This is a genomic window from Blautia sp. KLE_1732_HM_1032, assembly GCF_025147905.1.
Lineage (GTDB): Bacteria > Bacillota > Clostridia > Lachnospirales > Lachnospiraceae > Blautia_A > Blautia_A fusiformis.
This window is the reverse complement of record NZ_CP102266.1, coordinates 2,461,968-2,519,638: the sequence shown is the minus strand read 5'-3', so window position 1 is coordinate 2,519,638 and position 57,671 is coordinate 2,461,968. Positions and strand designations below refer to the sequence as shown.

At 43.9% G+C, this 57,671-nt stretch carries 51 protein-coding genes and 4 pseudogenes (2 of these 55 cut by a window edge); 50 read left to right on the top strand and 5 right to left on the bottom strand.

What is annotated here, in order from left to right:
- Positions 1-879, top strand: partial view of a glycogen synthase GlgA gene (glgA, locus tag NQ489_RS12075; RefSeq protein ID WP_015524465.1) — the 3' portion only. The gene continues 567 nt to the left of window position 1, outside the view; only the last 879 of its 1,446 coding nucleotides appear in the window; its start codon lies off the left edge, out of view; the stop codon is at positions 877-879.
- A 407-nt stretch (positions 880-1,286) separates the two neighbouring features.
- The gene (gene feoB / locus NQ489_RS12070; RefSeq protein WP_021650682.1) at positions 1,287-3,665 is read left to right on the top strand and encodes a ferrous iron transport protein B; all 2,379 of its coding nucleotides are present in this window, start codon (positions 1,287-1,289) and stop codon (positions 3,663-3,665) included.
- 10 nt (positions 3,666-3,675) lie between these two features.
- Here feoB and NQ489_RS12065 read toward each other — a convergent pair whose 3' ends face one another.
- The gene (locus tag NQ489_RS12065) at positions 3,676-4,551 is read right to left on the bottom strand and encodes a LysR family transcriptional regulator (protein ID WP_021650681.1); all 876 of its coding nucleotides are present in this window, start codon (positions 4,549-4,551) and stop codon (positions 3,676-3,678) included.
- Positions 4,552-4,722: 171 nt separating this feature from the next.
- Here NQ489_RS12065 and NQ489_RS12060 point away from each other — a divergent pair, with 171 nt between their 5' ends.
- From NQ489_RS12060 to NQ489_RS12050, 3 genes are read left to right on the top strand one after another with little or no spacing between them, the layout of a single operon-like run.
- Positions 4,723-6,189 (top strand): UbiD family decarboxylase, encoded by a 1,467-nt coding sequence (locus NQ489_RS12060; RefSeq protein WP_021650680.1) that lies wholly within the window; start codon positions 4,723-4,725, stop codon positions 6,187-6,189.
- A complete protein-coding gene (locus NQ489_RS12055; RefSeq protein ID WP_044960990.1) occupies positions 6,186-6,755 on the top strand; it encodes a UbiX family flavin prenyltransferase in 570 nt (189 codons plus the stop codon). Before NQ489_RS12060 ends, NQ489_RS12055 begins: the two co-directional genes overlap by 4 nt.
- The gene (locus NQ489_RS12050; RefSeq protein WP_021650678.1) at positions 6,740-7,120 is read left to right on the top strand and encodes a prenylated flavin chaperone LpdD; all 381 of its coding nucleotides are present in this window, start codon (positions 6,740-6,742) and stop codon (positions 7,118-7,120) included. The genes NQ489_RS12055 and NQ489_RS12050 overlap by 16 nt, the downstream gene beginning before the upstream one ends.
- Positions 7,121-7,242: 122 nt before the next feature.
- Here NQ489_RS12050 and NQ489_RS12045 read toward each other — a convergent pair whose 3' ends face one another.
- Positions 7,243-8,616 carry an MATE family efflux transporter gene (locus tag NQ489_RS12045; protein WP_021650677.1) on the bottom strand — a complete coding sequence of 458 codons (1,374 nt, stop codon included), beginning with the start codon at positions 8,614-8,616 and terminating at the stop codon, positions 7,243-7,245.
- 287 nt (positions 8,617-8,903) lie between these two features.
- Between NQ489_RS12045 and NQ489_RS12040 the strand changes: the two genes are divergently transcribed.
- The 3 genes from NQ489_RS12040 to NQ489_RS12030 all read left to right on the top strand — a co-directional run bounded on the left by NQ489_RS12040 (position 8,904) and on the right by NQ489_RS12030 (position 12,254).
- Complete coding sequence (locus tag NQ489_RS12040; RefSeq protein ID WP_015524474.1) at positions 8,904-10,394, top strand: AAA family ATPase; 1,491 nt, start codon at positions 8,904-8,906, stop codon at positions 10,392-10,394.
- 224 nt (positions 10,395-10,618) lie between these two features.
- Positions 10,619-11,650 (top strand): LacI family DNA-binding transcriptional regulator, encoded by a 1,032-nt coding sequence (locus NQ489_RS12035; RefSeq protein WP_021650674.1) that lies wholly within the window; start codon positions 10,619-10,621, stop codon positions 11,648-11,650.
- 100 nt (positions 11,651-11,750) lie between these two features.
- Positions 11,751-12,254 (top strand): gamma carbonic anhydrase family protein, encoded by a 504-nt coding sequence (locus NQ489_RS12030; RefSeq protein ID WP_021650673.1) that lies wholly within the window; start codon positions 11,751-11,753, stop codon positions 12,252-12,254.
- 107 nt (positions 12,255-12,361) lie between these two features.
- Here NQ489_RS12030 and NQ489_RS12025 read toward each other — a convergent pair whose 3' ends face one another.
- Positions 12,362-13,744 (bottom strand): alanine/glycine:cation symporter family protein, encoded by a 1,383-nt coding sequence (locus tag NQ489_RS12025; protein WP_021650672.1) that lies wholly within the window; start codon positions 13,742-13,744, stop codon positions 12,362-12,364.
- 215 nt (positions 13,745-13,959) lie between these two features.
- Positions 13,960-14,868: a LysR family transcriptional regulator gene (locus tag NQ489_RS12020; RefSeq protein ID WP_021650671.1), complete on the bottom strand. Its 909-nt coding sequence runs from the start codon at positions 14,866-14,868 to the stop codon at positions 13,960-13,962.
- Positions 14,869-14,982: 114 nt separating this feature from the next.
- Here NQ489_RS12020 and NQ489_RS12015 point away from each other — a divergent pair, with 114 nt between their 5' ends.
- The 3 genes from NQ489_RS12015 (at position 14,983) to NQ489_RS12005 (ending at position 19,709) form a co-directional block, all read left to right on the top strand.
- Positions 14,983-16,287: an NCS2 family permease gene (locus NQ489_RS12015; protein ID WP_021650670.1), complete on the top strand. Its 1,305-nt coding sequence runs from the start codon at positions 14,983-14,985 to the stop codon at positions 16,285-16,287.
- A 15-nt stretch (positions 16,288-16,302) separates the two neighbouring features.
- Complete coding sequence (locus NQ489_RS12010) at positions 16,303-18,039, top strand: adenine deaminase C-terminal domain-containing protein (protein WP_021650669.1); 1,737 nt, start codon at positions 16,303-16,305, stop codon at positions 18,037-18,039.
- 203 nt (positions 18,040-18,242) lie between these two features.
- On the top strand, positions 18,243-19,709 hold the full coding sequence (locus tag NQ489_RS12005; RefSeq protein ID WP_021650668.1) for a sensor domain-containing diguanylate cyclase: 1,467 nt from the start codon (positions 18,243-18,245) through the stop codon (positions 19,707-19,709).
- Positions 19,710-19,798: 89 nt separating this feature from the next.
- On the opposite strand, the gene NQ489_RS12000 is transcribed toward NQ489_RS12005, so the two are convergent.
- Positions 19,799-21,184 (bottom strand): MATE family efflux transporter, encoded by a 1,386-nt coding sequence (locus NQ489_RS12000; protein ID WP_021650667.1) that lies wholly within the window; start codon positions 21,182-21,184, stop codon positions 19,799-19,801.
- A 570-nt stretch (positions 21,185-21,754) separates the two neighbouring features.
- On the opposite strand from NQ489_RS12000, the gene NQ489_RS11995 reads away from it, so the two are divergent.
- From NQ489_RS11995 to NQ489_RS11810, 39 genes and pseudogenes are all read left to right on the top strand, one after another.
- Positions 21,755-23,221: an aminotransferase class I/II-fold pyridoxal phosphate-dependent enzyme gene (locus tag NQ489_RS11995; protein WP_021650664.1), complete on the top strand. Its 1,467-nt coding sequence runs from the start codon at positions 21,755-21,757 to the stop codon at positions 23,219-23,221.
- A 5-nt stretch (positions 23,222-23,226) separates the two neighbouring features.
- Positions 23,227-24,081: a polyamine aminopropyltransferase gene (gene speE, locus NQ489_RS11990; RefSeq protein ID WP_015524485.1), complete on the top strand. Its 855-nt coding sequence runs from the start codon at positions 23,227-23,229 to the stop codon at positions 24,079-24,081.
- A gap of 3 nt (positions 24,082-24,084) precedes the next feature.
- Positions 24,085-24,942, top strand: a complete 858-nt coding sequence (speB, locus tag NQ489_RS11985) for an agmatinase (RefSeq protein ID WP_015524486.1) — start codon at positions 24,085-24,087, stop codon at positions 24,940-24,942.
- A 42-nt stretch (positions 24,943-24,984) separates the two neighbouring features.
- Positions 24,985-26,244 carry a saccharopine dehydrogenase family protein gene (locus NQ489_RS11980; RefSeq protein WP_021650663.1) on the top strand — a complete coding sequence of 420 codons (1,260 nt, stop codon included), beginning with the start codon at positions 24,985-24,987 and terminating at the stop codon, positions 26,242-26,244.
- Positions 26,244-27,461 carry a carboxynorspermidine decarboxylase gene (locus tag NQ489_RS11975; protein ID WP_021650662.1) on the top strand — a complete coding sequence of 406 codons (1,218 nt, stop codon included), beginning with the start codon at positions 26,244-26,246 and terminating at the stop codon, positions 27,459-27,461. The genes NQ489_RS11980 and NQ489_RS11975 overlap by 1 nt, the downstream gene beginning before the upstream one ends.
- A gap of 315 nt (positions 27,462-27,776) precedes the next feature.
- A complete protein-coding gene (gene yfcC / locus NQ489_RS11970) occupies positions 27,777-29,297 on the top strand; it encodes a putative basic amino acid antiporter YfcC (protein ID WP_021650661.1) in 1,521 nt (506 codons plus the stop codon).
- Positions 29,298-29,329: 32 nt separating this feature from the next.
- Positions 29,330-30,478, top strand: a complete 1,149-nt coding sequence (gene iadA, locus NQ489_RS11965) for a beta-aspartyl-peptidase (RefSeq protein ID WP_015524493.1) — start codon at positions 29,330-29,332, stop codon at positions 30,476-30,478.
- A gap of 84 nt (positions 30,479-30,562) precedes the next feature.
- Positions 30,563-31,597: an alcohol dehydrogenase gene (locus tag NQ489_RS11960; RefSeq protein WP_044960967.1), complete on the top strand. Its 1,035-nt coding sequence runs from the start codon at positions 30,563-30,565 to the stop codon at positions 31,595-31,597.
- A gap of 27 nt (positions 31,598-31,624) precedes the next feature.
- Positions 31,625-31,987, top strand: coding sequence for an AEC family transporter (locus NQ489_RS11955; RefSeq protein ID WP_156906904.1), 363 nt, complete (start codon positions 31,625-31,627; stop codon positions 31,985-31,987).
- A 636-nt stretch (positions 31,988-32,623) separates the two neighbouring features.
- Positions 32,624-32,944 carry a SymE family type I addiction module toxin gene (locus NQ489_RS11950; protein WP_173757970.1) on the top strand — a complete coding sequence of 107 codons (321 nt, stop codon included), beginning with the start codon at positions 32,624-32,626 and terminating at the stop codon, positions 32,942-32,944.
- A 96-nt stretch (positions 32,945-33,040) separates the two neighbouring features.
- Positions 33,041-33,325 (top strand): annotated as a pseudogene (locus tag NQ489_RS11945) (hypothetical protein); the annotation flags it as partial.
- Entirely contained in the window at positions 33,322-33,489 is a 168-nt protein-coding gene (locus tag NQ489_RS11940; protein ID WP_015524526.1) for a hypothetical protein, read from the top strand. The pseudogene NQ489_RS11945 and the gene NQ489_RS11940, both read left to right, overlap by 4 nt.
- Before the next feature lie 242 nt (positions 33,490-33,731).
- Positions 33,732-34,148 (top strand): YjdF family protein, encoded by a 417-nt coding sequence (locus NQ489_RS11935; RefSeq protein WP_021651669.1) that lies wholly within the window; start codon positions 33,732-33,734, stop codon positions 34,146-34,148.
- Positions 34,149-34,195: 47 nt separating this feature from the next.
- Positions 34,196-34,528 carry a DUF3784 domain-containing protein gene (locus tag NQ489_RS11930; RefSeq protein WP_021651670.1) on the top strand — a complete coding sequence of 111 codons (333 nt, stop codon included), beginning with the start codon at positions 34,196-34,198 and terminating at the stop codon, positions 34,526-34,528.
- A 24-nt stretch (positions 34,529-34,552) separates the two neighbouring features.
- Positions 34,553-35,185 carry a GyrI-like domain-containing protein gene (locus tag NQ489_RS11925; protein ID WP_021651671.1) on the top strand — a complete coding sequence of 211 codons (633 nt, stop codon included), beginning with the start codon at positions 34,553-34,555 and terminating at the stop codon, positions 35,183-35,185.
- A gap of 133 nt (positions 35,186-35,318) precedes the next feature.
- A pseudogene (locus NQ489_RS11920) lies at positions 35,319-36,353 on the top strand (phage tail tape measure protein); the annotation flags it as partial.
- A 204-nt stretch (positions 36,354-36,557) separates the two neighbouring features.
- Positions 36,558-37,160 (top strand): Type 1 glutamine amidotransferase-like domain-containing protein, encoded by a 603-nt coding sequence (locus NQ489_RS11915; RefSeq protein ID WP_021651673.1) that lies wholly within the window; start codon positions 36,558-36,560, stop codon positions 37,158-37,160.
- A gap of 123 nt (positions 37,161-37,283) precedes the next feature.
- Positions 37,284-37,751 (top strand): hypothetical protein, encoded by a 468-nt coding sequence (locus NQ489_RS11910; RefSeq protein ID WP_005340973.1) that lies wholly within the window; start codon positions 37,284-37,286, stop codon positions 37,749-37,751.
- Between the two features lie 34 nt (positions 37,752-37,785).
- Positions 37,786-38,388, top strand: coding sequence for an alpha/beta hydrolase (locus tag NQ489_RS11905; RefSeq protein ID WP_044961585.1), 603 nt, complete (start codon positions 37,786-37,788; stop codon positions 38,386-38,388).
- A 44-nt stretch (positions 38,389-38,432) separates the two neighbouring features.
- Positions 38,433-38,717, top strand: coding sequence for a hypothetical protein (locus tag NQ489_RS11900; RefSeq protein ID WP_021651675.1), 285 nt, complete (start codon positions 38,433-38,435; stop codon positions 38,715-38,717).
- Positions 38,718-38,881: 164 nt separating this feature from the next.
- On the top strand, positions 38,882-40,879 hold the full coding sequence (locus NQ489_RS11895; protein WP_227945530.1) for a hypothetical protein: 1,998 nt from the start codon (positions 38,882-38,884) through the stop codon (positions 40,877-40,879).
- Positions 40,879-42,279, top strand: a complete 1,401-nt coding sequence (locus tag NQ489_RS11890; RefSeq protein WP_021650472.1) for a hypothetical protein — start codon at positions 40,879-40,881, stop codon at positions 42,277-42,279. Before NQ489_RS11895 ends, NQ489_RS11890 begins: the two co-directional genes overlap by 1 nt.
- A gap of 92 nt (positions 42,280-42,371) precedes the next feature.
- A complete protein-coding gene (locus tag NQ489_RS11885) occupies positions 42,372-42,788 on the top strand; it encodes a phage holin family protein (RefSeq protein WP_021650473.1) in 417 nt (138 codons plus the stop codon).
- Entirely contained in the window at positions 42,785-44,299 is a 1,515-nt protein-coding gene (locus NQ489_RS11880; protein ID WP_021650474.1) for a glucosaminidase domain-containing protein, read from the top strand. The genes NQ489_RS11885 and NQ489_RS11880 overlap by 4 nt, the downstream gene beginning before the upstream one ends.
- 517 nt (positions 44,300-44,816) lie before the next feature.
- Positions 44,817-45,176, top strand: coding sequence for an ArsR/SmtB family transcription factor (locus tag NQ489_RS11875; RefSeq protein WP_021650476.1), 360 nt, complete (start codon positions 44,817-44,819; stop codon positions 45,174-45,176).
- Between the two features lie 58 nt (positions 45,177-45,234).
- Positions 45,235-47,589 (top strand): heavy metal translocating P-type ATPase, encoded by a 2,355-nt coding sequence (locus NQ489_RS11870; RefSeq protein ID WP_227945529.1) that lies wholly within the window; start codon positions 45,235-45,237, stop codon positions 47,587-47,589.
- Positions 47,590-47,605: 16 nt separating this feature from the next.
- On the top strand, positions 47,606-48,124 hold the full coding sequence (locus NQ489_RS11865) for a DUF6921 family protein (RefSeq protein WP_021650478.1): 519 nt from the start codon (positions 47,606-47,608) through the stop codon (positions 48,122-48,124).
- A 10-nt stretch (positions 48,125-48,134) separates the two neighbouring features.
- On the top strand, positions 48,135-48,674 hold the full coding sequence (locus NQ489_RS11860; RefSeq protein WP_021650479.1) for a hypothetical protein: 540 nt from the start codon (positions 48,135-48,137) through the stop codon (positions 48,672-48,674).
- Positions 48,671-50,202, top strand: a pseudogene (locus tag NQ489_RS11855) (FAD-binding protein). Before NQ489_RS11860 ends, NQ489_RS11855 begins: the two are co-directional and overlap by 4 nt.
- On the top strand, positions 50,199-50,912 hold the full coding sequence (locus tag NQ489_RS11850) for a succinate dehydrogenase/fumarate reductase iron-sulfur subunit (RefSeq protein ID WP_021650482.1): 714 nt from the start codon (positions 50,199-50,201) through the stop codon (positions 50,910-50,912). The pseudogene NQ489_RS11855 and the gene NQ489_RS11850 overlap by 4 nt, the downstream one beginning before the upstream one ends.
- Before the next feature lie 465 nt (positions 50,913-51,377).
- Entirely contained in the window at positions 51,378-51,698 is a 321-nt protein-coding gene (locus NQ489_RS11845) for a DUF6508 domain-containing protein (protein ID WP_044960788.1), read from the top strand.
- Positions 51,699-51,702: 4 nt separating this feature from the next.
- The gene (locus NQ489_RS11840; RefSeq protein ID WP_021650484.1) at positions 51,703-51,933 is read left to right on the top strand and encodes a hypothetical protein; all 231 of its coding nucleotides are present in this window, start codon (positions 51,703-51,705) and stop codon (positions 51,931-51,933) included.
- Positions 51,934-52,081: 148 nt separating this feature from the next.
- On the top strand, positions 52,082-52,243 hold the full coding sequence (locus NQ489_RS11835; protein ID WP_021650486.1) for a hypothetical protein: 162 nt from the start codon (positions 52,082-52,084) through the stop codon (positions 52,241-52,243).
- Positions 52,244-52,466: 223 nt separating this feature from the next.
- Positions 52,467-54,098: pseudogene (locus NQ489_RS11830) on the top strand (recombinase family protein); the annotation flags it as partial.
- 39 nt (positions 54,099-54,137) lie between these two features.
- Positions 54,138-54,386 carry a 23S rRNA methyltransferase gene (locus tag NQ489_RS17975; RefSeq protein ID WP_330364099.1) on the top strand — a complete coding sequence of 83 codons (249 nt, stop codon included), beginning with the start codon at positions 54,138-54,140 and terminating at the stop codon, positions 54,384-54,386.
- Entirely contained in the window at positions 54,326-55,300 is a 975-nt protein-coding gene (locus NQ489_RS11825; RefSeq protein WP_330364100.1) for a LysR family transcriptional regulator, read from the top strand. The genes NQ489_RS17975 and NQ489_RS11825 overlap by 61 nt, the downstream gene beginning before the upstream one ends.
- 114 nt (positions 55,301-55,414) lie before the next feature.
- Entirely contained in the window at positions 55,415-56,473 is a 1,059-nt protein-coding gene (locus NQ489_RS11820) for an alpha/beta hydrolase (protein ID WP_021650490.1), read from the top strand.
- A 3-nt stretch (positions 56,474-56,476) separates the two neighbouring features.
- Positions 56,477-57,169: a DUF4405 domain-containing protein gene (locus tag NQ489_RS11815; protein ID WP_021650491.1), complete on the top strand. Its 693-nt coding sequence runs from the start codon at positions 56,477-56,479 to the stop codon at positions 57,167-57,169.
- A 17-nt stretch (positions 57,170-57,186) separates the two neighbouring features.
- Positions 57,187-57,671: the 5' portion of a prolyl oligopeptidase family serine peptidase gene (locus tag NQ489_RS11810; protein WP_021650492.1), read on the top strand. The gene runs 442 nt beyond the window's last position; the window shows 485 of its 927 coding nt (coding positions 1-485); it begins with the start codon at positions 57,187-57,189; its stop codon lies off the right edge, out of view.

The window sequence follows — 57,671 nt, the reverse complement described above, 5'->3', positions numbered from 1 at the left end:
GCGCCGGATAAACTGGAAGCATACAAGGACGCAAACTTCCTGAAGGGCGGTATGGTATTTGCAGATGCCATTACCACAGTAAGTAATACCTATGCAGAAGAGATCAAGACACCGTTTTATGGTGAGAAGCTGGACGGACTTCTCAATGCGAGAGCCAACAGCCTGCGTGGTATTGTAAATGGTATTGATTACAATGAATTCAATCCGGAGACAGATCCGAATATCACCAAGAACTACAATGCAAAGAACTTCCGCAAGGAGAAGATCAAGAACAAGATCCAGCTTCAGAAAGATCTTGGACTTGAGCAGGATCCGAAAGCTATGATGATCGGTATTGTATCCCGCCTGACAGATCAGAAGGGATTTGATCTGATCGCTTATATCATGGACGAACTGTGTCAGGATGCGGTTCAGATCGTTGCTCTTGGTACCGGTGAGGAACGTTATGAGAATATGTTCCGTCATTTTGACTGGAAGTATCATGGCAAGGTATCTGCACAGATCTACTATGATGAGGCAATGTCTCACAGAATTTATGCAGCATCTGACGCATTTCTGATGCCGTCACTGTTTGAGCCATGTGGCTTAAGCCAGCTGATGAGCCTTCGTTATGGAACTCTTCCGATCGTCAGAGAGACCGGTGGTCTGAAGGATACAGTTGTCCCGTACAATGAATTCGAGGGAACCGGAACAGGATTCTCCTTCGTAAATTACAATGCACATGAAATGCTTGCTACGATCCGTTATGCAGAGAGTGTATATTATGACAAGAAACGTGAATGGAATAAAATGGTAGATCGCGCGATGGCTGCAGATTTTTCCTGGAACAATTCCGCACGTCAGTATGAGGAAATGTACAATTGGTTAATTGGTGAGTAAGGATTCACCGAAGCGGTTCTTGCAATAAAAAGGCGCAGACGACAGATAATATGTCGTTTGCGCTTTTTTATTGCGGGAATATACATGGATGTTATTGTATGTCTGCAAAAAATATGAAGGTGTTTGTTTATCAAACAGGAATTGTGCTAAAGTGAGAAAAAATATAAATGTTAATGATAAATAACTTTTGAATTGGTATTATTTGTACGAAACTTATCAGATTAATCAGTTATTGTCAAATAACTTAAATTGTGTTACATTTATATTAGTGCATCGTTTTTGAAATAACTATACCATTCACTTGTCTGTGAATCCGATTGATATAGTTATTTACGAAACGATGTACCAGTGGATAATACAGATATATGTATTGACCATGTAAATTGTACTTATGATGAGGTGACAATATGACACTGGATAAATTAAAGACTGGAGAGTGTGGCAGAATCATCAGTGTTCGTGGCGAGGGGGAGCTGAGACATCATCTTCTGGATATGGGGCTTACACCGGGGACAGAAGTGTCTCTTCGTAAAACAGCTCCTATGGGAGATCCGGTACAGCTTGTGCTACGCGGATATGAGCTGACATTGCGGCTGGCGGAAGCTGCAAAGATTGAGATCGTATCGATCGAATCCATGACGGAAACGAAGAAAGAAAATGAACGGCATCAGCCGATTGCTCATCCTGGTGTGGGAGAACTTGGAAAGGCTCGAGATTATCGCAAGAACCGGATCGGTGATACGATTCCCAAAGGGGAACCGATCACGTTTGCACTGGCAGGTAATCAGAACTGTGGAAAGACAACTCTTTTTAATCAGTTGACAGGTTCCAATCAGCATGTTGGTAACTTTCCGGGTGTAACTGTTGACAAGAAAGAAGGAAGCATCCGGAGGCATCCGGAGGCAACGGTAACGGATCTTCCTGGAATCTATTCACTTTCCCCGTATTCCAGCGAGGAGATCGTAACAAGAGATTTTCTGCTGAATGAGAAGCCGACAGGAATCATTAATATTGTAGATGCTTCCAATATTGAGAGAAATCTTTATCTTACCATGCAGCTGATGGAGCTTGGAATCCCAATGGTGCTGGCCTTAAATATGATGGATGAGGTAAGGGCAAATGGAGGCTCTGTTCGGATCAATGAACTGGAGGAGATTTTAGGAATTCCGGTTGTACCTATTTCAGCAGCGAAGAATGAAGGAATTGATGAGCTGATCGATCATGCAGTCCATGTTGCAAGATACAGAGAAGCACCAGGAAGAATTGATTTCTGTACTGACAATCAGTCACCGAAGGATCCGGTAGGCGCACTTCACAGATGTATCCATGCAGCCGTTCATCTGATCGAACCCTATGCAAAAAAAGCAGGACTTCCTGTACGTTTTGCAGCTACGAAGATCGTAGAGAAAGATTCTCTGATCGAAAAACGTCTGGCTTTGCCTGAAGGTGAAAAAAAGGTTCTTGATGGGCTGGTACATGTTATGGAAAAGGATGGCGGTCTGGACCGTGAGGCAGCTCTTGCGAACATGCGCTTCAATTTTATTGAAAAGCTTTGTGAGAAAACTGTGGTAAAACCGGCAGAAAGCCGTGAGCATAAACGAAGTGTCGCCATAGATCGTATCCTTACCGGAAAATATACAGCAATTCCCTGTTTTGTGGGAATTATGGCAATTGTATTTGTGATGACGTTTAATTATCTGGGAGCCTGGCTTTCAGACGGAATGACTATGGTCGTGAACGGGGTAATTGCACTTATTGGCAGGGGACTGGAGGTGGCAGGTGTCAGCTCAGTACTGCAGTCACTGGTTGTGGATGGAATTTTAAGCGGTATCGGAAGCGTGATCGGATTTCTTCCTACGATCGTTACTTTGTTTTTCTTCCTGTCAATCCTGGAAGATACCGGATATATGGCTCGTGTAGCCTTTGTTATGGACAAGCTCCTTCGAAAGATCGGACTTTCCGGAAGAAGCTTTGTGCCGATGCTGATCGGATTCGGCTGTTCGGTGCCGGCCATTATGGCAACCAGAACATTATCCAGTGAACGTGACCGGAAAATGACGATCCTGATTACTCCGTTTATGAGCTGCAGTGCCAAGCTTCCGATCTACGGACTTCTCACCAGTGCATTTTTCCCGAAGCAGTGGAGAGGAGTTGTGATGATCAGCCTTTATTTTGCAGGAATTCTCTGCGGGATCCTGTATGCGCTGATCCTGAAAAAGACGAAATATAAGGGAGAGCCGGTTCCGTTTGTCATGGAGCTTCCCAATTACCGGCTTCCTTCTGCAAAAAGTGTAGGACAGCTGATCTGGGAAAAGGCGAAGGACTTTATCCAGAAAGCGTTTACAATTATTTTTGCGGCAACGCTGATCGTGTGGTTCCTGCAGAACTTTGATGCAGGTCTTAACCTTGTTACCAGCACAGATCAGAGCCTTCTGGCAAAGATCGGAAGTATCGTGGCACCACTTTTTGCTCCGCTGGGCTTTGGTGACTGGAGAGTATCCACCGCATTGATCACGGGCTTTATGGCAAAAGAGAGCGTTGTGTCTACGCTGACAGTCCTTCTGGGCGGAAATACGGCATTGCTTCAGACTTTATTTACACCGTTTACTGCTTACGTATTTTTGATCTTTACCTTGCTCTATACACCCTGTGTTGCAGCTATTGCAACTGTGCGTCGGGAGATGGGAACTGTAAGAGCTGCCGCTGGTATTGTAGCAGTACAGTGTGCCACTGCATGGATCGTTGCGTTTGCGGTACATGGTGTGGGAATGATGCTTGGATTATAGAAAAAATACCTTACATATGGCTTTTCACAAACTGCAGAAAACATTCTGCAGAGGTTGTGAGAGCCATATTTTTTTTATGGGCAATTCCAATAGATAGCTTTTCCAGTCCGTTAACCGGGACAGCAACAAGCGAAGGCTGACGAAAGAACTGAAAGCTGCTTTCTGTAAGAAGACTGATCCCTTCGCCAATTTCCACTGCGCTGACAATAGATTCTGCACGGGCAGTACGCAGAAGCTGAGGGTGGATCCCTGCATTATGAAAACTTTGCATACAGAAACGGTAAATGGAAGTGTGCGGAGGCATCAGGATAAAAGATTCTTTTTTCAGTTCGGAAAGAGAGACCGATTTTTTGGACGCGGAGGGATGAGCTTCAGGAAAAACAGCAACCAGACGGTCTGCTGTGAGAGCATGAAAAGTATAGAGCTCCGGGTCTATCATGTGTTTTCGTACAAAGATCAGATTAAAAAAGTCTTTTTCAAGACCGGAAAGAAGTTCTTCGTCTTCTACCTCCTTCAGAGAAAAAGAAAGCTCCGGGTGTGTATCACAAAAACTGTGTATCACAGAAGTAAGATGGTACTGAGAAAGAAAAGGAAGTGTTCCAATATGAAGTGCCTGGAGCTTACTGTCCTTAAAATAGTACACCGCTTCCAGAGAACGATGATACTGTCTGGAAATCTTAAGTGCTTCTTTGTAAAAAAACTCTCCTTCAGGAGTAAGCACAGCAGTACGCTTGCTGCGGTCCCATAAGGTAAGCTCCAGTTCTTTTTCCAGTTTCATGATCTGCTTGGAAAGGGAGGACTGGGAGATATGCATAGCTTCTGCAGCATCAAAAAAAGTCCGGGATTGAGCTGCACAGATAAAATAGTCGATCTGTTCAAGGGTCATGGTAACACCTGCCTTTTAGAAAATAGTGACGAATCATTCCATATTGGAAACAATTATATCATAGAAAGAATTGATTCACCATGTAAAAAAGAGATAAAATAACATAAGAAAATAAAGATGTTACTGAGAACGGAGTGAACAGTAATATAAAGATAACGCAGGAGGTTTTTTATGGCAGAAAAAGTAAGAGATCTGAGAAGTGCTCTGGCACTTCTGGAGCAGATGCCAGATCAGCTGATCGAAACAGAGGTGGAAGTTGATCCGATGGCAGAGCTTGCAGGGGTATATCGTTATGTAGGAGCCGGTGGAACGGTGAAGCGTCCCACAAAGGAAGGACCTGCCATGATCTTTAATCGTATAAAAGGACACCCGGATGCAAGGGTAGCTATCGGTCTTCTGGCAAGCAGAAAAAGAGTTGCTGCTTTACTTGACACTCAGCCAGAAAATCTTGGAAAGATGCTCTGCAAAAGCGTGGAGAATCCAATTCCACCGGTCGATCTTGAAGGCGATGCACCGTGTCAGCAGGTGGTGCATAAGGCAGCAGATCCGGATTTTGACCTCTATAAGCTGGTTCCTGCGCCAACGAACACACCGGATGATGCGGGCCCGTATATCACACTTGGCATGTGCTACGCCACACACCCGGATACTGGAGTTCACGATGTGACCATTCACCGTCTCTGCATTCAGGGAAAAGATGAGCTTTCCATTTTCTTTACACCTGGTGCCAGACATATCGGAGCAATGGCAGAGCGTGCTGAGGAGCTGGGACAAAGGCTGCCGATTTCTATCAGTATCGGAGTTGATCCTGCTATTGAGATCGGTTCCTGTTTTGAGCCGCCTACAACACCACTGGGGTATGATGAGCTGTCTGTAGCCGGTGCACTGCGCAAAGAGCCGGTGGAACTCTGTAAATGTTTAACCGTTAACGAGCGTGCCATCGCCAATGCGGAATACGTGATCGAGGGAGAAGTGATCCCGGGTGTGCGTGTAAAGGAAGATCAGAACAGCAATACCGGATACGCCATGCCGGAGTTTCCGGGATATACAGGGCCTGCAAGTGATCAGTGCTGGCTGATCAAGGTTACAGCAGTGACACATCGTGAAAATCCGATCATGCAGACCTGTATCGGGCCAAGTGAGGAGCACGTATCCATGGCGGGAATCCCTACAGAGGCCAGCATCTATGGCATGGTGGAAAAAGCAATGCCTGGAAGGCTTCAGAACGTATACTGCAGCAGTGCCGGAGGTGGAAAGTATATGGCTGTCCTTCAGTTTAAAAAGCTTTCTCAAAGTGATGAGGGAAGACAGCGTCAGGCTGCACTTCTTGCATTTTCCGCCTTTAGTGAGCTGAAAAATGTATTTCTGGTAGATGAAGATGTGGACTGCTTTGATATGAATGATGTACTTTGGGCGATGAATACGAGATTCCAGGGGGATGTGGATGTGATCACCATTCCGGGTGTCCGTTGTCATCCTCTTGATCCGTCCAATGATCCTGCATTTTCTCCAAGTATCCGTGATCATGGAATTGCATGCAAGACTATTTTTGACTGTACGGTGCCTTATGATCTGAAGGAAGATTTTCACAGAGCCCGTTTTATGGAACTGGATCCGGAGAAATGGCTGAAAAAATGAAAAAGAGAATTATAGTTGGTGCGACAGGTGCAAGCGGCCTGCCGCTCCTTGTAAAATGTCTGGAGATCATCCGGGAGAATCCGGATTTTGAGTCTTATCTGATCATGAGTTCCAGTGCAGAGCTGACTCTTCGCCAGGAGACGGAGCTGGAACCGGAGGATGTGAAACGATTGGCAGATCATGTATGTGCACCGGGAGAAATTGGGGCAAAACCGGCCAGTGGTTCTTTCAAAACAGAGGGGATGCTGATCGTGCCCTGCAGCATGAAGACGATCGCGGGGATCCACAGTGGCTATGCGGATAATCTTATTCTGCGTGCGGCAGATGTGACGGTCAAGGAACAGAGAACACTGGTGCTGGCAGCCAGAGAAACACCGTTAAGCGGGATTCATCTCCGAAATCTTTATGAGCTTTCCATGCTTCCGGGAGTGCGGATCATTCCGCCGATGCTGACGTTTTATCATAAACCGGAGAGCATTGATGATATGGTGTATCATATTGCGGCAAAGCTTTTGGAACCGTTTGGGATCGAAGCAAAGGAGTATCGCAGATGGAATGGATTGTAAAAGAGTGTGTGGAGACTGCAGGCTGTAAGCTGGAGGTCAGTGCTGCATTTGTTGGAGAGGATGTGCTTATCTGTCTGAAAGGCGGAGAGAGACCTCATCTGGGATGTGTGGTGCAGACGGAACCGAGAGTGTCTCTGACAGGGGATGGTTCTGTGAGTGCGACTTCTTCAGTTTTGAATTTTCCGGGACATAAGGACGAGGTGATCTGCCGGTGGATGGCGGAGCAGGTTTCGAAAGAGCTGGGAAAGAGAGTGGTTTGCACCGGGGGATTTCATAAGGATGGTATTTCGGAGAAAGAGATCCGGGAGGTGCAGGGAAGTGTTGTGCGTCTGACAGAGATGGTGATAGAAGGACTGCAGCGGTAGTTGAGTAACGAACGGCCGGAACCTGCTAAAGTTATTTTCCAAAAGTCCGAAACTTTCTTCGCTCAAACAGCGAATTTTTGAAAAATAACGCAGATTCCAGCCGTCTAAAATGTTTCTGTATTCTATTTATTTTCAAATATATTCTCACGGGTAATATTCTTAGCCCACTTCCCACTGAGATACCTTTTGATCACCCATGGCCACTTCACAAATTCATCCGTACAGAGCAGAAAATACACCCACATAACCGGCAGCTTCAGTACAAAAGCAGCGAAGAATCCAAGGGGTACTGCATATATCCACATATCAATGGTATCACAGATCAGACCAAACTTTGTATCACCACCTGCCCGGAACACACCGGCGATCAGGGTTGTATTTACGGCAGACCCCATAATATAGTAGCTGTTGATCAGAAGCATATATTTCAGATAATGCATGGCAGTGGGTGTCAGGGACGCAAATCTCATTACGAACGGTGTGATGGCAAGAACGATAAGTCCGCCCAAAAAACCTGCAATAACAGTAAGCTTCAGTGTTTTGGAAGCATAACGCCTGGAACGTTCCAGATCGCCCTGCCCCATAACATTGCCTAGAAGGATACCTCCTGCACTGGCAATACCGAAACAGAAAACAGAGCCGATATTACGGACTACTACAACCAGAGAATTGGCAGCAACCGCATCCGTACCAAGATGCCCCAGGATTACAGAGTACATGGAAAAACCAATACTCCAGGAAATATCATTGCCAAGAGCCGGCAGGGAAAGCCGCACGAAATCACTGAACAGCAGTTTGTTTTTTGTGAACATACATCGGAGATCCAGTCGGACATTTTTGCTGAAAGCAGAAACAATAAAACAGGCGATCAGCTCGATCATTCTGGAAAGTGCAGTAGCAATAGCCACACCGGTAGCACCAAGCTTGGGTGCTCCGAACAATCCGAAGATAAAAGTCGCATTCAAAAGAATATTCAGTCCAAAGGCCAGCATATTCATCGCCATGCTGGTAGTCACCCGTCCAATGCTTCGAAGAACAGCCAGATAAACCTCCGTCATACCCCAGCAGATATAGGTGATACCCATAATGCGGATATAGGAAGAACCAATGGCCAGAAGCTTCGGATCGTTGGTGAACAGCTTCATCATCATCTGTGGCATGGTAAATGCAACGAGCGCCACGAGAACAGAGATGATCATGGAAAAACGAAGAGCGATTCCCTCGATGATCTGAATGGCTTTGTAATCTCCCTTTCCATAATACTGGGCACAAAGCAGGGTGGCTCCCGTACCAAGACCGTAATATACCATAAACAGGACATTGGAATAATTCGCTGCTAGAGATACTGCGGAGATGGATGACTGACCTACAAAGTTCAGCATGATAACATCGGCAGAATTTACTGCTGCACTTAGCAGGTTCTGAATGATGATGGGGATGACAAGCTTAACGATCTGTGGATAAAAATCATCCCGCTGTGAAAGTTGATTTCTCATTTCTTCCTCCAAAAATACAATTACAATGACGTGAAAACCAGTAGATCACATACATGGTAACTGTGTCAGCTTTTGTAAAAAATGAAAGCAGACATGATTGCACGATAACATAGTTTACAGGCAGTGTCAATCGGCAAACTGCAAAATTGTTTAAACAACTTACGGGAAAATGACGAATACAAAAAATGAATAAAAAATGCATAAAAAACCATATCAGCAGTTGTTGAGATTTCCAATCCATGATAAACTGAATGAAGATATTTTTCAGAGAAAGAGGAGTAAAAAATATGCCAGTTTTTGATTTCAGCGCAGCACCGGCAGATAAAAAAGAGACAAAAAGCCAGTGCACATATACAACGTTTCGTTCCAATGAAACAAAAGCCACACCGGAGAAACCGGTGCTGATCCTGGATAACAGCAAAAGAGAGTGGAAACATCATTCTTGCGGATATTTTTCCAATCCTGCGAAGCAGACTGCATTTGAGTTTAAGGAAGAGGACGGTGTTTTTCCGGCAGACATCCTGAAGATCGATTCCCGTTTTACAAGCCTGATCAAATGGCTCGGAGAAAATCATATCAACATCCGTCTTTCAGGACAGAATACAGAAGAAGGATATGCTGTTTACAAAATCCGCGAGATCGCTTTTGGCGGAGGCACCAAGCTTTCTGCTGAGGACGGATTTCTTCAGTTTATGATCGAGCGTCTGTTTGCAAGCAGTGCGCCGGCAGAAGAAAATGAGAACGATGAGGAGGAAGAAGACGGTGACGATATGAAGCTTACCAGTATTCAGAGTATCACCGACTTTATGAACTGTGCCGGAAAGACTATGCCGGATAATATCCGTCTCTGGGCAAGAAGAAATCTGGCAGTTGCCCGTTCTCATGAGGTTTCTCAGGAGGAAAGACGCCATGCCCAGAGAGCACTTTCCATCATGATGAATATTCAGTGGAAGCATAATTATTTTGAGTCTATTGATCCGAAGGAAGCACGCCGTATCCTGGATGAGGAGCTTTATGGAATGGAGCGTGTAAAACAGAGGATCATTGAGACGATCATTCAGATCAACCGTACTCATACACTTCCTGCTTACGGACTGCTTCTTGTAGGACCGGCAGGTACCGGTAAATCTCAGATCGCTTATGCAGTTGCAAGAATCCTGAAAATGCCGTGGACAACCCTGGATATGAGTTCGATCAATGATCCGGAACAGCTTACAGGAAGCTCTCGTGTTTATGCAAATGCCAAGCCTGGAATCATCATGGAGGCTTTTTCCATGGCAGGAGAATCCAATCTGGTATTTATCATCAATGAGCTTGACAAGGCTGCATCAGGTAAAGGAAACGGAAATCCGGCAGACGTGCTTTTGACACTGCTGGATAACCTTGGTTTTACAGATAACTATATGGAATGTATGGTTCCGACAGTTGGTGTCTATCCTATTGCCACAGCCAATGATAAGGCACAGATCAGCGCACCTTTGATGTCACGTTTTGCAGTGATCGATATTCCGGATTACACACCGGAGGAAAAGAAGATCATCTTTTCCCGATTTGCGCTTCCCAAGGTTCTGAAACGCATGAGCCTGAAACAGGAAGAATGTATCGTAACGGATGAGGCGCTGGACGCAGTAATTAAGAAATTTGAAGATACCACAGGAATCCGTGATCTGGAGCAGGCTGCGGAGCATATTGCGGCCAATGCCCTGTATCAGATCGAGGTAGATCATGTGAAGGCTGTAACCTTTACCCCCGAGATGGTACAGGAGCTTCTGGACTGACAAAGGGATCTGTTTTGTAATGATAAAAATGCTTCCGGAGATTTTTTCGGAAGCATTTTTGGCTGAGGGAATGCACCTGTGTATGCCGGGCCTGTCTGATCGTAAAGGAAAATTATAAAATAATGAAATCAGGGATTGCCTGAGAAAGTGTAAATGTGTATAATGAGATAAAAGAGCGTGCGCGTGAACACAAAGCACACAGGAGAGGTTTTGGAGGGTAAAATATGGCAGTAACATTACAACAGATTGCGGAAGCAGCAGGAGTTTCAAGAGGCACTGTGGACAGGGCACTGAACAACAGAGGCCGTATCCGCCCGGAAGTAGAGGAAAGGATCAAAAGGATCGCCCGGGAGATGGGATATCAGCCCAGCCGTGCCGGTCGTGCCCTTGCCATGGCAAAGAGGAAAATCCGTATCGGTGTGATCCTTCAGTATATGGAGACTCCTTTTATGCAGCAGGTTTTAAAGGGAGTCCTGGAAGCAAAAGAAGAAGTGGAGAGCTTTGGCGGAACAGTAAAGATCTATGAGATCGAAGGCGTGGAACCGGAAAAAGTAATGGCTGCAATGGAAGAACTCCGGGAAAAGGGGTTTAATGGAATCGCGCTGACTCCATCAGAGGATCAGCTTTTGAGAGCGAGGATCGATCAGTATCAGGAAGAGTATGGAATTCCGATAGTTACCTTTAATGCGGATCTGGAAGATACAAAAAGGTTATGTTTTGTGGGACAGGATACCTTTCAGGCCGGTCGTACGGCAGCAGGCCTGATGTGGGAGATGACAGGCGGAAACGGGCAGGTTGCCATAATTTCCGGACAGGTTGCCAATCCTGGTCTGATCAGCAGGCAGAAAGGATTTACGACAGAGATTAAAGAAAGCTTTCCGGGAATCGAGATCGTGGATATAAGGTATTCTTATGATGACGAATGGGTGGCATCCAAGATCGTGGAAGAATTTCTGGAGCTTTATCCGGAGCTGACCGGGATCTATATTACGGGTCATGGTGTAAAGGGTGTCTGCCAGACCTTGCAGAAGCTTGGAAAGGATAAAACCATGCATGTGATCGCCAATGATTTCCTGGAAGAAAATCTGAAATGGCTGAAAGAGGGGACGATCAATTTCCTTATCGGTCAGGATGCGGCTGTACAGGGACATTCTCCGGTGATTATTTTGTTCCAGCTTCTCTTTGACAGCAAGGCACCGGAAAAGGAATACCAGTATACAGATATTGTGATCCGGACGAAATATAATATGGGTTAAAAAGTCAGTATAAACATTAAAATTGCTGTTGTGCACGGAGTCTATAGTCAGATTATATACCAAGGTTCTGTACAGAAAAAAAGCAGATTCAGGAGGAAAAATGAATTATAAAAATGTAAAGATCGCAGAAGGTGCCAGGATCGCAAAGCAGTCTGTGATCCTTGGAAATGTAACGATCGGCCGTGACAGCTGTGTATTATATTATGCGGTGATCCGCGGAGATGATGCGCCGGTAGTGATCGGAGAAGAAACCAATATCCAGGAAAACTGTACCATTCATGTGAGCCACAACATGCCGGTCCATATCGGAAACAACGTTACTGTGGGACATAATGCGGTGATCCATGGATGTACCATCGGAGACCGGACATTGATCGGAATGGGAGCCGTGATCCTGGATGGTGCAAAGATCGGAAACGACTGTATCATAGGAGCCGGAAGCCTTGTGACTAAAAATACGGTGATCCCGGATGGCTCCCTGGTAATGGGAAGTCCGGCCAGGATCAAACGAAACCTTACCTGGGAAGAGAAGCTTGGTATCGTGGAAAACAGCAAAGAATATCTTGCTGTGTCCGAAGAGATGAAAGCGCAGGATGTATTATAAAAAAGTGAAGAAGACATTTGTAAACGGACAGCTCCGACTGCTTTGTAATATGAGAAGCAGTCGGAGCTGTAACTTTGTTATATAAAATGCTTATATTTATCGTTTTTTTATTTATCGATCACTTCCACCGGTGTGTCATCCCGTGCATCCAGATCGTTGATATATTTTTTGGTCTCTTTTACGATCACATTGGAAAGCAGTAGTACTGCGATCAGGTTTGGAATAGCCATCAGTGCATTCAGGATATCCGCTACGGTCCATACCAGGTTCAGAGAAATAACAGGGGAGATGGCAGCTACCGCAATATACAGCACACGATAGGGGATGAGTCCCTTTTTGCCGGAGAAATACTCCACGCACCGCTCGCCATAATATGCCCATCCAAGGACTGTAGAATATGCGAAGGAAATGATACCCACTACAAGGATCACAGGACCAAGAACCGGGATCTGCTGAAAAGCCAGTGTAGTAAGAACACCGCCATCAGTGATATTTCCCATGTCGATCGAAGGATTTTTCATAATACTGGTTACCAGAACAAGACCGGTCATCAGACATACCACAACGGTATCCCAGAATGTACCGGTGCTGGAAACGAGAGCCTGACGAACCGGATTTCTTGTCTGTGCGGCAGCAGCGGCGATGGGGGCAGAACCCATACCGGATTCATTGGAAAAAAGTCCTCTTGCGATTCCATACTGCATGGCCATCATGATACCACGTCCTACAAGACCTCCTGCAGCAGCACCAGGGGTAAAAGCAAATTTGCAGATGGTTTTTACTGCGGGAATGATAAAATCGAAATTGATCCCCAGGATGATGATACATCCGATCACATAGAAAAATGCCATAAACGGAACAAGACGTTCACATACATTGGCGATGGATTTGATCCCGCCGAAAATAACAAGGGCAGTAAGAACTGCCACAGCAATGCCGATCGCTGCTGGCGAAATATGAAGGTTCTCATTACATACCGTTGCAATGGCATTGACCTGGGTAGCACATCCGATTCCAAAGGAAGCAAAGCCACCGAAAAAGGCAAAGATCAGACCAAGCCAGCGCATATTTAATCCGCGCTCCAGGGCATACATAGCACCACCCTGCATACGGCCGTCTTTGGTTTTGACGCGGTATTTTACAGCGATGAGAGACTCACTGTATTTGGTGGCGATTCCGAAGACACCGGTAAGCCAGCACCAGAGGACTGCACCGGGACCGCCAAGAGCAATGGCAGTACCGACCCCGATGATATTTCCGGTTCCAATAGTGGAAGCAAGGGCTGTTGTCAGGGCGCCAAACTGGCTGACTTCACCTTCCGCATTGGTATCTTTGGTGACAGACAGGCGAATGGCGGTACCGATCTTACGCTGGATCACACCGGTACGGATGGTCATGAAAATATGGGTGCCCAGAAGTAAAATGATCATCCACCAGCCCCACACCAGACTGTCGATCTGGTTTATCACACTTCCGATTGCATTCATCATAGAAATCTCCTCCCTTTCTCAAAGCGAAATATCGCAGGACTGCAGAAATAGCACAAGGGCGTACAGACATAGGAAATATGTGCTGTACGCCCTTGTACGTTACGCTCTTAAGTTTTGATTATTGTGTCAATTATACAGGAATATTCAGAATAATGCAATAAAAATATTCCCTCTGAACAGAAGATTTTTTGCTTCAATATATGTTGATCAAAACACTACAGGACCTTCTTCGCAGTACATATAAAATCCCGGGCGTACTGTGGGAGATAGGTACCTTTTCGGTATGCAATTGTCAGTGTGCTGAAGACGCCATCTTCACCAATGGAAAAACAGGCTGGTTTTACAGGGAGGTCCATATTTTGAACATAGGTTTCCGGGGTGAAACACATACCAAGTCCTTGCATGCAGAGTTTGACACAGGTTTCTGTGTTGCGGCTCTGTATTGGCACATAAGGCTTGATATGGGCAGCTTTCAATGCTTCCAGCGAAAGCTGTCCGGTAGTCTGTTCCGGAAAATGCAGGATAAAAGGCTCTTCTGCCAGAAGTGAGAGATCAAGCTTCGGGTATATGCCGTGAGTGGATACACTGCCGGCAGCAGCCAATGGGTGCTCCGGAGGCATGATCAGAAGGATTTCTTCTTTTTTCAGCAGTTCGTATTCCAGCTTGGGGTGTTTATGTACTTCATTGAAAATGCCAAAATCAAGCTGATCATTGAGCAGAAGTTTTTCCTGGATAGAATATGCCTCTTCCAGGATATTGACCTTTACTTTAGGATATTTTTGAAAAAAAGAGGTCATGATCTGAGGAACCATACAGGTACTCCTCATCAGTGGGAAAGCAACGTTCAGTTCTCCTTCATTATTTTCTGTAAGATCTTTCAGCTCTTTTTCCCAGTCCTGTTGTATCTGCAGGATCTTTCGGGTATACTCCATATATTTGCGGCCCGCAAAGGTAGGTGTATAGCTGTTTCCGCTGCGGCTGAACAGCTTGGTCCCCATTTCTCGTTCCAGTTTCTGGAGATGCTTGGTCAGGGTTGGCTGGGAAATATAAAGCTCCTGTGCGGCTTTTGTAAGATTCTGATATTTGGCAATGCAGAGAATGTACTTCAGTTCATGATAGTTCATGTTTTCCTCCAATTATTCCATTTTGGTATAATTTTTATGTATAATATGAATTTGACTTCCTGATATGCATATTTTACAATACATCCTATCATCATATCAAGGGGGAAAAAATAAATGAAAAACTGGCTGGAAAAACAGTTCAGACTGTCTGAGTTCAATACAAATATAAAAACAGAACTTCTGGCAGGACTGACAACTTTTGTAACTATGGCATATGTGCTTGCCACGATCCCAAATATTCTGGCAGGCGCCGGTTATGATAAACACACGACTCTGACAGCTATGATCATTCTGATCATTGTGACCAGCTGTGCAATGGCATTGGTTACCAATCGACCGTTTGCTCTGGCTCCGGGACTTGGAAGCGTTGGAATTATTGCGTCTATGATTACCAATGAAGGCGTAAGTATGCCGATCGCAGCAGGTGTGATATTCTGGAGTGGTGTTCTTTTTATCATAATTTCATTCTTTGGTCTGAGAGAAGCCGTGGTACGTGTGATCCCGGTAAGCCTGAAACAAGCGGTTAGTGCCGGTATTGGTCTGTTTATCGCACTTCTTGGTGCAAAAAACTGTGGATTGATCGTGGCAAATGATGCAAAAAACTGTCTTTCCTTTGGAGATCTTGCATCTCCATCTGTGATCGTAGCAGTGATCGGATTTCTGATCCTTCTGGTGATCAAGGTACGAAATATTCCGGGTGGTATGATTCTTGCGATCCTGCTGACCACTCTGGCAGGAATTCCTTTCGGTGTTACACATGCTCCGGAATCCATTTTTGCATTTCCGGCAGGTATCGGCCATCAGTTCCTGAAAGTTGATTTTATGGGAGCGCTGAATTTTGCTTATATTCCATTTCTGATCGCTCTGTTTGTACCGGATTTCTTTTCTACATTCGGAACAGTTCTGGGAGTGGGAGCAAAGGCAGGCTATCTGGATAAGGATGGAAATCTTCCGGGTATTGATAAATGCTTTAAGGTAGATGCGATTGCAACAAGCTTTGGAGCATTGTTTGGAATGCCGAGTCTTACTACTTATCTGGAGTCATCTGCAGGCGTAGAAGCAGGAGGAAAAACGGGACTTACGGTTATTTTTACAAGCATTTTCTTCGGACTTTCGCTGTTTCTGGCACCACTGGCTCTTGTGATCCCATCTGCGGCAACCGGTCCGGTGCTGATCTATATCGGCATCAATATGCTTGGTGCTATGAGAAATATTGATTATTCGGATATTACAGAGTATATTCCGGCATTTTTATGTGTAACCTTTACGATTTTTGCAAATAATATCGCAAATGGTATCTGCGTGGCGCTTCCGGCTTATCTCGTTATGAAGATCGCAGCAGGAAAGATCAAAAAGGTTGAACCGGTCATGTATGTACTGGTAGCAGTCTGTCTGTTGTATTTTTATTCAATTATCTAAGGATGGTGAAATGGTATGGAGCAGGTTCATCTGCTGATCAAAAACGCAAAGGTATTTAATTCCTATCTTAAGAAATTCATATCTGCCAATGTTGCGGTGAAAGATGGAAAATTTTATTACATAGACAGAAAACAGGATACGGATCTTCAGACTGACAATGTGATCGATGCAAAGGGATCATACATGATTCCAGGACTGACAGATATTCACATGCATATTGAGAGTTCTATGGCCACACCGGCTTTTTTTGGAAAATGTGCAGGAGAAAATGGTGTGACGACGGTGGTTTCAGAGCCTCACGAAATGGCCAATGTCAAAGGGATCCGAGGGATTCTGGAAATGATTTCGGCGGCAAAGAATGCACCTATTGATATTTTTTACGGGATTCCAAGCAGCGTTCCGTCAACCAGTGAAAAGCTGGAAACAACAGGCGGGATCATTGACTGCAGTGCAATGAAGCATCTGCTGGAAGAAAAAGATGTGGTATGTGTAGGCGAAATCATGAATTACCGGCAGATCATCCGGGAAAATGATCTGGAGATCAGCCGGTTTCTGGAATATCTGAAAAAAGACCATCCGGGATATGTGATCGAGGGACACTGTCCGTCATTACTGGATCTGGATCTTGCAAAGTTTCTTTATCTGGGTATTAATGGTGATCATACAGAACATACTCTTGAGGAAGTAAAGCAGCGGATCGAAAACGGAATGTTTTTTGAGATCCAGGATAAAATGCTGAAACCGGAAATCCTGGAATATATCTGCCAGAACCAGCTCTACGAGTATTGTTCCTTTGTAACAGATGATACTATGGCAGATGTTTTGTATGAGCAGGGACCGCTGAATGCAGTGGTACAGAAAGCGATCGATATGGGATTTCCGATGGAACAGGCAATCTACTGTGCCACATATACACCGTGTCAGCGGATGCATTTTTATGACAGAGGAGCTATCGCACCGGGAAAACTTGCGGACTTTATGCTGCTTAAAGATCCGTCCGTTCTTAAACCGGAAGCTGTATTCAAAAATGGTGTTCCGATTTATGCAAAGGATGAACCGCAGTTGCCGCTGTCTGCTTCCACATATGAATTTCCGGCAGATTTTTACCGGAGTGTACAGCTTCCGGATATTTTTCTGAAGGATTTTCAGGTGAATGCTCCTTTTCAGGAAGGATATGCAACGGTTCGTGTGATAGAGATCAATCCGGATCGTACCCATACTACTGAAAAACTGGTGGAAATGCCGGTGAAAGCCGGAAAGATCTGCTGGGAAAACAGCGGATGTCTTCTGGCTATGGTGGTGGAACGTCATGGGAAGAACGGAAATATCGGCTATGGATTTCTTACAGGCTCCTGCTTGAAAAAGGGAACTGTGGCAACAACATATTTTCATGATCATCATAATCTCTTTGTGGCAGGAAGCTCTCCGGATGATATGTTATTTGCTGTAAACAGGATCCGGGAACTGCAGGGGGGATTTCTGACAGTAAAAGATGGAAGGATCCTTTCTGAACTTGCACTTCCGGTATGTGGGCTTTTATCCGAAGAATCAATCAGGGAGAATGGCCTTGCATTGAAGGCGGTAAGAAAAAGCCTTACAGATCTGGGATATGTGCATAATAATCCGATCATGTCAGTGGCAACACTTGGATTACCGGTAAGCCCGGCACTGAAGCTGACTGATAAGGGACTGGTGGATGTAAAAAAAGGAGAAATTGTTCCGCTGATCGTAAACACAAAGAAAAATAAATAACGTTGTTCTTATTGCAGCAATATAAGCCGGACGTGAGTCGCGGAAGGCGGCATAATAAGGCATAATAATCAGATATCGTTGTAAAAAATCTGCATTTTTCAATCTTATGATTGGAATCTGCAGATTTTTTGTTATAGAGAAAAAACAAAAATCATGGTAAAATAAAAATGCAGGACAAAAAAGGTTAGATCAGGAGAAAACGTATGAAAAAGAATCACTTTGAATTAAAAAATTATGTTATGGCAACCGGCGTTTTTATCTTGGCGGTTATAGCAGGGATTCTTATTTTTTTCGAGTGTGTGCAGAGGGCTGTACAGGTGAATTCTCAGAATACATTGAAGATAAATGTGCAGAGACAAAGTGAACATTTGCGGACGATACTGGATATTAATTATCAATATCTGAATGAGATTGCCTCTGCAATGGGAAAATCAGAAGAACTTTTTTCAGAAGAAAATAAAGAACAACTGATATCTATTTATGAAAAGACAGACCTGGAGAGGGCTGCTCTTATTGATAAGAATGGAGATGCATACTACGACAATGGAGTAACCAAGAATGTTTCTCATCGCAGATATTTTCAGGAGGCTATCAGTGGAGCGCAGACCATCAGCAATCCCCTGGAAAGCAGTGTGGACCATAAGGTGCGGGTGGTTTTAGGTGTGCCGGTATACAAAGACCATAAAGTGATCGGTGTGTTGGGCGGATCCTGTAATGTTACAGCGCTGAGCCATATGCTTTTTAATGATCTTTTTGATGGAGCGGGAAACAGTCTTCTGGCTACAAGTGATGGAGAGATCATTGCCTTTGACAGTGGTTCGGCGTCTGGTACGGAGATCACATATGGAATCAATCTTTTTAAATATTACGGAGAAAAAAATCTCAAAGGAAAGAATACTCTTCAGGATATTCAGGAAGATTTTAAAGTTGGCGAAAGTGGTCTGGTGAAGTTTAGTCTCAAAGAGAGAAAAGAAGAGGACCGGTATCTGGCATATATGCCTCTTGGATACAATGACTGGATGATCTGTTATGCAATTCCTGTAAAAAGTGCACAGCAGGCTTATGAATTCATTTCTGGTTATGAAATCCTATTTATGGGAAGCTTCTGTATTCTGGTGCTGCTCCTGCTCCTGTATATTGTTGTAAGAAATAATCAGGAGAAAGCGGAATTGGTACGTTCTGCCCAGAAGGATGCGCTTACAGGCGTTTATAACAGAGAGAATACGCAGAAGGTGATCGATGCTATTCTGAGAGAAAAAGCTCCGGAAGGCTTTCATGGCTTTTTGATCCTGGATATGGATCATTTTAAAGAAGTGAATGATGTTTACGGACATGTCATGGGAGATAATGTATTAAAGATGCTGGGAGGTTTTCTTAAAGAGCAGTTCCGGGAACAGGATGTGATCGGGCGTATCGGCGGGGATGAGTTTGTGATCCTGCTCTGTAATATCGGTTCCCGGGAAAATATGGAGAGCAGAATAAAAAATCTTCATGAAAAGCTCAGGGAGATCCGAATGGAAGGAATGGGAGAGTATACATTTACTTTTAGTGCAGGAATTGCTTTTGCACCACAGGATGGAGATACCTTTATGGAACTGTATCAAAAAGCAGATCTTGCCCTTTATCAGGTGAAACGCTCCGGAAGGAATGGCTACAGGATCTATAAATAACAATAAAAAAGACAGAAGATATCCTGAAGAGAAAAAAGGAAATCTTCTGTCATTTTTTGTATAAATTGGAATGGGAAGCTTTGATATCCTTATGCTTCCGGAATTTTTTGAATGATCGTTCTGTTTATGACAACTAGGAAAGTTACGGACACGATCAGAGAAATGATCTCCGCAATGGGGAAAGACCACCATACTGCGTGAAGTCCACCGATGGAAGCAAGGATATAAGCTGCAGGTATCAGGACAAACAGCTGACGCATGATAGACACGATCATACTGAATACAGCTTTTCCGAGTGCCTGGAATACAGTTCCCGCAATGATACAGAACCATGCGATCAGATAGTGGATTCCTATGATACGAAGTGCAGGGATTCCGATGGTAAGCATATCTTCGGAAGCACTGAACAGTCCCAGCAATGTTTTCGGAATAAATTCAAAGGCAAGGAAACCAATGAATGTAAAACAGAATGCGATGGACATGCTGACTTTGACAGTTTTAAGCATACGCTTTCTGTGGCGTGCACCATAATTATAGGCAATGATCGGTGTAATGCCGTTGTTAAGTCCAAATACAGGCATGAAGAAAAAACTCTGCAATTTGAAGTAAACACCAAATACTGCAGTTGCAGTGACTGTGAACTGTACCAGGATAAGATTCATGCAATAGGTCATGATAGAACTGATGGACTGCATGATGATCGATGGAATACCTACTGCATAAATATGGCCGATGATCTTAAGGTCAGGACGGAAGCCCCTGAAGCTGAGCCGGACTTCATGATTAAATTTATGGTTGCAGATTCCTGCAACGACGCAGGCTACACACTGTCCGATCACAGTAGCTGCAGCAGCTCCGGTAACACCCATTTTCGGAGCACCGAACAGACCAAAGATCAGGATCGGGTCAAGGATGATGTTGGTGATGGCACCGCACAGCTGAGAAGTCATGCTGAATATGGTTTTTCCTGTGGATGTGAGCAGACGTTCAAAGAAAAACTGTCCAAGCAGACCAAAGGAGAATATCATAACTGTGCTCAGATATTCAATCCCAAATTTAAGGATCTCAGGGTCTGCGTTATGTACCTGGCTGGCATAAAATGGTTTTACTACTGTAAATCCAAGGATCAGGAAAACCAGATAGCTTAAGCTATACAGGAAAGCAGCATTGCTGGCTGTCCGATCAGCTTTTTCAAAGTTCTTTTCTCCAAGGGATTTGGAAAGCAGTGCGTTCATACCCACACCGGTACCTGCACCTACTGCGATCAGAAGTGTCTGCAGTGGAAAAGCCATGGAAACTGCCGTCAGAGCATTTTCGGAAAGCATGGCTACGAAAACACTGTCCACAATATTGTACAATGCCTGCACCAGCATGGAGATCATCATTGGCAGAGACATGTTTAGTACAAGCCTTCCTACGGGCATGGTCCCCATTTTGTTTTCTGCTATGGGAGCAGATGTACTTTTTTGATTCATATTTCCTCCATTTTGTATTTTGTAGTTTTTGGCTTAATTATATATATTAGCATGAAAATATGAGGGATTCAAGAGAAGAATATCCTTCTGACATTATTATAAATGGTTCATACTATAAGTATTTAAACGATTTTGATAGTTGACATGAATTTTCAGATATGCTATGCTTATAAAGATTTTGAAGGACAAGAAAGAGTCTTTTCAAAGCAATTATTTTGGACCACTCCATTTTGGGGTCAAGGCCATACGGACAGCCGGGTCCACTGCCGCTGATGGTAACTTTGGTTGCCTTATTGATTGAGTTAGAAGCTCAAATTTTATAAGTTGGTTCCTTTGATAACCGTCATGCGCCTGTTGCGCAGACTTGTGAAACGGTCAATAAGAGTAGTAAAAGTATGATTGCTATATAGACTCTGACATATATCATCCGGATTCTGATCTCATGTAAATATGAGGATTCTCACATTTATATGCGATGAAAAAAATCAGGAAGAATGATCTAAGCAGGTTTACGGTTTTGTATCGGCCTGCTTTTTTTGTGCGGATAAAGGAACTGGAAATGGAGAAGCAATGAACAGAAGTCGTTTTAAACTGGACCAGAATCATGCTCCAATTCATGAAGCTCTGGAAAAATTCCTGCGTATGAGAGTAGTACCTTTCGATGTGCCGGGACATAAAAGAGGAAGAGGAAATCCGGAGCTTACGGAATTTCTGGGACAAAAATGTGTAGGTGTGGATGTAAACAGCATGAAGCCGCTTGATAATCTCTGTCATCCTGTATCTGTGATTCGGGAGGCGGAAGAGCTGGCAGCAGATGCTTTTGGAGCAGCGCATGCATTTCTTATGGTTGGAGGAACTACAAGCTCAGTGCAGACTATGGTGCTAACTGCCTGTAAGAGGGGAGATGAGATCATTCTTCCCCGAAATGTCCACAGAAGTGTGCTGAATGCGCTGGTTTTGTGCGGAGCAATCCCGGTCTATGTGAATCCGGAGGTGGATCAGAGACTTGGGATTTCTCTTGGAATGCGACGTGAACAGGTGGCAAAGGCAATTAAGGAGCACCCAAATGCGGTGGCTGTGCTGGTGAACAATCCCACCTATTATGGAATCTGCAGTGATCTTCGCGCAATTGTACGCATGGCTCATGAAGCAGGAATGCTGTGTCTGGCAGATGAGGCACATGGAACTCATTTTTATTTTGGCGGAGGTCTGCCGGTTTCGGCAATGGCAGCTGGTGCAGATATGGCGTCTGTATCCATGCATAAAAGCGGCGGAAGCCTGACCCAGTCCAGCCTTCTTCTTACAGGACCAGGTGTTCATGCCGGTTATGTCCGTCAGATCATCAATCTGACTCAGACTACTTCAGGCAGCTATCTTCTGATGTCAAGTCTTGACATTTCGCGCCGGAATCTTGCACAGCGAGGACGCCAGATTTTTCATCAGGTAGCAGATATGGCAGAGTATGCAAGGGAAGAGATCAATGCTATTGGCGGCTATTACGCATTTGGAAAAGAACTGGTGAATGGAGATTCGGTTTTTGATTTTGACATTACGAAATTAAGTGTACATACCCTGGATATCGGACTTGCAGGGATTGAGGTTTACGATATACTGAGAGATGAATATGATATTCAGATCGAATTTGGTGATATCGGAAATATTCTGGCCTATCTGTCGATCGGAGATCGTGTCCAGGAAATAGAGCGGCTGGTAAGTGCTCTTGCGGAGATCCGCAGGCGATTCCAGAAGGATAAATCAGGATTGCTGGATCAGGAATATATCGATCCTCAGGTAGTGACAAGTCCTCAGGAAGCTTTTTATGCAGAAAAATGCAGCCTTCCTCTCAGAGAAACCGAAGGCAAGGTATGCAGCGAGTTTGTAATGTGTTATCCTCCGGGAATCCCGATCTTGGCTCCGGGGGAACGGATCACTCCGGAAATCCTGGATTATATTGAATATGCCAAGGCAAAAGGATGCAATATGACAGGCCCTGAAGATCCGGATATATTGCGTTTAAACGTGCTGGCAGGGAGGTAAAGAAAATGGAAATGTGGTTTTCGGAATTTCATACACCGGATGTGAAGCATAGTATCCGGGTAAACCGTCAGCTTTATTCAAAGCAGAGCGACTATCAGAGAATTGATATTTTTGAGACACCGGAATTTGGCAGGGTACTCACACTGGACGGTAATGTAATGCTCACAGAGCGTGACGAATTTATTTATGACGAAATGATCACGCATGTACCTATGGCTATTCACAAAGAAGCTAAAGATATTCTTGTGATCGGAGCAGGAGACGGCGGAGTTGTACGTGAACTGACCAGGTATGACCGTGTCAGCCATATTGATCTGGTAGAGATGGATCCTATGGTAGTAGAAGCCTGTCGCGCATATCTTCCGGGAAATGCCTGCAGGCTGGATGACAGGAGAGTGCACCTTCATTACGAAAATGCGTTGAAATATATACGCCGCTGCGAAAATAAATATGATCTTATTATTGTAGATTCCTCGGATCCCTTTGGCCCATCGGAGGGATTATTTACCCGTGAATTTTACGGAAACTGCTATAATGCGCTGAAGGCGGATGGAATCATGGTCAATCAGCAGGGAAGTCCTTTTTATTCCGAGGATGCGCATGCCATGCAGCGCAGTCACAAAAGAATTGCCAGTACTTTCCAGATCAGCCGTGTTTACCAGGCTCATATTCCTACCTTTGCTGCCGGCTACTGGCTGTTTGGCTTTGCAAGTAAAAAATATCATCCTGTGGATGACCTGGATTCGAAGGCATGGAATTCACTGAATCTTCGCACCCGTTACTATACTACAAGGCTTCACAAAGGTGCATTTTATCTTCCGGCTTTTCTGGAGGAAATGCTTCAGGAGGTGGAGGACTGATTTATGATCTTACCAAATATTGAAAATTTTATCGGTTGTGACAGCAGCTTTGAGGAAGCAGAAATTGTTCTTTACGGAGCTCCCTTTGATTCGACCACAAGCTTTCGTCCGGGAGCCAGGTTCGGTCCTTCTGCCATTCGTCATGAAAGCTTTGGACTGGAAACCTACAGCCCTTATCAGGATCGTGACCTTATGGATATCCGGGTATTTGACAGTGGAGATCTAGAGCTTTGCTTCGGCAGCAGTGAAAAGGCGCTTGCTGATATACAGGATCGTGCAGAGGAAATCCTGAAAGAGGGAAAAATGCCGTTGCTTCTGGGGGGAGAGCATCTGGTGACACTGGCTGCTGTGAGAGCTGTCGCCGGGAGATATCCGGGACTTCATATTATTCATTTTGATGCGCACGCAGATTTAAGAGACGATTATCTTGGTGCCCATTTAAGTCATGCGTGTGTTATCCGCAGATGCTATGATATTCTGGGAGATGGGCGGATACATCAGTTTTGTATCCGAAGCGGGGAGAGAGAAGAATTCCGGTTTGCAAAAGAGCATACAGATTTTCATCCCTTTACCTTTGAAGGCCTGGAAGAAACCGTACAGGAATTGGCCAGGAAGCAGGTTCCGGTATATTTTACCATTGATCTGGACTGTCTGGATCCATCTGTATTTCCGGGAACCGGTACACCGGAGGCAGGAGGCGTAAGCTTCCTTGAATTGCTTGCTGCTATCCGGAAGGTATCAGAATTAAATATTGTGGGAGCAGATGTCAATGAGCTGGCACCTATGCTGGATCCAAGCGGTGTTTCCACAGCTACAGCATGTAAGGTGGTCAGGGAACTGCTGCTGGCGGTGGCAAAATAAAAACAGTTACGAGAATTGAGTATAAAAAAGGAGACAAAAAACATGAGCAGAGTACTTGTAATCGGCTGCGGCGGAGTAGCCAGTGTAGCAATTCAAAAGTGTTGTCAGGCAGATACTGTATTTACAGAACTGTGTATAGCAAGCAGGACAAAAGAAAAATGTGATGCACTTGCCCGGAAACTGGAAGGAAAAACAAAAACAGTTATTACCACCGCAAAGGTGGATGCGGATGATGTAAACCAGCTGATCCAGCTGATCAATAGTTACAAACCGGATCTGGTAATGAACATTGCGCTTCCGTACCAGGATCTGACCATCATGGATGCATGTCTGGCATGTGGTGTAAACTATATGGATACGGCAAACTATGAGCCGGAGGATACGGATGATCCCAAATGGCGTGCTATTTACGAAAAACGCTGCAAGGAAGCGGGATTTTCCGCATATTTTGATTATTCCTGGCAGTGGGCATACCGGAAGAAATTTGAAGAGGCAGGACTTACAGCACTTCTTGGCTGCGGCTTTGACCCGGGTGTTACCCAGGCATATTGTGCATATGCATTAAAGCATGAGTTTGACCAGATCGATACCATTGATATTCTGGACTGCAATGGAGGAGACCACGGATATGCATTTGCAACCAACTTTAATCCGGAAATCAATCTTCGTGAGGTAAGTGCGCCCGGAAGCTACTGGGAGAATGGACACTGGGTGGAAATCCCTCCGATGGCGATCAAGCGGGAATATGATTTTGATCAGGTCGGCGATAAAGATATGTATCTTCTGCATCACGAGGAGATCGAGTCCCTTGCCCAGACAATTCCGGGTGTAAAGAGAATTCGTTTCTTTATGACCTTCGGACAGAGCTATCTGGATCACATGCGCTGTCTGGAGGATGTGGGAATGCTTTCTACTACTCCGATCAACTATAATGGACAGGAAATCGTTCCTATCCAGTTTTTGAAGGCTCTTCTCCCGGATCCGGCCAGCCTGGGTCCACATACTAAGGGAAAAACTAATATTGGCTGCATTTTCACCGGGGTAAAGGATGGAAAAGAGAAAACCTATTATATTTACAATGTTTGTGACCACCAGGAATGTTATAAAGAGGTTGGAAGTCAGGCAATCAGCTATACGACAGGCGTTCCGGCTATGTGCGGAGCATTAATGATGCTTACCGGAAAATGGATCCGCCCGGGAGTGTACACAGTAGAAGAATTTGACCCGGATCCGTTCCTGGAAGCACTTGACAAATATGGACTTCCACGCAGCGAAAATCATGATCCGGAGCTGGTGGATTAATGGAAAGAACAGATACAAGACCACCCTTTGCAGCGTCCGGCGGAATTATTCCGCCGGAGCTGCGGAAGATCAAAACACCTTGTTATGTTCTCGACGAAGCGGCGCTTATAAAAAATGCAGAATTAATGGGGAATATTGCCAAGAGAACAGGCTGCAAAATGCTCCTGGCACAGAAGGCTTTCAGTAATTATGACTGCTATCATCTTTTGGAACCATATTTGACAGGAACAGAAGCAAGCGGACTGTACGAAGCCAGGCTTGGTGCCCAGGAGATGCCCGGAAAAGAGGTACATGTATTTTGCGCCGGATATCGTGAGGATGAATTTGAGGAGCTGCTTAGCTTTGCAGATCATATAGTGTTTAACTCTCCTTCTCAGCTTCTTCGCTTTGGAAAAAGAGTGAAGGAGGCCGGGAAAAGTGCAGGGCTTCGGATCAATCCGGAATGCTCTACCCAGGAGGGACATGCTATTTATGATCCCTGTGCCCCAGGCAGCCGCATGGGTACCACAAGGGCACAGTGGGAGACTGCTGTGAGAAAGCATCCGGAGCTGATCGGATTATTGGATGGTATTCATTTTCACACCCTTTGTGAGCAGGACTCTTCTGATCTGGAAACTACTCTTACAGCAGTAAAGACGAAATTCGGAGATCTGATTTCTCAGATGAAATGGCTGAACCTGGGAGGTGGACATCATATTACAAGACCAGGCTATGATATTGCACGGCTTGAGAAGTGCATCAGCGCAGCAAAGGAAGAATGGAAAGTAGATGTTTATCTGGAGCCCGGAGAGGCATGGGCCTTAAATGCAGGATTTTTTTTGACAACTGTTCTGGATGTGCTGCAAAATGGTGATACCCGGCTTGCAATTTTGGATGGAAGTGCTGCCTGTCATATGCCGGATGTTCTGGAAATGCCTTATCGTCCTCCTCTTCTTGGAGCAGATGAACCGGGAGAAAATGCAGTCACAATCCGGCTCGGAGGACCAACCTGCCTGTCAGGAGATATCATAGGAGATTACAGCTTTTCAGAGCCGTTGAAGTATGGAGACATTCTCATGTTTGGTGATATGGCCATTTATACAACCTGCAAGAACAATACCTTTAATGGAATGCCTTTGCCTGATATATGGCTGAGACATGGTGATAAAACCATGGAACGTCTTACTGATTTTGGGTATGAAGATTTTAAAGGCAGACTTGGACGCTGCAGGAAATAAGAGCAGTTTTTTTGAAAAATAATATTGACAGATTTAATGAAAAATGGTGCTGAACATAATATCCAACACCATTTTTTTATATAGTCTGGTCCAATGATCATAATCTGACATGGTGTAGCTATTGGTGTCATAAATACAGGAAATACTGGGATTATTTCATGTTTCAAAAAGGTGTGGATCTGCATTTGGTTAAGATAATTTGACAGGTTCTTATAAAACAAATAAAATTGATAAAATATGTAAAGTTTTAGTTGGATTTTAAGTATTTTGTGGTACACTAATATAGTATATCAAAAATGGGAGGGAGATTCAAAAATGAGCAAAAACGAAGGAAAAGGGTTAAAGTCTTTTAACAAGGGATTCCAAGTGCCTGATACCTACATTATCATCTTTTTTGTAGTTGTTTTCGCAGCACTTATGACATTTCTTGTACCAAAGGGATTTTACGAAACACAGGATATTTCATATATGATCAATGGTGTTGAGAAAACCCGTACAGTAATCAAAGACGGAAGTTTCCAGTATCTGACAGATGATACAGGAAATGTAGTAACAGAAGGAGTAGCACTCTTTAGTGGAGATGGTGGAACAGGATTTTTCAACTATATGTATAACGGAATCGTAAATAGTTCTGCAATCGAGATTATCGCATTTCTTATGGTAGTAGGTGGTGCATTCGGTATCATGATCCGTACAGGTGCGATTGAATCTGGATTGATCGGATTGATCCGTAAGGCAGAGGGAGCAGAAAAACTACTGATTCCGATACTTTTCGTACTGTTTTCTCTTGGTGGAGCAGTTTTCGGGATGGGAGAAGAAGCGCTTCCGTTTACTATGATTCTTTGTCCGTTGTTTGTAGCAGTTGGATATGATTCAGTTATCGCAGTTCTTGTTACTTATGTTGCAACACAGATTGGTTTTGGTTCATCTTGGATGAATCCATTCTCTGTAGGTATTGCACAGGGTATTGCAGGTATTGACGTATTCTCCGGAGCAGGATTCCGTATGGTAATGTGGGTAGTATTTACAGCACTCGGCTGTGGAATGACTATGTTCTATGCATCAAAGATCAAAAAGACTCCGACAATCTCAATCGCATATAAGACTGATTCATATTTCCGTGAGCAGAATGAAAAAACAGGAATTGACGAAGGACATTCATTTGGTCTTGGACACATTTTAGTTCTTTTGACACTGGCTGCTACAGTAGTATGGGTAGTTTGGGGAGTTATGACTCAAGGATACTACATGCCGGAGATTGCTACACAGTTCTTCATTATGGGAATTGTTTCCGGTGTGATCGGAGTTATCTTTAAACTGAACGACATGAAACTGAATGATATCGCAATATCATTCAAAGATGGAGCAAAAGATCTGATTGGTGCTGCACTTGTTGTTGCTATGGCACAGGGTATCATGCAGGTTCTTGGTGGATCTGATCCGACCACACCTACAGTTATCAATACAATTATGTATAATATTTCAAATGCATTGTCTGGAGTTTCCGGAGCGGTTGCAGCAGTACTTATGTATCTGTTCCAGTCCGTATTTAACTTCTTTGTTGTATCCGGAACAGGACAGGCTGCGATCACAATGCCGATCATGGCTCCACTGTCAGACCTGTTAGGTGTTTCACGACAGACAGCTGTAGTTGCATTCCAGCTTGGTGATGCATTTACAAACCTGATTGTTCCTACATCCGGATGTCTGATCGGATCTCTTGCAATTGCAAAGATTGAGTGGTCTAACTGGATTAAATTCATGTGGAAATTCCTTGGCGTCTTAATGATTGGTGCAATCATTACAGTTCTTATTGCAGTTGGAATTGGATTCTAAAACATGCATTGGATAATTGGGAGTGATTTATGATGAAATTAATTCAGAATATTGATGTTTATGCTCCACAGCATCTGGGGAAAAAAGATGTACTTGTGATCAATGATAAGATTATTAAGATTAAAGATCCAGGTTCTATATCCGCAGACGGATTTCTTTCTGAGGCAGAAATGATCAATGGAGAGGGGTTACTTTTAACTCCGGGATTCATTGATAGTCATGTTCATGTACTCGGAGGCGGTGGCGAAGGTGGATTCGCCAATCGTACTCCAGAAGCAACTATGGAAGGACTTACGAAGTTTGGAGTAACAACAGTTGTTGGCTGTCTTGGAACAGATGGAATCGGTCGTGATATATGTGCACTGGTTGCAAAGACAAAAGGATTGAATGAGCAGGGAATGTCTGCATACTGTTATACAGGCAGTTATCAGATTCCGGTTCGTACGTTGACTGACAGTATTGTGAAAGATATTATGATGATTCAGGAAATCATTGGAACTGGAGAAATCGCGATCTCTGATCATCGGTCTTCACAGCCGACTTTTGAGGAATTTGTACGTGTCGTTGCGGATACAAGACTTGGTGGTGTTCTTTCCGGGAAAGCTGGTATTGTAAATGTTCATCTTGGTGACAGTCCGAGATGCTTAGATCTTATTGAACGGGTGGTAGATGAGACAGAGATACCGACTTCTCAAATACTGCCAACACATATCAATCGAAATGAGCTGCTTTTCTGCAAGTCAATGGAATATGCGCTGAAAGGCGGAGCAGTAGATTTTACCGGAAATGAAGATATTGACTATTGGGAAACTATCTGTGATGAGGTACGAGTATGTAATGGTATCAAACGGATGTTAGATGCAGGAGTAAATCCTAACCGCATGACAATTTCTTCTGATGGACAGGGAAGCCTTCCGATGTACAGTAGTGATGGCGAATTCCTTGGAATGGGCGTTGGACAGTCCAGCTGCCTTCTGAAGGAAGTTAAAGAGTGTGTGTTTAAAGCGGATATCCCGTTGGAAATTGCACTTTCAACAATAACATCCAATCCGGCAGAAATCCTTCGCCTTAATGGAAAAGGAAAGATTGAAGAGGGCTATGATGCGGATCTTTGTATCCTGGATCAGGACCTGCAGCTTGTTGAGGTAATAGCAAGAGGTAAAACAGTGTATACAAAATAGAATCAGAAATATCCGGTATAAGAACAGATGTGTTCCGTACCGGATATTTTACTAGCATACATTCTAATAGATGGGGGCAAAATAATGCTGACTTATACATATGTTTCAAAGGGAAAATTTGAACTAATGGAAAAACCGAAACCAGTGCTCATGCATGAACGAGATGCTATTGTAAAGGTGACACTGGCCAGCATCTGTTCCAGTGACCTGCATATTAAACACGGAAGTGTTCCGCGTGCAGTCCCGGGAATTACAGTTGGCCATGAGATGGTAGGTATTGTTGAGGCAGTCGGTTCTAAGGTGACGCATGTAAAACCGGGAGACCGGGTGACTGTAAATGTAGAAACCTTTTGCGGAGAGTGTTTTTTCTGTAAGAAAGGATATGTAAACAATTGTACCGACAAGAATGGTGGCTGGGCACTTGGCTGTCGTATCGATGGGGGACAGGCAGAATATGTCCGGGTTCCTTTTGCAGATCAGGGATTGAATAAAATCCCGGAAGGTGTTACGGACAGACAGGCTTTACTGGTAGGAGATGTTCTTGCTACTGGTTATTGGGCAGCACGTATTTCTGAAATCACAGAGGAAGATACTGTACTGATCATTGGAGCCGGTCCAACAGGAATATGTACTTTACTTAGTGTTATGCTGAAAAACCCAGCGAAGATCATTATATGTGAAAAGGATGAGACACGTATTCGCTTTATTAATGAGCATTATCCGGAGACTCTTACTGTTTCACCGGAAGACTGTAAAGAGTTTGTTAAGACTAATAGTGAGCATGGTGGAGCTGATGCAGTCCTTGAAGTTGCCGGAGCAGAATCGACATTTAAACTGGCGTGGGAATGTGCCCGACCAAATGCAATCGTGACAGTGGTTGCGCTTTACGATAAAGCGCAGATGTTACCACTCCCAGATATGTATGGTAAAAATCTCACTTTTAAAACAGGTGGAGTGGATGGCTGCGATTGCGAAGAAATTCTGAAGCTGATATCAGAAGGTAAGATCAACACGGAACCGCTGATTACGCATACCTATCCGTTAAACAGGATTGAAGAGGCATATGAATTGTTCGAAAATAAGAGAGATGGTGTGATTAAAGTAGCAGTGGAATGCTGAGAAACAGGTACGGGAGGCTGAACAATAGTGAGTTTATCACAAGTAATTTTACCCGTGATCATAATGCTTATTATTGGGATAATCTGCAGAGAGAAAAAACTGATCCGCCCAGAGGGAATTGAAGGACTTCAGGCATTGGTTATGAATTTTACACTTCCAATCTCATTGTTTTATACTTTTTATCGGGCAAGTATTAAAGCAGATACTGTGATATTTCCGGTTACCTTCTTCGGAGTGACCGCAGGTGGGATTTTTGCAGGAAGGCTGCTTTGTAAACTTGTAAAGGAAAAGGATGTCTATTTTCCCTTTACACTGACAGGATATGAGGCTGGAATGCTGGGATATGCTCTGTTTGGTATTCTGCTTGGAAATGATAAGATCACGCAATAACTTCCTTAATCTTGCCCCATTTTGCCAAGATGGCAGCTAAAACACACATTTCACAAATCCCCGAAATCCATTGCAAAACAGGGCATTTCCGGGCAAATCAAGGAGAAATAAAACAATGATAAAAATATTTTTCATCTGCCACGGCAGAACTCCATGACTACTCGCAATCCTCGGAATAATGGAGCAAACTGGGGCATAATTTGGCGTCCGCCGGGGGTGAGACTACCAGGAGACTACAAATAAACGACTTTAAATTCGGGAATGTAGGGGCAATCGTTAATCGGGTATATATTGTATGCACCCCTTGCTGATAATCGTTAATCTGGTTCTACCAGGTGACTACTACACTTCAAAATTAAAAGTTTTCTTTCCATAATATATGGATTTGTTCTCTTGCACCGCCCATGTGGAAACTGTGTGCCTTTTGGGCAAACGAAAACCAGATGCCACGGTAAAACTCAGCGTGGATATGGATGATTACTACCGTATTAAAGATGGTAAAGAGCCTAAATAAAACCGAATAATACACTGAAACAAAGCAAGACAGAAGCTGTTGATGCGTTAGAAGATAACGTGTCAGCGGCTTTTTCTTTTTATCTAAAAATCTATTAGTCAAGTCTGAAAGGAGTCAATTCTATGGCAAAGAAAAATGTAAGAAATATGAAGGTTTGTGGACAGAGCGGTTATAAATATGAGACAGTTCCGGCGATTACATTAAAAGGAAAGTGGCTGGAAGAACTGGGCTTTCATCTTGGGGATTATGTGCAGGTGAAATGTGAAAATGGTCAGCTGATTATCACGCCGGATGTGAATAAAGCACAGGAGCAGGAAGCAAAAACAGCATTTATGGATGAGGAGATTAAGAAACTGAAAATCAGATACCAGAATGAAAAAGAAGAAATTACTGCGAAATATGTGGCAGAGCAGAGTACCGGCTGTTATGGAAAGAAAGCATGAGAGGGGGAGAAAGTATGGCAAGAATTATCATGTGCGGATCATTTAAAGGGGGAGTTGGCAAGACTGCCAGCTCCTGGAACCTGGCTTATTCACTGGCGAGATGGGAAAAAGGATTTATCTGTGCTGGAAAAGAGTATCGGGGACGGGGATCCGGAAAAGTCTTCCCTGGATCTGTTTTCCCTTGAGATGTTCGAGAACATTGCGTATGTGATGGCGAAGCATGCGGATCCGTCGATTCCGGATAATCCGGAGGAATGGCTGGATGAGTTTAATACATTCAGTATTTATCAGGTTCTGCCGAAGCTGATCGAGCTGTGGGGAATGAACATCAGGACGGATGTGGAGGCTAAAAAAAACTTCATGCAACAGACCGTGAAATGACAACTCCCCTGTTTCTTCTCCGGTGTGTGCAGCTGGGAATTTCCATCCGGGATCTGGATCTGCTGACTATCGGGATGGTGAATGATATGTTTGTGGAGAGCAGGAACGATGAGTATAAAGGATGGAGACAGGTTGCCACACAGGAGGATTTCGACAGGTTCTGATCTGATGAAATGTGGTGACAGGATGATTCAGAAAGGGTATAATGGGTTTATCAAATCAATATTTACTGAATTAAGTTAATCGTGCCATATGGCTTGATTATAAATACAAAGATAAAAACGCAATGTACATTAAAAATGTATTAGAGCTGGTAGGTAGCCCAGCCGTCCTATGTAAATAGGGTAAGTAACCTGCCCCTCCGGGTTGTCCATTCTTTGTTCATTTTATTTTAGGAGGGATTCTTATGGACAAAGTAAATGGAAAACTGACGGTATATTTTGAAGAACCATTTTGGGTAGGCGTATTTGAGCGTATTGAAGATGGTAAACTATCTGTGGCGAAGGCAACATTTGGTGCAGAACCAAAAGATTACGAAGTACAGGAATATATTCAAAAATACTATTTCAGTTTGAAATTCAGTCCGGCTGTTGAAACTATTGTAAAGGATATCAAAAGAAATCCGAAACGGATGCAGCGAGAAGCAAAAAAGCAGATGCTGGAAACCGGCATTGGTACAAAATCGCAGCAGGCATTGAAATTACAGCAGGAACAGAACAAACAGGAGCATAAAGAGAGAAGCCGCAAGAAAAAAGAGGCGGAAGAACAGCGAATGTTTGAATTGAAACAGCAAAAGAAAAGAGAAAAGCATAAGGGACATTAAAGTCCCTTGGGCTTTTCCTCAAATCGGAAGTTAAGGAGGGCATTTATATGAAATTAGCAGATTTAGCTACGGGTCCAGACTGGATAATATGGACTGTCTTTGTGGTATTTGCTGTACTTTCTATAATTTTACTTTCTGGGCACGGAAGTTGGTTTATTTCTGGATACAATATGGCTTCAAAAGAAGAAAAGGAAAAGTATGATGAAAAGAAGTTATGCAGAACAACGGGAATTGGAATGTCTATTATAGCAATTCTTATGTTAATTATGGGTTTGTTTGAAAACTTTCTTTCTGCATTTTTTATATATATTGCAGTGGGAATCATTATGGTTGATGTCGTGGTGATTATCATTTTGGGAAATACGCTATGCAGAAAGTAACAACTTAAGTTTAAGGAGGTAGTTATGGCTTTTGATTTTAAGAAAGAATATAAAGAGTTTTATATGCCTAAAAATAAACCAGCGATTGTAACAGTCCCAAAAGCAAATTATATTGCAGTCAGAGGAAAGGGTAATCCAAACGAAGAAGGCGGGGCATATCAGCAGGCAATTAGTGTATTATATGCGGTTGCATATACTTTGAGAATGAGTTACAAGACAGATTATAAAATTGCAGGATTTTTTGAATATGTAGTTCCACCACTTGAAGGATTCTGGTGGCAGGAAAATATACATGGTGTAAATTATGCAGATAAAGATTCATTTAATTGGATTTCAGTTATCCGCCTGCCTGATTTTGTGAATCAAAAAGATTTTGAATGGGCTGTTGAAACAGCAGCTAAAAAGAAAAAAATAGACTGTTCATCGGCAGAGTTTTTGACTATTAATGAGGGATTGTGTGTTCAAATAATGCACTTGGGGGCATTTGATGATGAACCTGCAACTGTTGCACTTATGGATGCTTATTTGGAGCAGAATGGATATGTTAATGATATGAATATGGAAAGATTACATCATGAAATATATCTGTCTGATGCAAGAAAGGTTGCCCCAGAAAAATGGAAAACGGTCATTAGGCATCCTATAAAAAAATTGTAAACTTCCAGTTTTGTTGATAAAAAAATGAAGACGATAATGAAAGCATTTGTCAGGGATGGCAGGTGCTTTTTTTGTGCCCGGAGTGATCCGGGTATTTTTGTGCCTTTTTTATGGGATTTAGGGGGTGAGCCGTATGGCAGGGAACAGAATCAGGGGGATCACTGTCGAGATTGGCGGCGATACCACGAAATTGCAGACTGCCCTGAAAGGGGTTAATACGGAGATCAGGAATACGCAGAGCCAGCTGAAAGATGTGGAGAAGCTTCTGAAGCTGGATCCGGGGAATACGGAGCTGATCGCACAGAAGCACAGGCTGCTGGCACAGGCGGTTTCTGAGACCAGGGAGAAGCTGGAAACTTTGAAGACTGCACAGCAGCAGGCGGATGAGGCACTGCGGAACGGGACGATTTCCCAGGATCAGTATGATGCCCTGCAGAGGGAGATCGTTGAGACGGAACAGAGACTGAGGAGTCTGGAAGAACAGGCGAACCAGTCTGCGACTGCTTTGCAGAAGATCAGGGCAACCGGTGAGAAGCTGCAGACAGTTGGAAACAAGATTTCTTCCGTGGGACAGAAGCTGCTTCCTGTGACGGGAGTGGTGACAGGGCTTGGAACGGCGGCGGTGAAAACTGCCGCTGATTTTGACTCTGCGATGAGCAGGGTGGCGGCTGTGTCCGGGGCAACGGGATCGGATTTTGACAGCCTCCGGGATAAGGCCAGGGAGATGGGTGCCAAAACGAAGTTCTCTGCGACTGAGGCTGCGGATGCCATGAACTATATGGCGATGGCCGGCTGGAAGACGGAGGATATGCTGTCCGGTATTGAAGGCGTTATGTATCTGGCTGCGGCATCCGGGGAAGACCTTGCAACGACTTCTGATATTGTGACGGATGCGCTGACGGCTTTTGGGCTGACTGCAGCGGATTCGGGACATTTTGCGGATGTGTTGGCGGCTGCTTCCAGTAATGCCAATACCAATGTGTCCATGATGGGCGAAACGTTCAAGTATTGTGCACCGGTTGCCGGAGCGCTGGGATTCTCGGTTGAGGATACAGCGGAAGCCATCGGTCTGATGGGCAATGCCGGTATCAAGGCTTCCCAGGCCGGTACTTCCATGCGTTCCATCATGACGAACCTGACCGGGGATGTGAAGCTGTCAGGGTATGCGAAGAAGGATAAGATCAGTGTGCAGTATTTTGATGTGGAGACAGCGGAACTGAAACTGGCAGAGATGTATGTGACGGGGTATAAGGCGAAGCTGAAAAAAGATACCAGTTATAAGGGATTGTGGACGGTTAGTTTTACGTTGAAGGAGATGTAGGGAGATGGTATAATGGGAGCATCCAATCGGAATTTATAAAGGAGAATATTGATGAAACTATTTTTATGTTCGCATTTTTCAAGTGTAGGAAGTCTGATAAAGGAAGAAATTGAAAATAAGAAAGTCGCATTTATTCCAACAGCTTCGCTGCGTGAAGGCTACACCGGTTATGTCGGCTCGGCTCGAAAATTATTCAAAAAGTTGGGAGCAATCGTAACTGAAATTGATATTTCAACGGAGGCTTATTCAACGATACAGTCTGTTTTTGAAGATGCAGATGTGATATATTTTACCGGCGGAAATTCTTTTTTTCTTATGGACCGACTCCGTAAAACGGGAACTGATGGGCTGCTGAAAAAGGAATTGGCAAATGGAAAATTGATGATCGGCGAGTCGGCAGGCGCAATTATATGCGCTCCAAGCATCCAATATATCCAGCAAATGGATGAAAAGCCGGAGGACTACTCACAAGAAGATGATGCAGGGCTTGATTTGATTGATTTCTATGTTCTTCCGCATTATCTTACAGCACCATTTAAGAAAGTTACCGAGAAAATAATGACTGAGTTTTCGGATTTGAATCTATGCCCAATTAACAACCGTCAGGGAATTGTAATTGACGGTGAAGGTTCAAAGGTTATTTGCAAAGACTAATTTGAAAATTCCAGTTTACAGAACTGAATCAAAAGAGCTCGAAGGAGCTCTTTTTCCTTTTTTATAATAGTATCATTATGGTATAATAGAGACATTAAAATCGGAATTTCAGGAGGTGTTTTTATGCCACAAATGAATAAGGGAGGAAAATTTATTTTCGGGAAATCACTCATTCGGACGGATGGAACATTGCGGATTCCACCGCAGGCAATGGAAGAATATCACATTGCAGATGAAGGAAAAGTATATCTTTTTACCGGAAGTAAGATTACCGGTGGCTTCTGCGTCACCCGGAAAGGCCTTTTGCATCCGTCAAAACTTGGTCACATTTTGGACGATACTCCACCGTTGCTTGATTACTCAGCAGGTTCTGGCGAATTTATCAAATACAAGGGGCGTTCCTACTGCTGGGTAGAGATTTCACAGGAGGGGCAAATTCTTCTTACGAAGAAAATGATGGATTTTTTGAAGGTGAGACCTGGAATGGAGCTGCTCTCTATCCGCAGTAGCGACATCGCGTTTACGATGGGAGCTAAAGGACCGCTATTGGAAAAAGCAGAAAACTATGATGGTGAAATTCCGCTTTTTTAAGTGTAACAATTTGAATTTGTGGAGGATAACTATTGTGGATAAAGCAGTTATTTATATACATGGAAAAGGTGGTAATGCTGAAGAAGCTATTCATTACAAACCGCTCTTTAGTAATTGTGATGTGATTGGTCTCGACTATACTGCACAGTTTCCATGGGAAGCAAAAGAAGAATTTCCATTACTTTTTAATTCAATTTATAGAAACTACAAGACGGTTGAAGTAATTGCCAATAGCATTGGAGCGTATTTTGCTATCAATGCCTTATCAAATCAGCAAATAGAGAAAGCATATTTTATTTCGCCCGTTGTAGATATGGAAAGGCTTATTGCTGATATGATGATTTGGGCAAATGTTACAGAGGATGAACTCAAAGAGAAAAAAGAAATTCAGACAACCTTTGGAGAGACTCTTTCATGGGATTATCTTTGCTATGCAAGAGAAAATCCTATTATATGGGAAATCCCAACGCACATTTTGTATGGTGAAAAAGATAATCTTACCGCTTATGGAACGATATTTGAATTTGTACAGAGGACTAATTCAACATTTTCTATTATGAAAAATGGAGAGCATTGGTTTCATACGGATGAACAAATGAAATTTCTTGATGAATGGATAATAAAATCTTCCAAATAAATTCCAGCTTGCAGGGAAGTTGGTTATCACGGAGATGAAGAGAAATGGATGAGAGGAAAGCGTATTGGTTTGAACAGCCATATATGCCGCGGATGAAAAATATTGCGGTGGCTCCTGTTATTCTGGAAGATGGAAGGCTGTCCTTCTGTGTTCCGGGGGATGATGGTCCTCCGTGGTCAGGGGTGTGGAACCTGACAGGAAAGGTTGTTCTGGACGGGGATGATTATTTTGAGTTCCAGTGTGATGATGAAGTGATGCACAGACGAGGCGGAACATACAAGTTTTGTGCATTGGATATTGCTACATTCAGACGGGAAACCTGCCGGTAGATATCACAGGGAGAAGAAATTGCAGACTGCTGTAAAACAACAGAAGAACTGCATGAATGGTACCTGAAACACTGGACTTACAACAGATAGGATGATTATATTTACGAAGGCATCAGTCACCTGGTTGGCTGGTGCTTTTTTCGTGGGGAAATGGAGGTGGCGGGATGTATCCTGTGTCGGATGCTTTTCTGAGGGCAGTCAGGAGTAATACAAGAAAATATTTCTGGACGGGTACGATCGTTACCAAGGGCGGAATGACGTATGAGTTCGGGGCAAAGGAGATTGTGAAGGGTTCCGGGTATATTTCCAGGCAGTGCTGTGGGAGTACGGAGATTGAGCTGGGAACGGTGTATGCTGCGGAGATGGGGATCACACTTCTGAGTGATATTGACAGGTATACGCTGGAGGATGCTCAGGTGACGCTGGTGTTTCATCTGGTGCTGGCGGATGGTTCGGTGGAAGATGTGCCGATGGGAGTTTTTGAGGTCAGTGAGGCGAACCGTCTGGCGAAGTGCCTGGAACTGAAGGCGTATGATTTTATGCTGCGGTTTGATAAGAGTTTCAACGGATTTGAGACTGTGGGGACTGCTTATGATTTTATTACTTTGTGCTGTAAGCGGTGTAAAGTGGAGTTTGCGAATAAGAGGGCGGAGATTGATGCCATGCCGAATGGCGGGGTGACGCTTTCTGTTTATACTGAAAATGATATTGAGACCTGCCGGGACGTGCTGTTTTATGTGGCACAGGTTCTGGGAGGTTTCTTTATTATCAACAGGGAGGGAAAACTGGAACTGAGAAAGTACGGGAAGGATCCTGTGATGAAGGTGGAGCAGAGACACCGTTTTTCTTCCAGTTTTTCGGATTTTATTACCAGATACACGGCAGTGAGTTCCACCAACAAGCAGACGCAGATTGCAGAGTATTATGCTCTGGATCCGGATAACGGGCTGACCATGAATCTGGGTGTGAACCCACTTCTGCAGTTTGGACTGGCAGAGACCAGAGAGATGTTGTGCAGGAATATATTGACGGATCTGTCAGTGATCAACTATGTACCTTTTGATTCGGATACCATCGGGAACCCTGCACTGGATCCGGGGGATGTGCTGACGTTTGCGGGAGGACAGGCGGATGAGGGACAGATCACCTGTATCACTTCCATCCGGCAGAAGATCGGTGGAAAGCAGAGCCTGAAATGCGTGGGGAAGAACCCGAGGCTGGCTCAGGCGAAGTCAAGGAATGACAAGAATATTTCGGGACTGCTGAATCAGATTGAAGACAATGCGAAGACCGGGAAGATCGGGATCCATACGTTTACCAATGCTTCCGCGCATGAGATCGGGCAGACGAAGGTGAAGCTGATCAGTATCCAGTTTGCTTCTTCTGAGGAGAACCATATGCAGTTTTTCGCGCAGGTTGTTGTGGATGTGGCTGCGGATCCGGTGGAACGGTCTGCGGAGGCTTCCGGGACTGTGGTGATTCCGTTTCCGGGCGGAAGCGGCAGTGGAACTGGAAGTGGTACGGGTGGTTCTGATGGAACTGGGGAGACATCGGATGCAGGAAATTCTGAAAATGATGCGGCAGGGAATGAAGGTGGAAATACTTCCGGGAATGCGGACGCTGGAAGTGCGGATGATACTTCCGGCGGAGCAGATGCAGGATCCGGATCCGGGAGTGGTTCGGAGGTTGCTGTGGATGTGAGTCTGCCGGTGAAGTGGCAGGAGGACGGACAGGCGGTCTGCCATGTGGCCTTTGAATTTAATAATGAGGAGATTGTGGAGCATTGTCCGGTGGAAACCTGGCATTCCGGGAAACATATTTTGTCACTGTATTATCCAATTGAGAAGATTGTTGCCAATTATACGAATACGTTCAATGTGTATCTCTGGATGGAGAATGGCAGCGGGACGGTTGATGTGGGAGACTGCATTGCTTCTGTCAGTGGACAGGCAATGGCGGCTGGGGAAGCCTGGGACGGAAAGCTTGAGGTGGAAGATTATACCAAGAGATTTGCCATTGGCGGAGGACTGGATGTAAATGGCTTCCGGGATTCGCTGTCCATGCAGATGAAGGAGACGGTGAACAGAGGCTTTGAGGTGTATTTTGCTGAGAGAGCGGGAATCAGCGGTTTTTGCAGGCCGGTAGAAATGGAGGGTGTGTGATGAAGTTGAAAGGTGAAATGGTCATTGAACTGACCGATACGAATACGGGTGCGGTGGAAACCGTGCAGGAGACGAACATGATCACGGAGGCGGTGAATAATATTCTGGGGCTGAATCCCATGGGGATTTATCTGAAAGCCAGCGGGGAGTATGACAATTCTGTTTTGTGGAACGGGACGCTGCTTCCCATCTGCCCGAACATGATCGGGGGGATCCTGCTGTTTCCGGCAGTGCTGGAAGAAAAGGCGGATCATATTTACGAGCAGGGGAAGAACCTGCCGGTGGCTTATGCTTCCAACAATGTTAATTCCGGTTCCAATGTGGCGAGGGGAAGCCTGAACCAGACGGAGAGCAAGAAACTGGACAATGGATATAAGTTTGTGTGGGAGTTCACTCCCAGCCAGGGAAACGGGAATATTGCAGCTGTGGCACTGACCAGTGCCCTGGGCGGGCAGAATGCTTTTGGCAGTGCGGCAGGGGATGCCAGCACGTTCCTGCTTCTGAAAAAGGTGGATATCGGGGATATCCCGAAGGCAAAGCAGATGACACTGTTTGAGGCAGTGGAGCTGGATTTTGAAAAGAACCTGCTGTATTCCATCACCTTTGGGACTTCCAGTGTGACCATTACGAAGATCCGGATCCCGGTGTTTAACATCGGGCTGAATGAGAAGCTGGATGATACCACGTATACCGTACTGGAGGAGCAGACACTGACAACGGAAAGCTTTACGTTCCTGGGGGATTATACAAAGTACGGGGAGTTTATGGACGGGCATGACGGATACTGGTATGGATTTTCCAATGAGCCGAATTCTTCCGGGGATGCGAAGATGGTATGGATCCGGATCTCCAAAAAGGATTATTCCTTTACGGAGGGAAGCTGGACACTGTCCAAGGCGAAGCTTTCGGAAGTGGGCACAAGGGCAAAGGACGGTTCCTATCCGGAACGGAATGTAAAATGCTGTGTGAGGAAGGGGTATCTGTATGTGCCTTCTTATGATAAGAAGGGAGTTTATAAGATCAATACTGCAAATTCAGCGGATGTGACACTGATCCCGCTGGGCTTTACTTCCAAGCTGAAATCCCTTGGGGAGGCTGGTTCCTGTGAGGTGTATATGACACTTCTCGGGGACATGATCGTGGCAGGGGATTTCCAGATCACGGCGGATGACAGGGTGATCAAGACGCAGGGGAGCGCAAGGTTTGAAGCCATGGCAACGCCTTTGTTCCAGTATAAGAACTTTGTGTTTATGTGGGGCGGCAGTTACGGGAAGGAGCACAGGTGTGCTTATCTTCTGACGCCTTATCTGGCAAGTATCAATAATCTTTCGTCAGCGGTGGTGAAGAATACGGACAAAACGATGAAGATCACGTATACGCTGACGGAGGAAATAATGTAGGTCTTTCTGCCGAAAGGCATGGAGATAGAAAACTTATTTACGGCAGTTCTCAGAAATGGGGGCTGCTTTTTTCATGGGAGGAGGATTCTGGCATGAAGGAATTTTGGAACTTTATTCAGATGGTTTTTATGGCTGTAGGCGGATGGCTGGGCTGGTTTATGGGAGGCTGTGACGGGCTTCTGTATGCCCTGATCGCTTTTGTAGTGATCGATTACCTGACCGGGGTGATGTGTGCTTTTGCGGACCATACGCTTTCCAGTGAGGTGGGATTCCGGGGAATCTGCAGGAAGGTGCTGATCTTTCTGCTGGTGGGAATGGCCAATATTTTGGATGTGGCTGTGATCGGGAACGGATCCGTGCTGAGGACAGCGGTGATCTTTTTCTATATTTCCAATGAGGGTGTGAGCTTGCTGGAGAATGCAGGACATCTGGGGCTGCCGATCCCGCAGAAGATGAAAGATGTGTTGGAACAGCTGCATGACAGAGGGAAAGGAAGTGATGGGGAATGAGACTGGTTGAAAGTTTTCTGACTAAGAATCCCTGCTATACTGCAGGGAGAAAAATTACTGTAAAAGGCCTGATGCTTCACTCGGTTGGATGTCCGCAGCCGAGAGCACAGGTTTTTCTTGATTCCTGGAATCACACTTCTTTTGGAAGTGCATGTGTGCATGGTTTTATTGATGGAAATGATGGAACGGTGTATCAGGCATTGCCATGGAACCACAGGGGATGGCACTGTGGCTCCGGTAGTAAGGGAAGTGGAAATAATACGCATATTGGTGTGGAGATGTGTGAGCCTGCCTGCATCCGGTACACAAGCGGATCTGGTTTTACCTGCTCCGATCTGGCGAAGGCAAGGGCATCGGCAGTGCGGACGTATGAAGTAGCGGTGGAATTGTTTGCCATGCTTTGTAAGAAGTTTGGTCTGGATCCGCTGGCAGATGGTGTGGTGATTTCCCATAGAGAGGGACACGCAAGGGGAATTGCTACAAATCATGGAGATCCGGAGCATCTGTGGAAAGGTCTGGGACTGCCTTATACGATGGATGGATTCAGGAAAGCTGTGAAGGCTGCTATGTCTGGGAAAGCTGAAGGGACGCAGGCTTCTGTGTTTCTGGGGATTTCCGATGAGAAGGCAGCGGAGCGGATTGGAGTGCTGTGTGCAGAGGATATGAAAACCAGTGGGATTCTGGCTTCGGTGTCTGCGGCGCAGTTTATTCTGGAATCGGGTTATGGCAGGACGGAACTGGCGCAGAAGGCAAATAACTGTTTTGGGATGAAGTGCGTGTTGTCTGGGAATACTTGGAATGGAAGTATCTGGGATGGAACCAATAAGTACCGGAAGAAGACGCAGGAGGATGATGGAACCGGAAAGCTGTACACGGTGACTGCGGATTTCCGGAAGTATGTCTGTGTGGAGCAGTCTATTGCGGATCATTCGGCTTATCTTCTGGGAGCGATGAATGGAAAGAAAAAGAGATATGCAGGACTGGCTGGGGAGAAGGATTACCGGAAGGCTGTTCAGATCATTAAGAATGGCGGTTATGCAACGGATAGTTTTTATGTGCAGAAGATCTGCGTTATTATTGAGAAGTATGGGCTGACACGGTTTGATGGCGGGAAGACGGAAAAGGAGATCTGGTACCGTGTGAGGAAGAACTGGCAGGATGCGGAGAGCCAGGTGGGGGCATTTAAGGTGCTGGAAAACGCAAAGAAAAGTGCAGACGAGCATCCGGGGTTTTCGGTGTTTGATGAGAATGGAAAGGCAGTGTACAGTTCCGTGGATAAGAAGCAGGAAGAGGTGTTTCGTCCGTATCTGGTTCGTGTGGAGATTTCGGATCTGAATATCCGGAAGAAGCCGGGAACGGATCAGGAGAAGGTTGGAAAATATACGGGTGTTGGCTGTTTTACTATTGTTGCTGAGGCTGACGGTGTCGGAGCATCAAAGTGGGGGCTGCTGAAAGCGTATGAGAAAGAGCGGAATGGGTGGATCTCGCTGGATTTTGTGACAAGAATATAATAGTGAGTGATGAGGCTTTGCATTGCGGCGGTGGTCGTGGTGTGAAGCCTTTTTTTGTTAGGGCAAAGCCCTGTTTGCCATTGTGGAGTTTTTCGTTGATTCGAAAAACGGAGCTTTTGGTCGCTTTCAATATAACATCCGGAATCGAGGTATCTTTTTTTTCTGCAAAATCACGAACTTTGCTCATTTATAGATATCAGAAAAAGGAAGATACTTTGAGGAATCTTTACGAAAAGAAAAAAGAGAAGTTAATCTCATATATCTGCTTCTTGGCTAGTTTGGGATTAAAAGTAACAATCCTTTTTTCTGTTATCTTGAACTTTTTAATTTTTCCTGTTTCGGAGTCCTTGAATTTATATTCAAACTCATCTACACATTCTTTGATGCGGTACAAAAGTATTAAGCAGTTAAAAACAAAAATCCAAGAAGATATTTACTAATCTTATTGACATAGAACAAAAAATGAATATAATCATAGTTGAACAACTATTCAACTTCGATTATACGAGGTAAGTGTATGTCTAAACCGTCTTATATTTGTAATTGTGATGTGATTCATGAGGATATTGTGAATGATGTGAAATCCAAGATGCAACCCAAAGATGATTATATCCAGTTGGCATCTTTATTTAAGCTATTTGGAGATGGTACCAGAGTACAAATCTTACACGCTCTGGAACAGAGTGAGATGTGTGTATGTGATCTTGCTGTGCTACTGGGGGTAACGAAATCCGCAATCTCACACCAGTTAAAGGCATTGCGTCTTGCGAATTTGGTAAAATTCCGTAGAGAAGCGCAGATAGTTTACTACTCTCTGGCAGATGATCATGTGAAAGAGATTATTGATAAGGGATTTGAGCATCTATGGCAGAAATAATATTTTTAGCGTTATAGTTGAGCAATTGAGCAACTAAACAAATTACAAGGAGGTCATTATGAAACGAATATTTTTATTAAAAGGCTTGGACTGTCCGAACTGCTCCGCAAAAATTGAAAAAGAAGTCGGAGAATTGGATGGAGTACAATCCTCAGTTGTAAATTTGATGAAGCAGACGCTGACAATCAATGTTGCTCCAGCTGCCGCAAATACAATAGCCAGTCAGATTGAAACGATTGTCCACAGCCATGAGCCGGGTGTGGAGGTTCAGGAAGAAACAATTATCCCCGTTACAAAGAGTTATTTGTTAAAGGGCTTGGACTGTCCAAACTGCTCCGCAAAAATTGAAAAAGAAGTCGGAGAATTGGATGGAGTACAATCCTCAGTTGTAAATTTGATGAAGCAGACGCTGACAATCAATGTTGCTCCAGTTGCCGCAAATACAATAGCCAGTCAGATTGAAACGATTGTCCACAGCCATGAGCCAGATGTAGAAGTTTCCGAAATTGCACAGGAATACTATATACCTGCAAAAAAACAGGATACCAATACATCCTATAACAATGAGGACAAGAAGTTGACGATTCGTTTAGCGATTGGCGCAGCAATCTATGGTATTGGTATGGCATTGACAGTTTTGGCGAAAGTGCCACTGCCTGTCGAGTTAGTTTTTCTCATTGTCTCCTATATTATTCTTGGCGGGGATGTTGTATGGCAAGCTGTGAGGAATATTTCAAAGGGACGTGTGTTTGATGAACATTTCCTGATGAGCGTTTCTACGATTGGTGCTTTTGTCATTGGTGAATATCCGGAAGCAGTTGCTGTTATGCTGTTCTATCAAGTTGGTGAATTTTTCCAGTCATTGGCTGTTGAGCGTTCCAGAAAATCTATATCAGATTTAATGGATATACGTCCGGATTGTGCTACAGTCAGAAGGAACGGAGAATTGATTACCATATCTCCTGAAAGTGTTGCCATTGGCGAGATTATTATTGTAAAGCCTGGTGAAAAAATCCCATTAGACGGTGTGGTATTGGATGGAGATTCTATGCTGGATACGAGGGCTTTAACTGGAGAATCGGTTCCGAGAAGCGTTCATAAAGGAGACGAAGCACTTTCCGGTTGTATGAATCAGACGGGTGTTTTAACGATTAAGACAACGAAAGCATTTGGTGAATCTACTGCTTCAAAGATTATTGATCTTGTGGAGAATGCGTCCAGTAGAAAAGCACCAACAGAAAATTTCATTACTACATTTGCACGTTATTACACTCCTGTTGTTGTAATCTTAGCAGCTATTCTGGCAATTCTGCCACCGATCCTTCTTGGTGGAGGTTGGACAGAGTGGATTCGCAGAGGATTTGTTTTCCTTGTGGTATCTTGCCCATGTGCATTGGTCATTTCAATCCCGCTGACTTTCTTCGGAGGTATTGGTGCGGCATCTAAACGAGGTGTTCTTGTAAAAGGAAGTAATTATTTAGAGGCGCTTAATAATGTCAGCATTATTGTGTTCGATAAAACTGGAACACTTACAAAGGGTGTTTTCAATGTGACTGATATTCTGCCTGCAAATGGATTTTCAAAAGAACAGGTTCTGGAGTATGCGGTCCAGGCAGAGAGCTTTTCTAACCATCCTATTGCAAAATCCATTCTCTCTGCTTATGGAAAAGAAATTGACCAATCAGTTATCTCTGATTACAAGGAAATTTCCGGATATGGAATCAGTGCCATGGCAGGAAAGAAGAAAGTTTATGCTGGCAATACGAAACTTATGGATTCAGAGTATGTGGAGTACACAGCCTGTGAAAAAGTTGGTACAAAGGTTTATGTAGCAGTAGATGGTCAATATGCCGGATGCATTCTGATAACAGATGAAGTAAAGCCGGACAGCAAAAAAGCAATTTCTGATTTGAAACATATCGGTGTGGAAAAAACAGTCATGCTTACTGGTGATGATGAAAAAATCGGAAAGGCTGTTGCGGAAGAATTGCAGTTGGATGAATATTATGCACAACTGTTTCCTGATCAAAAAGTGGAAAAGGTTGAGCTTTTAGACAGTAAAAAGAGACAGGGAAGCAAATTAGCTTTTGTTGGTGATGGTATCAATGACGCTCCTGTCCTTGCTCGTGCGGATGTTGGTATCGCAATGGGTGGTCTTGGTTCAGATGCGGCCATTGAAGCTGCGGATGTGGTTCTGATGACAGATGAACCATCTAAGCTGGTGGATGCGATTGATGTGGCAAAAGCGACAAAACAGATTGTCATGCAGAATATAGTGATTGCCCTTGGAATTAAGAGTGTGTTCCTGATCCTTGGTGCTCTGGGTATAGCTGGAATGTGGGAAGCTGTATTTGGTGATGTAGGCGTTACCATAATTGCCGTCTTGAACGCAATGAGGATTTTGAAAAAATAAGAAACGAGGTGGCAATGTGAAACGGAAATTGATTCTGTTAGCAGTTACAATTGTTTTTCTTGCAGGTTTCGGTGCACTTTTGCATTCACCGCCTTCTATGATTGATGCAGTCACAGGAGCAACACCGAAGTCAAAAAAGGCGGCTCAAGCCTCCGCACAGTTGGAAGGCTCTTATGTTCTCGGTATTAATATGATGTCAGATGGTCTCGACAACGAGAACACCCGGAATAAATTAAAAGAATTGGCACTGGACGATTCGGAAACAAATGAAACAGATCTCATGAAAACGGACATTAGTTTTCGGTTATATGTATCTGAGACGGATTATCCGCTTGTCAGTTATGCTAAGAAACTCTGTGACAGGTTGAAACAGGCCGGCTTTTTCGTAGATCTGAAAGAGTACAGTAACACAATGATGCTATCAAGAGTGGTAAGTGGAAAGTATGATGTATTCCTGGCATCGGATGATTTTATTGACGTTACAACGCTAACACAGATGGACTATATGATCATGGACAGCGAAGAAATGAGGTGAGCGGGAATTTATGAGAAAATGGAATACGATTTTGTCTGTTTTAATGCTTCTCATTTTTATGATTCATGGAATCATGGGCAGCTTTATGCTGAACGGAGTTGGAAGTAGTGCAGGGAAACTTCTTGCATGGATTGGTGTTGGTATTCTTGTTGTGCATACGGTGATTGGTGTCATCCTGACAGTTCAGAGTTTACAGACAGCGAAGCAATCAGGAAAAATGTATCTGAAACAAAACGTCATATTTTGGGCGAGACGAGCCAGTGGGATGGCAATACTGATTCTGCTGTTATTCCATATTGGCTTGTTTGGAAAGGTGCAGAATGGGACATATATTTTGTTCCCTTTTACAACTGTAAAGATGGTAACTCAGCTTTTGTTCGTAGCGGCAATCTTTGTCCATATTTTTATCAATATCCGCCCATTGCTCGTATCACTGGGAATCATCAGTTATAAAGAACGAAGGAGTGATATTTATTTGATCCTTTCGGTGCTTCTTTTTTTTATAGCGGGAGCGGTTATTTTATATTATATTGGGTGGCAATATCTATGAGTAAGACAATTATTATTATAGGTGCTGGACTGGCAGGACTTTCAGCGGCTTTGCAGGCAGCGGAAAATGGATGCAATGTAAAACTGGTTTCCTCCCTTCCGTCAGAGCGGGCACAGTCTGTTATGGCGGAGGGCGGTATCAACGCAGCTTTGAATACAAAAGATGAAAACGACAGTCCCGAAGAACATTTTACAGATACAATAAAGGCAGCATGTGGTCTGGCAGATCCAAATGCAGTTTGGGGAATGACACAGGCAGCACCGGAGCTGGTGCACTGGCTGCTAAAACTTGGAGTTAAATTTAACATGAGTGGCTATGATGATGTGGATCTGCGGAATTTTGGCGGGCAGAAAAAGAAACGGACTGCTTTTGCACAGAGCGATACCGGGAAGCAGATCATGACAGCTATGATAGACGCTGTTCGCAGGAAAGAAGCATCTGGTATGGTAGAACGGTTCAGCCATCATTCTTTCCTAACACTTCGTCTGTGTGGCAATATTTGTTGTGGCTGCGTAATCAGGGATGAATACAGTCAGGAGACTGTGGAATTACCGGGGGATGCGGTTATTGTTGCCTCCGGTGGTATGCACGGATTGTTTGGGAATACAACAGGTTCGCTGTCCAATACGGGAGAAGTAACCGCAGAATTGTTCCGGCTTGGTGTTCCTCTGGCAAATGGTGAAATGATCCAGTATCATCCGACTACTGTGGAATGCGGCGGGAAACGTATGCTTATCAGCGAGGCAGCTAGAGGGGAAGGCGGCAGGCTGTTTGCTCTCAGAAACAATCAGCCGTGGTATTTCATGGAGGAAAAATACCCGGAGCTTGGAAATCTGATGCCCCGTGATATTACCGCCAGAGAAATATGGAAGGTCAGCCATGAATCCGAGGTATTTCTTGATATGACGGAAATATCGAAGGAGATCATTTCAAATAAGCTGTCTGGCTTAGCAGATGACTGCATAAGGATATCCGGAAGGAACCGGTGCCTGTTTTGCCAGGAATCCACTACTTCATGGGTGGTATTCTTGTGGATGAACAGCACAGAACGTCGATTCAGAATCTTTATGCTGCCGGGGAATGCTGTGCCCAATATCATGGTGCAAACCGTCTGGGTGGTAATTCCCTGTTGGGCGCATTGTACGGAGGACGTGTTGCGGCAAAGTCAGCCTGCGAACAAGCTGACGGCGTAGTTTTATCTTGTGCGGCGCAGATAGATATTCCACCAGTGCAGGAAATTGTGGGAACAAAGCAATTAAATCAGGCTATGCAGGATTCTCTTGGGGTTGTTAGAAATGGAAATTCCCTGTTAAAAGGGATTCGGAAAGTGCAGGAACTAAAAGGAACTCTGCCGTTGCTTGGTCTTGCAGTTCTCCAAAGCGCCTTTGCCCGAAAAGAAAGCCGGGGAGCGCACTGGCGGGAGGATTATCCTGAATGCAACAACAGGGATTTTCTCAAAACGACGGTGGCACGATTTGACGGAAAGCAGATACAAATTTCCTTTATGTCTGTTCCAGAGAGGCGGTGATTAACTTGGTATATAAAGTACGGATTCGGCGACAAGAGAATCAGAAATCAGACAGTTATTGGCAGGAATTTGAGTTTGACGGAAGCAAAAACAGCTCTGTTGCCAATGTTTTAAAGGAATTGAACAGTAGAACACCTTTGAAAGATAATTCAGGGAATATAGTTACTCCCATCAGCTGGAAATGTAGCTGTATGGTGCGAAAATGTGGGGCTTGCGCCATGCTGATTAACGAACGTCCGAGGCTGGCATGCTCTACATTTCTACATACGTTAAAAGGTTCTACAATCACCTTGGAACCTTTAAGCAAATTTCCGCTTGTAAGAGATTTGATCGTTGACCGGTCAATTCTGTTTGAAAATTTGAAAAAACTGAACCTTTGGCTTGAAAGTGAAGCTTATATGAATCCGTGGACACATGAACCGAGATACCAGTCGGCACGCTGTCTGATGTGTGGCTGCTGCCTTGAAGTGTGTCCTAACTTCTCTGCAAATGGGACTTTCGCAGGCGCTGTTGCTGCAGTCAACGCATTTCGGATTCTGAATGAAGAACAGGAAATAAGCCATCGGAATGAGGTTTCAACTCAATATAAGGAAAATTATTTTGAGGGATGCGGGAAATCATTAGCTTGCCATAACATTTGCCCGATTGGTCTGCCTGTCGAAGAATTGATCGTGAGGTCAAATTCGGTAGCTATTTGGGGAAGACAGTGAGTATCAAAACGCTGATTAAAAAAAACATGATTAACCTACATCTATGGTTTTACCAAAAATAGAGACATATCCTTTGTTTCGGTGTGGTAGCGGTTTTATTATGGACTGGATTCCGTCAAGGATGAATTTGATGCTTCCCTGAGAGAGTATATCCAGTCGGAAGAATATGTCTCAGCAAAGCAGCAGAAGAGATATTGATCAAATTATGTCAATGTCTCTTTTTTTATGGAAGAAACAGGCTGATCAGAAATATGCAAAAGAGTAGCCTATTTTAATTATTTAACGAAAGGCGAACAGGGGTGTTCACAAGGGTGTGCACCGTTAAATTGTATCAATTTCGTGGTCGCAACGAAACCTTGCTGTTGTGGATATTATATGAATATATTTTGCGCTAGAATAATTATTGGGTATATGTTAAAATATAAAGAACATATATTCGAACGTTTATCAAGGTGGTGTATAGCATTGACAAAGTCAGAGAAACTACGAAAAATTCAGGAAATATTGGAATTAAAGAATCCACAAGAGAATCTGTATGCAGATCTGTTAAAGACAATAGGAGATTTGAAAACAAATTATGGGGATTACATGATTACGGAGCCGATTGACTGTAATGAGGAACTGAAACGTGTTCCGGGAGCGGATTATGAACTTTGTACGGCGTTGCTGACAATGCTGCTGAGAGAAGATCATTTTTCCAATGGTTCTTTTGAACGGAGATTTGCTGACGGGCAGGTGCTTCCTGTTCTGGTGAGGATGAAGGATGTTTTGAGTGCAGGAGTGTGATTTTATGAAAGTCGGGGATACTGCATATATTGTGGAATCAAACAGGTATGTGAGAGAAGTGGAGATCCGCAGGTGTTCCGGCGGGATGTTCCTGGTACGTTTTACAGATACGGGCGGCGGAATACAGGTGAAGGCTCACAGGCTGTTTGCAACGAGGGAAGAAGCTGAAAAGAGTATTGAGAAGGCACCAGAGACAAAGAGGGTGCGTGGGAATCCGTATGACCGATGGTATTGAACGGATGATAAAGTAAATAAATGATCAGGGGAAACCTGTTGCTGTTTGCGGAGAAATCTGTGGATGGCAGCGGGTTTATTTTTTTGTCCGGAAAGTCAAAAAATCAGGGACCAGGACTCCTTGGAACAGTAGGAGGTGGTTTTTGGCTATGGGAAAAATTGAACTGATCGATACCGGCAGACTGACGGAGAAACAGGCCAGGATAAACATGGAAAAGTGTGCAGAGTTTCTGGCAAGAATGATCCAGAAGTACGGGGATGTGGTTCTGGGGGAGATTGAGGAGAGAAATGCACAGCTGCAGGGGAAGTGATCGAGTGTGCCGGTGGTCTTTTGGGGCTGCCGGTCTTTTTGCGCTAGGGAAACCGCATAGGAGAAGGTGGATTTTGGGGCAGTTTTTTTGGTCGTTCTGCGAGTTGGCACAGACTGGTGATTCCGATATATTTTATGTACGGCAACCGTATGACGATGGGCAACCGAAATGAGGTGAAGATTTGAGAAAGAAATGTTACATATATACCCGTGTTTCTACGGCAATGCAGGTGGACGGCTACAGTCTGGAGGCACAGAAAGAAAGGCTGATGAAGTTTGCGGAGTTCCAGGAAATGGAAGTGGTCAGGGAATACTGTGATGCTGGTAAATCCGGAAAGAGTATTACGGGCAGGCCGGAGTTTCAGAGGATGTTGCAGGATGTGTCTGAGGAACGTGACGGAGTGGCATTTATTCTGGTGTTTAAGCTGTCACGTTTTGGAAGGAATGCGGCGGATGTTTTAAATTCCCTGCAGTTTATCCAAGATTATGGTGTGAATCTGATCTGTGTGGAAGACGGAATTGATTCCTCTAAGGATTCCGGCAAGCTGACCATCACGGTGCTGTCGGCAGTGGCTGAGATTGAAAGGGAGAATATCCTGGTCCAGACAATGGAAGGAAGAAAGCAGAAGGCCAGAGAGGGAAAATGGAATGGCGGACAGGCTCCTTTCGGATATGATCTGGATTCCAAGAATAGCACTCTGGTGGTGAATGAGGAAGAAGCGGAGATTGTGCGGATTATTTATGACAAGTTTGTGCATACGGATATGGGGGCAGATGCTATCTGTAATTATCTGAACCAGAGAGGTTATACGAAGAAAAAGGTCAGGGGGCATGAGCTGAACTATTTTGCCAGAGGACTGATCATGAAGATTTTGGATAATCCGGTTTATACTGGGAAGATTGCTTACGGGAAGAATGTTACGGAGAAGGTGAAGGGAACGAGGGATGAATACCGGCGTGTGAAGACTGATGATTACCTGCTGGCAGATGGACTGCATGAAGCGATTGTGGATGAAGAGACGTGGGAGGCGGCGAGAGAGAAAAGGAAGAGGACAGGGGTTAAGTGGAATAAGACACATAGTCTTGAACATGAGCATATTTTGTCGGGACTTTTGAAATGTCCGGTGTGTGGTGCTGGAATGGCAGGAACTGTGAGGAGAAGGAAGAATAAGAAATCTGGTGAATATAAGGATGACTTCTATTATAGATGTCAGCACAGGAGAAAGATTGATGAGGAACATTTCTGTGATTTTAAGCCATCACTGAATCAGAATGAGATCAATGCAGAGGTGGAGTGGTTCATCAGAGGGATGATTGCTGATGAAAGGTTTCATGAGTATATTGGAGAAAGATTGCAGGAAAAGGTGGATGTCTCGAATCTGGAAGAGGAACGGAATCAGCTGAAGGGACAGTTACAGCAGGTTGTCGGGGCGAAGAATAAACTGCTTGTGATGCTGGATACTTTGGATGCTGGCGATAAGCATTATGCAAGGAAGTTCCAGGACATGCAGGACCGTCTGGATAATCTTTACGACAGGATTTCTGGTTTTGAGAATGAGATTGCCGATGTGGAGGAAAAGATTAAGGCAGCGTATGGAAGACAAATTGGTGAAAAACAACTGTACCAAATCCTGCAAAAGTTTGATATACTGTATGCAGAAATGTCAGATATTGAAAAAAAGGAATTTATGCAGTTGTTTATTGATGCAATTGAGTTATACCCGGAAAAGATGGATGATGGGCGCATCATCAGGTAGATTGATCTGGCATTTCCGGTGTATTATGAAGGTTTTGAAGGCGAAGCAATTCGGTTGCTCAACGAAAACACAGTCGAGACGGTATGTTTATTGTCCAAACTCCACGAAGCGAAGCATCATGTGAATGTGAGACTTGACATGGACGAGATGGATTTAACGGCGGCTGAGAGCAAGGCTACTTATGAGGAGATAAAGAAGTATGTTGCAGAGTATAATGATGGGATGAAGGTATCTAATCTGTATATTGCACAGGTGAAGAGAAAGTGTGGAATTGAATTAGCGGAGAATTTTAATATTCCTAGGTCAGAGGGAGCAAAGCAACCACAATGTCCGAAGGAGAAAGAAGAGGCAATTATTGGGGCACTGAAAGCATTTCAGATGATTTAAAATCACAAAGAGGAGTGAATTACATGATGTATAATCCACAACTTGATACATTTATCTGCGTTGTAGAAGCTGGAAGTTTTAGTAAAGCGGCAGAAGAATTATATATAAGTGCACCTGCGGTTATTAAACAGATAAATTCTTTGGAAAACAGCTTAAATTTGCAATTATTTGAAAGAACACACAGAGGTCTTATTATTACGGAAGCTGGTAAATCGCTCTATCAGGATGCAAAATATCTGATTCAATATTCAAAAGAATCGTTGATACGGGCGCAGGAAGCAATGAATCATAATGAAGAAATCATTCGTGTTGGAATATCTCCGATGACGCCACCGGAAGTTTTTGTGGAACTTTGGCCTAAGATACAGAAAATATATCCGGAGATGAAGTTTAAATTGATTACATTTGAAAATACACCAGAGAATGCAAGAGAGATACTGGCTAATATGGGAAAGAATATTGATGTGATAGCTGGAATCTTTGATGAAACAATGCTTGAACTCAGAGGCTGTGATGGCACTGAGATTTCAAGAGAACCATTTTGTGTGGCGGTATCAATTCATCACAGGCTGGCAAAAAAAGAAAAAATAACACTTGATGATCTGGCTGGAGAAAATCTTATGCTCATGCGAAGAGGATGGAGTTATTATGGCGATATGCTAAGGGATGATATGATGAAAAATCATCCTGAAATCAATATTGTAGACTTTAATCTGTACAATGTAGAAGCATTTAACCGATGCGAAAACAATAATGAGGTATTACTGGCATTCAAGAGCTGGGAAAGTGTTCATCCACTGATCAGAATCATTCCAGTAGAGTGGGATTATACTATGCCGTTTGGAATTCTTCATTCGAAAAAACCGTCCATTAAGGTTAAGCGGCTGATAAATGCTATTAACAAGGTAAAATAAAAATTGAATACATGCGAGTAGAAACCTAAAGGTTAATACTGAATAACAAAACGAGACTTCTAATGGAGTCTCGTTTTGTTATACTTTAGCTGAAGTGAAAATGGAGGATACTATATGCAGATAAAGAGGATAGCTCTTGGAGGAATCATCATGACTGTTATCATGTTCAGTGGGTGTAGCACAATAGTCCAGAACCTGGCAATCGGGGAAGAAAAAACGCAGGAAACAGGAAAAACAGAGCAAGAGAGCGTGACAGAGAAGGATATCAATATGAATGAAAAAGAAAGTTTTAATGCAGAGAGTAATATAAATGATGTTATCCATGATTCAGCTTTCGATGATTATGGCAGACTCATATTTCCGGTAGATATGGAAATAGAGGACAATCTGAAATTAAAAGACGTCAGCTCTATTTTGCCGTGGTACAGCGAAGTCAACACCGATAAAACAGTAGAAATCGTAAATTATATGAAAAATCAGGCAATGAATGGTGAGCAGATTTTTTATCCAATATACAGTGAAGAAGAAATGCAGGCAGATGCGGATAAAAAGGATACAGGTTTATTGTTCTTTCGGGGAAATGCAGGAGCAAAAACAACGATTATCAATGCAGGAGGAGGCTTTGTATATGTAGCCGGAATACATGATAGCTTTCCTCATGCCTTAGAATTGTCAAAGAAAGGCTATAATGCATTTGCTCTTATTTATCGTCCGGGAGCACAGACTGCCTGTGAGGATCTTGCCAGAGCAATTGCGTTTTTACATGAAAATGCAAAGAAACTACAGATTGATATGACGGATTATTCTCTCTGGGGTGGCTCAGCAGGAGCAAGGATGGCGGCCTGGCTTGGTTCTTATGGAACAGCTTACTTTGGAGAAAAAGAATATCCTGCACCGGCTGCGGTGATTATGCAGTATACAGGACTTTCCCAGGTGACAGGAATGGAGCCGCCAACCTATGCCTGTGTCGGAACAAGTGACGGAATTGCATCATACAGAAGTATGGAAAATTATATTTCCCAGATACAACAAAATGGCCCAAATACAGAAATAGAAGTATTTAAAGGCCTTTCTCATGGATTTGGATTGGGAGAGGGGACTGTAGCAGAAGGATGGATTGATCGTGCAATATCTTTCTGGGAAGACAATATGAATGCTTTAGATAAGAGGTAGGATATGAAAAATAAACGATTTACAGCAAAAATATTGATAGATATAGGAATGACGATATGTTTGCTTCTTCTTATGCCATATAGTCTGCTCAGCGAGACTGCACATGAGTGGATTGGTATGGCGATGCTTGTGCTTTTTATTTCACATTACATACTGAATCATAAATGGGTGACCTCTGTAAGGAAAGGAAAATATAATGCGTTCAGAGTGATACAGATAGTACTGGTTATCATCATGCTTATTCTTATAATGGGTTCCATGATAAGTGGAATATTATTGTCAAATCACATATTTAAATGGATAAAGATTTCCGGAACATATATGACAGCCAGACAGATACATATGTTTTGCGCATACTGGGGACTGGTGGTGATGTCATTACATCTCGGATTTCATTGGAATATAGCGGTAGCAATGGCAGGACGATTATGGGAACATCCATCCGTCATCAGAACATGGGCAGCAAGATCTGTCGCAACCACAATTGCAGGTTATGGTTTATATGCATTTTACAGGAGACAGATAGGAGATTATCTGATTATGAGGATGCATTTTGTATTTTATGATTATGAAAAGGGGATCTTTCCTTTTCTGCTGGATTATCTGGCAGTAATGATGTTGATAGCATTTATTGGATATTATAGTGGAGTGTTTCTAAAGAAAACAGGTAAGAGAAAACGAAAAGGTTCATACTGAAAGAAGGTGGTGTATTTATGGAAAAGCGGAAATTAGTACTTACAATTATTGGAGTTGTTATTTTAGCAATGGTAATCATGGTATATATCTACTTTTCAAAACCCGGCAGGGATGAAAAGAAGAATCAACAAACAATAAACCAGGTACAGACCGTACAGCAGAAGACAGATGAGAAAAAAGAAAATACAGAAAAAAATACATCCGGAGATGAATTGGAAAATGTTACGCCGGGAAGCGAAGAATACCAGGGCTTCCTCCTGGATAATGTTCTTCATTCTCCAAATGAAGGGGACATTCATTACAATGTATATATTCCGGATGCATATGACGGGACAAAGGAATATGCACTATATGTAACATTACCCGGATATCAGGGATTATATTTTCAGGGCGTGGGAGAAAATATCCGGACAGAAGATTTTGGATTTGAAGCACAGAAGTATATTACCGATATGATTATTGTAGCTCCACAGTTAAATGACTGGGGACAGACATCAGCAGA

What these genes read in the sequence shown, in the direction of transcription:
- NQ489_RS11960 (WP_044960967.1), top strand. Translation starts at nt 30,563, where the DNA reads ATGCTGACTTATACATATGTTTCAAAGGGAAAATTTGAACTAATGGAA.
- NQ489_RS12035 (WP_021650674.1), top strand. Translation starts at nt 10,619, where the DNA reads ATGGCAGTAACATTACAACAGATTGCGGAAGCAGCAGGAGTTTCAAGA.
- NQ489_RS17975 (WP_330364099.1), top strand. Translation starts at nt 54,138, where the DNA reads ATGGACGAGATGGATTTAACGGCGGCTGAGAGCAAGGCTACTTATGAG.
- NQ489_RS11820 (WP_021650490.1), top strand. Translation starts at nt 55,415, where the DNA reads ATGCAGATAAAGAGGATAGCTCTTGGAGGAATCATCATGACTGTTATC.
- NQ489_RS11925 (WP_021651671.1), top strand. Translation starts at nt 34,553, where the DNA reads ATGGCTTTTGATTTTAAGAAAGAATATAAAGAGTTTTATATGCCTAAA.
- NQ489_RS11915 (WP_021651673.1), top strand. Translation starts at nt 36,558, where the DNA reads ATGAAACTATTTTTATGTTCGCATTTTTCAAGTGTAGGAAGTCTGATA.
- speB (WP_015524486.1), top strand. Translation starts at nt 24,085, where the DNA reads ATGATCTTACCAAATATTGAAAATTTTATCGGTTGTGACAGCAGCTTT.
- NQ489_RS11815 (WP_021650491.1), top strand. Translation starts at nt 56,477, where the DNA reads ATGAAAAATAAACGATTTACAGCAAAAATATTGATAGATATAGGAATG.
- NQ489_RS12050 (WP_021650678.1), top strand. Translation starts at nt 6,740, where the DNA reads ATGGAATGGATTGTAAAAGAGTGTGTGGAGACTGCAGGCTGTAAGCTG.
- NQ489_RS11835 (WP_021650486.1), top strand. Translation starts at nt 52,082, where the DNA reads ATGGGAAAAATTGAACTGATCGATACCGGCAGACTGACGGAGAAACAG.
- NQ489_RS11890 (WP_021650472.1), top strand. Translation starts at nt 40,879, where the DNA reads ATGAAGTTGAAAGGTGAAATGGTCATTGAACTGACCGATACGAATACG.
- NQ489_RS12025 (WP_021650672.1), bottom strand. Translation starts at nt 13,744, where the DNA reads ATGATGAATGCAATCGGAAGTGTGATAAACCAGATCGACAGTCTGGTG.
- NQ489_RS11900 (WP_021651675.1), top strand. Translation starts at nt 38,433, where the DNA reads ATGGATGAGAGGAAAGCGTATTGGTTTGAACAGCCATATATGCCGCGG.
- NQ489_RS12005 (WP_021650668.1), top strand. Translation starts at nt 18,243, where the DNA reads ATGAAAAAGAATCACTTTGAATTAAAAAATTATGTTATGGCAACCGGC.
- NQ489_RS11880 (WP_021650474.1), top strand. Translation starts at nt 42,785, where the DNA reads ATGAGACTGGTTGAAAGTTTTCTGACTAAGAATCCCTGCTATACTGCA.
- NQ489_RS11840 (WP_021650484.1), top strand. Translation starts at nt 51,703, where the DNA reads ATGAAAGTCGGGGATACTGCATATATTGTGGAATCAAACAGGTATGTG.
- NQ489_RS12055 (WP_044960990.1), top strand. Translation starts at nt 6,186, where the DNA reads ATGAAAAAGAGAATTATAGTTGGTGCGACAGGTGCAAGCGGCCTGCCG.
- NQ489_RS12030 (WP_021650673.1), top strand. Translation starts at nt 11,751, where the DNA reads ATGAATTATAAAAATGTAAAGATCGCAGAAGGTGCCAGGATCGCAAAG.
- NQ489_RS12020 (WP_021650671.1), bottom strand. Translation starts at nt 14,868, where the DNA reads ATGAACTATCATGAACTGAAGTACATTCTCTGCATTGCCAAATATCAG.
- NQ489_RS11860 (WP_021650479.1), top strand. Translation starts at nt 48,135, where the DNA reads ATGAGAAAATGGAATACGATTTTGTCTGTTTTAATGCTTCTCATTTTT.
- NQ489_RS11895 (WP_227945530.1), top strand. Translation starts at nt 38,882, where the DNA reads ATGTATCCTGTGTCGGATGCTTTTCTGAGGGCAGTCAGGAGTAATACA.
- NQ489_RS11825 (WP_330364100.1), top strand. Translation starts at nt 54,326, where the DNA reads ATGTCCGAAGGAGAAAGAAGAGGCAATTATTGGGGCACTGAAAGCATT.
- iadA (WP_015524493.1), top strand. Translation starts at nt 29,330, where the DNA reads ATGAAATTAATTCAGAATATTGATGTTTATGCTCCACAGCATCTGGGG.
- NQ489_RS12065 (WP_021650681.1), bottom strand. Translation starts at nt 4,551, where the DNA reads ATGACCCTTGAACAGATCGACTATTTTATCTGTGCAGCTCAATCCCGG.
- NQ489_RS12015 (WP_021650670.1), top strand. Translation starts at nt 14,983, where the DNA reads ATGAAAAACTGGCTGGAAAAACAGTTCAGACTGTCTGAGTTCAATACA.
- NQ489_RS11935 (WP_021651669.1), top strand. Translation starts at nt 33,732, where the DNA reads ATGGACAAAGTAAATGGAAAACTGACGGTATATTTTGAAGAACCATTT.
- NQ489_RS11870 (WP_227945529.1), top strand. Translation starts at nt 45,235, where the DNA reads ATGAAACGAATATTTTTATTAAAAGGCTTGGACTGTCCGAACTGCTCC.
- speE (WP_015524485.1), top strand. Translation starts at nt 23,227, where the DNA reads ATGGAAATGTGGTTTTCGGAATTTCATACACCGGATGTGAAGCATAGT.
- NQ489_RS12045 (WP_021650677.1), bottom strand. Translation starts at nt 8,616, where the DNA reads ATGAGAAATCAACTTTCACAGCGGGATGATTTTTATCCACAGATCGTT.
- yfcC (WP_021650661.1), top strand. Translation starts at nt 27,777, where the DNA reads ATGAGCAAAAACGAAGGAAAAGGGTTAAAGTCTTTTAACAAGGGATTC.
- NQ489_RS11930 (WP_021651670.1), top strand. Translation starts at nt 34,196, where the DNA reads ATGAAATTAGCAGATTTAGCTACGGGTCCAGACTGGATAATATGGACT.
- feoB (WP_021650682.1), top strand. Translation starts at nt 1,287, where the DNA reads ATGACACTGGATAAATTAAAGACTGGAGAGTGTGGCAGAATCATCAGT.
- NQ489_RS11975 (WP_021650662.1), top strand. Translation starts at nt 26,244, where the DNA reads ATGGAAAGAACAGATACAAGACCACCCTTTGCAGCGTCCGGCGGAATT.
- NQ489_RS11940 (WP_015524526.1), top strand. Translation starts at nt 33,322, where the DNA reads ATGACAACTCCCCTGTTTCTTCTCCGGTGTGTGCAGCTGGGAATTTCC.
- NQ489_RS11995 (WP_021650664.1), top strand. Translation starts at nt 21,755, where the DNA reads ATGAACAGAAGTCGTTTTAAACTGGACCAGAATCATGCTCCAATTCAT.
- NQ489_RS12000 (WP_021650667.1), bottom strand. Translation starts at nt 21,184, where the DNA reads ATGAATCAAAAAAGTACATCTGCTCCCATAGCAGAAAACAAAATGGGG.
- NQ489_RS11950 (WP_173757970.1), top strand. Translation starts at nt 32,624, where the DNA reads ATGGCAAAGAAAAATGTAAGAAATATGAAGGTTTGTGGACAGAGCGGT.
- NQ489_RS11980 (WP_021650663.1), top strand. Translation starts at nt 24,985, where the DNA reads ATGAGCAGAGTACTTGTAATCGGCTGCGGCGGAGTAGCCAGTGTAGCA.
- NQ489_RS11885 (WP_021650473.1), top strand. Translation starts at nt 42,372, where the DNA reads ATGAAGGAATTTTGGAACTTTATTCAGATGGTTTTTATGGCTGTAGGC.
- NQ489_RS11910 (WP_005340973.1), top strand. Translation starts at nt 37,284, where the DNA reads ATGCCACAAATGAATAAGGGAGGAAAATTTATTTTCGGGAAATCACTC.
- NQ489_RS12060 (WP_021650680.1), top strand. Translation starts at nt 4,723, where the DNA reads ATGGCAGAAAAAGTAAGAGATCTGAGAAGTGCTCTGGCACTTCTGGAG.
- NQ489_RS12010 (WP_021650669.1), top strand. Translation starts at nt 16,303, where the DNA reads ATGGAGCAGGTTCATCTGCTGATCAAAAACGCAAAGGTATTTAATTCC.
- NQ489_RS12040 (WP_015524474.1), top strand. Translation starts at nt 8,904, where the DNA reads ATGCCAGTTTTTGATTTCAGCGCAGCACCGGCAGATAAAAAAGAGACA.
- NQ489_RS11875 (WP_021650476.1), top strand. Translation starts at nt 44,817, where the DNA reads ATGTCTAAACCGTCTTATATTTGTAATTGTGATGTGATTCATGAGGAT.